Origin of the sequence: Mariniphaga sediminis, assembly GCF_003573545.1 — a bacterium.
Classification (GTDB): domain Bacteria; phylum Bacteroidota; class Bacteroidia; order Bacteroidales; family Prolixibacteraceae; genus Mariniphaga; species Mariniphaga sediminis.
In genome coordinates this window covers 1-57,671 of the sequence record NZ_QWET01000015.1, presented here as the reverse complement: position 1 = coordinate 57,671, position 57,671 = coordinate 1, and the positions used below count along the sequence as shown (strand labels likewise).

Below are 57,671 nucleotides of genomic sequence, written 5' to 3'. Positions count from 1 at the left end.
CTTTGGTACTGTAACCATTTGTAAAATTCAAAAAATAGCGCAATGAAACGAGCCACAGGTAAAACACCCGTACGCAGAAAAGGGTAAAAAATAAACTCCCTTTCTGTGTGCGGGATTCGGCCAGAAATGTTTTACTTCAATAAAATACAGGAACATGAAACTAAAATCATTTTTTATCCTTTTGGCGGTACTGTTTATAGCTGGTTGCAGTTTGCCGGAGAACACCATCAGAAAGGATACAAAAACAATAAATATCACAAAACAAACAGCCCGCCTGATAGAAGCAGAAAATGATTTCGGGTTCGAACTTTTTCAACATGTTTTTTCTTCCGAAACAAGGTATGAAAACATCATGGTTTCACCGCTAAGTGTGAGCCTGGCCCTGGCAATGACTTACAACGGTGCTGATGGCGAGACCAAAGCGGCCATGGGAAAAGCCTTAAAAATACAGGGTTTGACTCCACAAGAAATCAATAATTCTTATTTCGACCTGATAAATTCACTCAAATCGCTCGACCCGAAAGTACTCCTTGAAATTGCTAATGCAATTTTTTACCGCGATGATTTTGAAGTAGAAAGCAAATTTATGTCAATCAACAAAACGTATTATGACTCCGAAATTTCTGCTCTCGATTTTGAAGCGCAACTGCAGGCTTTAAAAACGATTAACGGCTGGGTGACTGAAAAAACGCACGATAAAATACAATCCATTATCGACCGAATTTCGCCACAGCAGGTCATGTTCCTGGTAAATGCCATCTATTTCAAAGGAACCTGGCAAAAAGAATTTAACGAAGACCGGACAAAAAAACTTCCTTTTTACCTGGAGAATGGCGAATCTGTCAAGACAGAAACCATGCAAAGACTCGACACGTTGCCTTATATGTCGAACGACCTGTTCAGCGCCGTGAAACTTCCTTACGGAACAGAAAATTACAATATGTACATTTTCCTTCCTGAAAAAGGGAAAACGTTGCAGGAAATTGCCGGCAAATTAAACAAAGACAACTGGGAAACCTGGATGAAAAATTTCCAGCTGACCGAACGTGTGGACATTAAGTTTCCCCGCTTCAAATACAGCTATGATGTTAACCTGAACGATGCGCTGACAAAAATGGGGATGGGAATTGCCCTTTCCGGTGCAGCCGATTTTTCAGGCATCAATAAAAACAGGAATTTACACATCGACTTTGTAAAGCATAAGTCATTTATTGAGGTGAACGAAGAAGGGACCGAAGCTGCGGCTGTCACATCGGTGGGGGTCAGGATGGTATCTATTGGCAACAGCCCTAAAACAATACCTTTCCATGTCAACCGTCCGTTTTTTTATGCGATTACGGAAAAAAGCACTGATGCTGTTTTATTTATGGGTACGGTAAAAAATCCGCAATTGAATTAACTTTTAAGGCGGAAGTATCAAAAATATAAAGCACAAAATGAAAAAATTGAAAGGATAAAACATTGAGCTATGAAAACAATTATTCCCATGTTACTGGCTTTTCTTATGGTGTCAGTAAGTTCCTGTCAGAAAAATGATGTGGAACCGGAAAAACAAAAATTCATCCAACTGGATGAAAAGTCGGCTCAACTGGTAGAAGCCGACAATGCATTTGGCCTGGAGCTTTTTCAGAAAATAAGAGAAGAAAGCGATGAAGAAAACCTAATGGTTTCGCCACTGAGTGTATCCGTAGCACTGGCAATGGCATACAACGGTGCCGGAGGGGATACAAAAAAAGAAATGGAAGAAACACTGAAACTGAACGGGCTGACTCCCGAACAAATCAATGCCTCTTACCAAAGCCTGATTTCGGCGCTGCAATCGCTCGACAAAGACGTGGTGTTTGAAGTGGCCAATGCCATCTTTTATGCCGATGGTTTTTCGATCAAACAAAATTTCCTTGATATCAACAAGAATGTTTACTATGCGGAAGTGGAAAGTCTTAATTTCAGTTCGTCCGAAGCAGTGGGAACAATCAACAACTGGGTAGCTGAAAAAACGCACGACAAAATCAAAAGTATTATCGACCAGTTGAGTCCACTCGACCGGATGGTTTTACTAAACGCCATCTATTTTTACGGAACCTGGACGAACGAATTCGATGAAAACGGCACGCACAACCTCCCGTTTCACAAAACGGACGGCACTACCCTGGAAGTCCCTACAATGAGTAAATTTGAAAAATTACCCTACTTCTCCACTAACCTTTTCAAGGCCATTAAAATGCCTTACGGAAACGGGCAATACAACATGGTGGTGTTGCTTCCTGTTGATGGACAAAATTCACAGGATATTATTGAGGCGCTTTCAGTAAAAAACTGGAAAAACTGGCAAGCCAGCTTCAAAATGACTGACCGGGTGGAGATTACCATGCCCCGCTTTAAATACGCTTTTGAAACCAAACTAAAAAAGGTGTTGAGAATACTGGGAATGCAAAAAGCATTCGATGAAGGTCTGGCCAACTTTTCGGGCATTACCGATGAGGATTTATACATAAGCGAAGCCATACACAAATCGTATATCGATGTGAATGAAACCGGCACTGAGGCAGCCGCAGTAACCGGACTTGTTTTTACAACAACCGGTGTCGGGAATGAGCCACCCTCTGTCCCGTTTTATGTGGACAGGCCCTTTGTTTATGCAATCACGGAAAACGATACGGGCGCTATTCTGTTTATGGGTGAAGTGAACCACCCGGAATATGATTAGCGTACGCAAGTCTTTAATCATTGATTTTTTATTCGCTACAAAAGTATTGGCATAAAAACGTTCAAAAAAAAAGACATGAATACAAAATTTTTAATCGTCACAATATTTGCAGTCGTGGTCGCATTAACCGGCTGCAATGAAACAACCGAAACACCCCGCCAGGAAACCGGCATTGTAATGGATTATGCCGGAAGCAAACACTGCAGTTTTATCATCGAACTGGATAATGGAGAACAGATTCAACCGTTCCATTACCCAGATGAATTTACTTTTACTCAGGGACAACGGGTTTTGATACGATACGTTAAACTACCCAATATCATCCCGACCTGCGATCAGGGTGTAGCCTGCGATATCCTTCATGTAGAAGAAATTGATTGTGGTGCACCGCTCACCGACCTTTATTCGCATAATTCCGACAGCCTGGCCAACGATCCTGTTTACCTCCAGGAAGCTTTTATCGACGGCAACTGTTTAAACCTGAAGCTTTCTTTTAGCGGTGGTTGCCGTGAGCACACTGTCGATTTAGCACGAATACATTCGTTGGAGGAAAATAGCGATGACACCGTTGAATTGGAAATCCGGCACAACGCAAATGACGATCCCTGCGAAGCGTTCCTTACCAAAACCCTCAGTTTCGATTTGACGTCATTGAAAAATGATGGGATAACCCGGTTTTACCTGATGGCTAACTTGGGGGATGAAACCTATAAAAAGTTGTTTGAACTAAAATAAAATCTCCAAACCTCCAATTTTTGCTGCTACAGTTTAGTTCGCAAAGGCCGCTTGTCAATGGACGGGCGGCCTTTCTAATCTCCTGTTTTCACAAATTCATTCAACACACTTTGCGAAAAAGTTTTCGATACAGGAATTACTATTTCTGCAGGCGCATCAATTTCCAGTTTCAGCCCGTCTTTTTCTTTTCTGATTAGCATGACTCTGTCAAAATTGACAATAAAAGATCTGTGGCATCTAACAAACGAATAATCTGAAAGGTACTCCTCAAGGTTCTTTAAACTATTCCGGATTAAGTAATGTGCAATTTTTTGTTTGTTCAAATAATAAATGGCTACATAATTATCGGCTGCCTCCAGGTAAAAGATATCGGCCGGGATTATGGAAAAACGCATGACCTCCTTCTCGTCAAAAAAAGGAAGAAGTTTTTTGGACCGGGCAGAATTGTCTTCAGACAACAACTCAAGGTTTTCAAGTTTTTTGGTTTTATCCTGCCACGAAAAAAAGAGGGCAGTAATTAAATAGGGAATGGCAACAACCAGGAAAGTAATTTGCAGCGAATATTTAAAATCATCAACAAAATCATCTCCTTCCCGGAGCACAAACGTTTTTAACAGCGTATAAACCAATGCCATAATCACAATCTCCATAACTTCCCAAGACACATACTGCAAATAACTAAGCATACGCTTTCTACTTATTTTAAACATGAGTATGCGACTAAAAACCATTACCAGAATGCCGGTAAGTATCAGTCCGCTGGAATAAAGAAAGAGTTCAAGCTTGGTAACATTATACCAGGTATTTACCCCAAAGGGCGCATAAATATTTATAAATACCAGGGCAAAAGAAGCAGTAAAAATAATGCGATTAACAATATTTCGCTTCACAATCAAAAACCCAGGTATTTTTTTTTCCCAGAGAAGCATAGTTCAGAATTTATACAAAAATAAGTTTTAATCGAAAACGAACGTGCATTTTTTGTCAAACGCTCTTTATGAATTCACCCCACAATAACTAAAATCACCCCTTATTACCTTCTCTTGTCCCATATTTTCTGACACAATCCCAATATTTTGCGCAATGCAGAAGGCATCTCTAAATTCGTAAATAAAAAAAATGCAACCGATGAGTTATACATATCATCATCAAAAACTCGCCGGACTTTTTCCGTCGGCAGGGGAAGAAATCCAAATCCCGGAATCAAATACCAGGATCAGGAATATCCGGTTTGAATCACACTACCCGAGACAAAAACATCTACTGAAGACTGAAGATTCATCATTTTGTTTTGAGGATTCAAAAATTGAAGAAAACTGGTCATTTGATTACCCGGTTTTTGTTCCTGACGACAAAAAAAATAACCAGGCCATTATTCTTTTACATGGGTTGAATGAAAGAGACTGGACAAAATACCTCCCATGGGCCTACTTTTTGGCCGAAAAGACAAAGCGTACAGTCATCCTGTTTCCGCTGGCATTTCATATAAACCGCGGGAAAAAGGAATGGAGCGACCCACGAAGCATGCTAAACCTGGTAAAGTCCCGGAAAAGTGTCCATCAGGATATCATTCAGTTATCATTTGCCAATGCTGCCCTGAGCAACCGCCTGACAGAAGACCCCATGCGCTTTTACAGGGCGGGACTGCAAAGCGCAAGCGATTTATTGCAGCTACTGGACCAGATAAAAAAGGGGAATCATCCGCTGTTGTTAAAAAATGCACAGGTAAATTTTTTAGGATATTCCATTGGGGCCTTCCTGACTCAGATTTTGTTTATGGCAAACCCTGACAATATGTTAGCAAACTCAAAAGCGGTATTATTTTGCGGGGGAGCATCGTTTAACAAAATGAGCGGAACGTCAAAGCTAATTATGGATAATCTGGCCTATAAAAAATTAATTCATTTTTATCCCAACCAATTTGAGAGCCATTCAAACCAGAGCTCAAACCACAATCGTGTCAAGCGCCTGGAGCCCATCATTCAATCGTTCAAAGCCATGATTCCGCTTCCTTCATTCAGGCAGATAAAAGAGACAGCCATGGCTGGTCTTTCGAAAAAAATAACGGCCATTGGCCTTCTAAAAGATAAAGTAATTCCGATCCATGATATTCGGGAAACAATTAAGGACTCCCGGGGAAAGACATTCTTTACATTTCATTGGGCCGACTTCCCTTATGATTATTCCCATGAAAACCCATTTCCTGTATTTAAGACCAATCAAAAGTATGCGGTAGACAAAAGTTTTGATCGCATTTTCTCTGCCATTTCCCTTGCTATCAAATAAAATAAGAGGCTGTTTCATAAAAACAAAACAGTCTCTTATTTTATAAAAAATGTTTCAACTAAAATATACTGTAAGAAAGGCCAATGGCAAAATTCATTGTTGTTTTCCCCAGCGTTTCTTTGTACGGACCAATATCAGGGTCAGTAAAAGATACCGTTTGATCCTGGTAGTAAGTATTAGAGAAACCAGCATCAAACGTCAGCGCGTCATTAATTTTCCAGGCAATACCGGCTCCCCCGGTAACTGAAGGATTACTGTAACTGAAGTCGCTCTGGTAATTTTCGGCAATTCCCATATCTCCGTACATTCCGCCTAAACTGAATGCAAATTTTTCGGACACATTAAACTGAAGTCCCAGTGCGATTTCCATACCGTTTTTATCAATTTCGCGCGGGCGAACTTCATCATGGTCTGCCGCAATATCCCTGACATTTAAGCCCCAATTAACGCCTTTATTAAAATACAAATTGTACGACAACTGCGCTTCTACCAAACCAGCATTATACCCTACACCAGCGCCTAAAATTGCAGGAATATCGTTACGTGATTTAGCTTTGTCGGGGAACAGCCCCATGTCATCAACAGTAGTATTGTTTGTCAATTCCAGGGCTGTCTTCATTTCGTACTTTAAAGCAATATTTAAATTTTCAATGGGAGAAATGTTTACACCAATCATTGGAGTAAAACCGGCACCTGTTTGTTCGGTGTCTACCTCTTTATCACCCAACCGGTTTGCAGTACCCGCTAAAGTTTGTGAAACGGAAGACAACTGAGCTGCCTTTTGCTGGAATTCAGGACTCGCCTGGGTATATGCTCCATGAATCATCGTTAAATTCATCGCATCGATCTGCGGTTGAGACAACCCCATCATTTGGAGCCCTCCTTCAATTCCGGCCCTTTGTGTTGCGTCAATATATCCGTTCACCTGAAGCTGCTCCAACGTGTAATCGCCTGCACCATAATCTACAATAAGAGGATTAAGCGTTTGCGGCATGTTGGCAGCAGCAGTAGCCTGTGCCGCATACCCGCTAATGGTTTCAGAGGCGCCCGACAACCAGGAAGGTGCGGCATAGTATTGGTCGCCAACTTTCAACTCAATATTTTCGATAGTCCCCTGGTAGGTGTTACGTGAGGGTAAATATCTAAGACCTCCATATACGGAAAGCATATCGTTCACCTTGTAAGTTGCTCCCAACTGAATCCCCCAATACACAGAACTTCCATCAAATGAAAGATCGGCAGAATAGCCGGAAACATCCATTTCAGGATTAATTTGGGTTAAACCGGCAAGGCCCGGAACCACCTTTGTTATAGGGATTTCAAAAGATGGAAGCCCGGTATCGTAGGTAGCAGAACCACCGCCGGCGTTGGGACCAAACCCCAGAGAAAAAGCCCAGTTGTCCATTTTATAAACAGCAAAAGCTGTCGGAAAAACGGGAACCTTCACTTCTCCCTTGTAATACCCGTCATTTAACAACGGAAACTTACTGTCAACAGGTTTGTCCTGAAAAATAGTCTGGCTGTAAACGGCAAAATGCCAGCCATCCTCCATTTTAATAAGACCGGCCGGATTAAAATAAACGGCATCAATTTCAGTAGAAGCATTCCGCGACATCATACGGATAAACTGAGCACTTTGATTGGTATTTGTTAACAATCCACCGGCAAATACAAATTGTACAGGTATAAAAAATACCAGAATAAAGGTTAATCTTTTCATTTAACTGATTTTTGGTTTAAACATTCTTCCTCCGAATTCCCCCAATGCAGAGTAAAATCCTTCGGAAATACAGTTGATTTTGAAAAACAAATTTAGAATTAAATATCTATTCGCAAAACATTCCGGCTGGTTTTCAATCTCTTACAGAAAATTTGAACAAAACAATCATAAATTCGATTTTGCGCAAAAAAAAGAGGCTTTTGTCGTAATATTAAAATACAACTAAAGCCTCTTTACGTCTTTATTCTGTGATTTGTCAGATAAAAAGCTGACAAAAATATTTCAGGTATACTGCAAACGATTTGTTAAATATGAATTACTTCATCGTAAGCCGCCGCTGCAGCTTCCATCACTGCTTCGCTCATCGTTGGATGCGGATGGATGGTTTTAATCAATTCGTGCCCTGTAATTTCAAGTTTTTTGGCTACTACCAGTTCGGCAATCATTTCAGTAACATTTCCTCCTATCATGTGGGCCCCCAGCAGTTCACCGTATTTAGCATCGAAGATCAGTTTTATGAAGCCGTCCTTCTGACCGGCGGCACTTGCTTTTCCACTGGCCGAATAGGGAAATTTACCCACCTTCACTTCGTAGCCTGCTTCTTTGGCTTTCTCTTCAGTAAGACCTACCGAAGAAATTTCAGGATTTGTATAAGTACATCCGGGAATATTATTGTAATCAATTGGTTCGGGGTTCAACCCGGCAATTTTTTCCACACAGGTAATCCCCTCGGCAGAAGCGACATGCGCAAGAGCAGGTCCTGCCAAAATATCGCCGATAGCATAAACACCCTCCACATTGGTACGGTAAAACTCATCCACTTTCACCCGTCCTTTTTCAGTATTAATTCCCATTTCTTCCAACCCGATATTTTCGGTATTGGGGGTAATTCCTACAGCAGAAAGGACAATATCAGCTTCCACTGTTTCTTCGCCCTTTTTGGTTTTGATGGTTACTTTGCATTTTTTACCCGAAGTGTCCACTTTTTCAACAGACGAACTGGTCAGTACTTTCATTTTCATCTTTTTAAAAGAACGTTCCAGTTGTTTGGCTACTTCCTGATCTTCGTTGGGAACCAGGGTTGGCATAAATTCCACCAGGGTAACATTGGTTCCGATGGATTGATAGAAATAGGCAAATTCGCTGCCAATGGCGCCGGAACCAACCACCACCATACTTTCAGGCTGCTTATCCAAAGCCATTGCCTTCCGGTAACCAATAATTTTTTTACCGTCAATTGCCAGGTTGGGTAATTCGCGTGAACGGGCGCCGGTTGCCAGAATAATATGTTTGGCAGTATAATTTTTTTTCTTGCCAGAATCATCGGTCACTTCCACGGTATTTTTACCGGCAAGTTTTCCAAATCCGTCAATCGATGCAATTTTATTCTTTTTGAACAGGAACTGAACCCCTTTGCTCATTCCTCCCGCCACATCCCGGCTTCGTTTAACCATTCCGGGAAAATCAGCTTTTACATCTCCGCTGATTAAAACACCGTAATCGACCGCATGTTTGGCATACTCCAGGGCCTGTGCACTTTTTAGCAGCGATTTAGTGGGAATACATCCCCAATTCAGACAAATCCCGCCAATATTTTCTTTTTCAACTACAGCCACTTTCATTCCCAGTTGGGATGCCCTTATAGCAGCAACATATCCGCCGGGGCCACTCCCTATGACTAATACATCGTAATCCATACTATTTTTTTTATTGTTAATTTTAATCTATTACAACAGGTCTGTTCTTGAAATGTTTTTTCTAAGATAATCACACAAATTTAGTGAAACTTTTATTTTAGTTCCGAATATATTTCCAACAACTTCCCGGCAGCAACAAAAGAACTTATTTTGCTCTGAAGCACCTGCTCTTCAAGTTCCCTGATTTTGTCTTTCATACCGGGATGTTGGTAAAACGCACGTTTTATCTGATCCTGAATGGTTTCATGCATCCAGAAAATGGACTGTGAATTTCGTTTTTGCAAAAAATAACCATTCTCCATTGTTTGCTTTTTATACGCCTCAATTTGTTCCCACACTTCGGCCACTCCTGTTTTAGTAAGCGCCGAACAGGTATGTACCTGCGGCTCCCATCCTGAATCCTTCACGGGAAAAAGATGCAGTGCGTTTAGATACTGGCGTTTAGCCATTTGTGCCTTCTCCAGGTTATTCCCGTCAGCTTTATTAATGGCTATCAGGTCAGCCATTTCCATAATACCACGTTTAATTCCCTGCAACTCATCGCCTGCACCGGCAAGCATCAACAGCAGGAAAAAGTCAGACATGGAATGCACAGCTGTTTCGCTCTGCCCTACTCCCACTGTTTCGATAAACACATGGTCGAACCCGGCAGCTTCGCACAATACAATGGTTTCGCGGGTTTTACGGGCCACCCCTCCCAGAGAGCCGGCAGAAGGACTGGGCCTGATATAGGCATTTTTATCGCCGGCAAGTTCTTCCATACGCGTTTTATCCCCCAGAATACTTCCTCCGGACCGTTCACTGCTGGGGTCAATGGCCAGCACGGCAAGCTTTCCGCCACGCCCGGTAATGTAGCTTCCCAGCGCCTCTATAAACGTACTTTTACCCACTCCCGGAACTCCGGTAATACCGATACGTAGAGATTTCCCGCTATGTGGCAAACACTGCACGATTATCTCTTGTGCCACCTGCTGATGTTCAGGTTTTGAACTCTCAACCAGCGTAACAGCTTTACTCAACAAGGTAATATTACCCGCCAGAATACCATTCACATAGTCTTCCACAGGCAGCAACTTTCGTTTCTTCTGCAAAAAGCGCCGGACTGAATGGTCGTCAACAGAACCGGGGTGTTCCACTCCTTCATTCACCAACAGTCCTTTAAACTCCGGACTGTTTTCTATATGTTTTTTCTGTTCTGACATTTTTATGTGTTTCTAATTTCCAATGGTAAAACAACCTGTCCGCCTGGAACAGCCGGATAGGGCACCCTCATGAAGTTTGCAATCATGCTCCTATGAGAATATATTTCATTCATGGTTGTTTTACAGAATAAGCGTTCTGCAAAAATACCATATTTATTTTGTATCGGAGCAAAAAAAGAGTGCCGCAAGTCTGAACTTGCGACACTCTTTACATTATTGACATTCTATAAACTTTTCTAACCTCAGGTAGTAATATTACACGAAATCCGCAACATGCTGGTAGGCGTTTTTGGATCGTTTGTAATTACTGTAATCGACTTACTCTGACGTCCGCGTTTTCCCCGTGAATCAAATGTAACTTTTATTGGTGCTGACTCACCCGGTGCAATCACTTTTTTTGCAGGGGCAACAGCTGTACACCCACACGACGAACGTACATTACGGATAATCAGTTCTGACTTACCATCGTTGGTGAGCATGAAAGTATGATCCTTTTTATCTCCCTGCTTCATTTCGCCAAAATCATGCGTTGTTTCAGAAAAAGTAGCAACGGGTGCTTTAGCCAGCTCTTCAGGAGTCAGACTACCAAAATCTTCTTCTATGGTAGCGCTAACACCAACCGATGCCCTGTAGTCATTACTACCATCTATCGACAAGTAAAGACGATGTGAGGCAAAACCATATGTATTGGCTTCTTTGGCATTGTAAGTTACAATCAGTTTCCCTTTCCCATTCACCGGAATGGTGGCAGGCTCTACCTTTACTGTAATGTGATCCGGAACAGTCCGGAATCCAACTTTTATTGGTTTATCCGTATCATTAACCAATTCCAAATCCTGTGTTTTTGTTTCATTTTCTTTCATTCTGGAAAATGAAATGTGATTGGTTTTTACCCTGAGAGCCCCAATCTTCCTTGGATACATCTCGGCAAGGGTTTTTTCCCGTTCCTCTACTTTCCCGGTAATTCGCAAAACCGTAGTACCGTTTTCGGCATTGGAGTTCACCATTACTGTTTTATTAAATGAGCCCGGCCTGTTTTTAGGATTATAACTTACCTGAATTTCACCGGTACTGTTAGGAGCAATTGGCTCACGAGTCCATTTTGGCGTAGTACATCCGCAAGATGCCCTTACATTGCTCAGGATCAAAGGAACCGACCCTTCATTAGCAAATTTAAAAGTAGTGGTTTGAACCCCATCCGATTCCTTAAAAGTACCAAAATCATGTTCGAGGTTTTCAAAGACAATTTGCGGTTTTTGTGCCAGTGCAATGAAAGCGATCATGGCAAAACCAAACATAAGAGATAAACGTAATAATTGTTTCATTTGTGAAGTATTTTAATTTTTTGGATTTATTCATTTACTTTTGTGAAGCAAAGTTAAAGATGGTTCTTATTTGCGATGTTAATCAGGCGTAATATTTTGTTAACGAAGTGTTAATAATCCAGGGAGATAAAAAATTCACCGGCAACTGACCATCGAACAGGATACCTATGAAGGGAAAAACTTTAACATACATTATAATTCTTGCTACCATTACTGTGGCAGGAGCCTTGTCGCTCCAGTTCTTTTTCCTTCGCAGTTCTTACAATTATTCAGAAGAACAATTCAGGGAGAGTGCTGCTGTAGCTTTAAAAGAAGTAGCCTGGCAGCTTTTGGTTGCCAGTGGGAATACGGCAAACTTTGACAGCATTACTCCCGTTGAAATTATTTCAGACAGCTACTATTTGGTTACGGTGGATGCGCAGATCGATTTTGAACTACTCAAGCTTCACCTGCTGGAAGAGCTAAAAAAACATCAAATTTATACTGATTTTGAGTTTGCCATCAACAATCCTTCTTCCGCAAATCTGGAACAGAAAACGTTTATATCGGCAAGGGGAGAAGAAAATCCTTCAACATACAACTTTCTGACCGGAAAAGATGCCAGTGCTTACTATTTTGCCGTCCATTTCCCCGATCGGGCTCCCTATTTCCAGGCACGACTGTCAATATGGTACCTCTTCACGGGTTTATTGCTGGTTGTTATTCTGTTTTTTGGCTACACCCTTTCGGTTATCATTCGCCAACGGCAGCTCTCACAAATCCAGAAAGATTTTATAAACAACCTGACCCACGAATTGAAAACCCCGATTTCTTCCATCGCGCTTTCTGCAAAAGTTATTGCTGACGAAAAAATACTGGAAAATCCCAAACGGTTGTTTGAGTATGCACGGATAATACAAGAACAAAATCATCGCCTGTCGAAAAACGTGGAAAAAGTATTGAACCTGGCTTCGCTTGAAAAAAACAAAGTACACCTAAACAAAGAAAAAATTGACCTTCAAAAATTCCTGAAAGAGGTAACCGAATATTTCAGCCAATCCGACTCCGGGAGCAAGGCCGACATTAAACTAAACCTGGAAAAAGCAACAATGATTATTGTTGCAGACAAATTTCATTTCACCAATCTTGTTTTAAATATACTTGAAAACGGTGCAAAATATTGCGAAAAAAAGCCCCGGTTGATAATCGATGCCTACTCCTCCAAAAATTATCTGTCTATCCGGTTTACCGACAACGGTATTGGCATCTCAAAAAAATACCGGAGAAAGATTTTCAAACGTTTTTTCCGGATTCCAACGGGCAATGTTCATAATGTGAAAGGTTTCGGGTTGGGCCTTGATTATGTGCGAAAAATTGTAAAAGCCCATAAATGGGAAATTAAAGTGGACAATAATCCGTCGGGAGGCAGTATATTTACACTCTTAATACCACAGAAAAATGGATGAGGCATTAAAACTTTTACTGGTTGAAGACGACGATGCCCTAAGGTTTATCGTAAAAGACAATCTGGAACAAAACGGCTACCAGGTAGATGTGGCTGAAAACGGGCAGGAAGCCATCGAGTCATTTGAAAAAAACAAATATCATCTTATCATACTCGATGTAATGCTTCCCAAGGTGGATGGTTTTAAAGTAGCCGAACACATCCGGAAAACCAATGACAATGTGCCCATCATTTTCCTCACGGCCCGTTCAATGACCGAGGATAAAATAACAGGTCTCACTATTGGCGGCGACGATTATATTCCCAAACCTTTCAGCATGGAGGAATTGCTCCTGAAAATCAAAATATTTTTGAAGCGCAGCAATAATATTGCGGGACAAAAACCGGAAAAAAGCCAATCAAAAAAAATAGGCCGTTTTGTTTTTCTACCAGACGAGCTGATCCTTTCGCTTGACGGTGAGGCGCGTAAACTCACCATGAAAGAAATGGAACTGATTAAATACTTTTCTGAAAACACCAACAAAGTACTAAACAGAAACGAAATTCTGGAGCGGGTATGGGGCTCGAATGATTATTTCCTGGGAAGGAGCCTCGATGTTTTTATTTCCCGTCTCCGTAAATATTTTCAACCCGACCCCAACATCAAAATCGTAAATCTGCATGGTATCGGGTTCCGCTTTTCAGTAAAAAAAGAAGAAAATTAGCAAACAATTCGAAAGAAAAACGGTAACTGTTTGGCGGAATTAAAAAAACAGCTATTTTTGCAGTCCGAAAATTAAGACAGGTATAAAAAGCAAAAACTATAAGTGATGAAAAGGACATTTCAGCCATCGAACAGAAAAAGAAGAAACAAACACGGTTTCAGGGAAAGAATGTCGAGTGCCAACGGCAGGAAAGTATTAAAATCCCGCCGGGCTAAAGGCCGCAAGAGACTGACCGTTTCAGACGAACCAAGGCATAAAAGATAATTAATACCTTATACTAACAGGACCGAAAAGGTAAAGGATCTCGATTCTTTACCTTTTCGTGTTTCTATGAACCTTGTCTTATTTTTTCCCCTATTTTTGTTCCATTAATTACATGTAACCAAAAAAGCATGAGTTCATCCAGGTTTCTTACCAGCCGGACATTTTTAATCCAGTTGATTTTAGCCATTCTTGTTCTGGCAGTTATTCTCTTCATTGCCATGAAGGGATTGGAAAAATACACCCGGCACGGACAGTCGAATCCTGTTCCCGATTTCACAGGGATGAAACCTTCTGAAGTGGTTGGGGTAGCCGGAAAACACGACTTAAAAGTTGAAGTTGTTGATTCCCTTTTTATGGATGATGCCGCCCCCGGTGTGGTGGTGGATCAGATTCCAAGGCCAGGGCACGGTGTTAAAAAAAAGCGTACCATTTTCCTTACCATAAATTCTGTCAGGCCTGAAATGGTAACACTCCCCCAGCTAACAGATATTTCCTTCCGGCAGGCACAGGTGCTGGTTGAAAATTCAGGCCTTCAAATCGGCAATATTTCTTACAGACCATCAGAATACGACAACCTTGTATTAAGCGTTCAAATTGACTCCATTGATATTTTGCCCGGGAAACAACTTCCAAAAGGCACTTCTATTGACCTGGTAGTTGGAAGCAAGCGAGGCAACCAAACCACCTCCCTTCCCAACTTAAAAGGATTTACTATTGAAGAGGCTCAGGTTACATTGACCAGTGCGATGCTTAATACCGGTGTTGTCATTTACGACGAATCAGTAATCTCAAAAGATGATTCGCTGAATGCCCGGATTTGGCGGCAAAGGCCCGATCCCAAAGCTACATCCGGCATACCTCTTGGCGCATCAATAGATTTGTGGGCAACTGTGGATCAACTCAAATTGGAAAACACTCCCACCCAAGAATTTTAATGATGAAAATAGTCGATTATCCGTTTGAATACGAAGAGCAGGAAGAAGAAGGGATGTATGAACATTACCGGTTAACGGTAGATCCGGGTCAATCGGTGATGCGCATCGACAAATACCTTTCCAACCGTATAGACAATGCTTCCCGGAGCCGTATTCAGGCGGCTGCCGAAGCAGGAAATATTCTGGTGAATGAAACGCCGGTAAAAGCCAGCTATAAAATAAAACCCAACGACGAAATCCGTATTGTGATGGATTACCCCCGTCGGGAGCTAAAAATTATTCCGGAAAATATTCCGCTGGATATTGTATTTGAAGACGATCAACTGATTGTGCTAAACAAACCTGCGGGGCTGGTAGTCCACCCGGGACATGGGAACTATTCAGGCACCCTGGTAAATGCCCTGGCATGGTATTACAAAGACCTGCCCCTTTTTAACAGTGAAGATCCGAGACCCGGACTGGTACACCGCATCGATAAAGACACTTCCGGATTAATGGTAGTGGCAAAAACCGAACTGGCAAAAAATAAACTGGCGCTCCAGTTTTTTAATAAAACCACCGAAAGACGTTACCAGGCAATGGTTTGGGGAACTCCAAAGGAAAACGAGGGAATCATTTCCGGGAATATCGGCCGTAGCCTGAAAAACCGGCAGGTTTTTACTGTTTTTCCGGAGGAAGATTATGGCAAACCCGCAGTCACACATTATTCTGTACTGAAAAGCATTGGCTACGTTAGCCTTGTGGAATGCAGACTGGAAACCGGAAGGACGCACCAGATAAGGGTACACATGAAATACATCAACCACCCGTTATTTAACGATTCCACTTACGGGGGCGATAAAATTTTACGTGGAACAACTTTCACCAAATACAAACAGTTTGTACAAAATTGTTTTAAATTGCTGCCCCGTCAGGCGCTTCATGCAAAGACGCTGGGATTTGTTCATCCTGTAACAGGGGAAAAAATGCTATTCGACTCGGCGCTGCCGGAAGACATGGCAACCGTTATTGAAAAATGGGAAAATTATATAGCAAGCAGATATGAATAGAAAACCGAACATAGCAGTAATTACCGGTGGCGACTCTTCGGAGTTTGTAGTGTCAGTAAAAAGTGGCGCCAATATTTTTGCCGCAATAGACAAGGAAAAATTTACTCCCTGGCTGGTCCAGATGCGCGGGAACGACTGGGACGTCATCCAGGATGAAAGCAAAATAGCTGCCATTGATAAATCTGATTTCAGCTTCAGCTTAAACGGGGAAAAAATAAAGTTTGATTTTGCTTACATTACCATTCATGGCACACCAGGCGAAGATGGTATACTACAGGGATATCTTGAGTTGCTTGCCATACCTTACTCCACCTGTAATGTCCACTCGTCATCACTCACTTTCAATAAGTGGTTCTGCAACAATTATCTAAAAACATTTGGCATAAAAATGGCCCGCTCCCTTCATCTCCGGAAAGGTCAAAATATAAAAAGTGAAGATATAGTAAAAGAGCTGGGGTTACCCATTTTTGTGAAGCCCAATGCGGGAGGTTCGAGTTTTGGGGTTACCAAAGTTAAAAATGAAAATGAGTTGGTTCCTGCCATTGAAAAAGCATGGGAAGAAAGCTCTGATGTTCTGGTAGAAGAATTTATCGACGGGTCTGAATTTACATGCGGCCTCGTAAAGCTGCAAGATGAAAAAATTATTTTCCCGGTAACAGAAGTTATTCCCAAAAATGAATTTTTCGATTTTGAAGCGAAATATACACCGGGAGCAACCGACGAAATAACGCCTGCCCGCCTTCCGGAAGACCTGTTCGGAAAATGCCAGCAACTGAGCTCCCGGATTTATGATCTCTGCCAATGCTCCGGGATTGTGAGGGTCGACTTCATTTTAAAAGAAAAGGAGTTCTATTTTCTCGAAGTGAACACAACACCGGGCATGACGGCAACAAGCTTTATACCTCAGCAAATTAAAGCCATGGGCCATACCCTCACCGGAATTATTTCGCGGGTGATTGAAGAGGGCCTGCAGGAATAATAACTTTACCACAAACTAAACAAAAATGGGCTAAAAGGCTGAATTACACTGGTAACAAAGGAAATACAAGGCTTGGGTTTTCACCAATAAACATTTGTGAATAAGATTGGTTAACAACTAAACGGCTCAAAATTTGCCCTGCCCAACCCTTATTTTGTAATTTAGATGCTTTAATTTTTTGTTCTATTTCAAAATAACCAACGGATAAAAATGGCTGTTGATAAAAAAAAGAAAAATCCCAATCAAACCCGACGTCAAACGGGAATGACCATTGACGAAATAAACGCACAATACGGAAAACTGCCCCCACAGGCAGTAGAGGTGGAAGAAGCTGTTTTGGGGGCGTTGATGCTCGAACGCGATGCTTATGTGACAGTAGCCGACATAATCGACACTTCCAGTTTCTACAAGGAAGAACACCAAAAAATTTTTGAAGCAATTAAGGAACTCTCCTCTAACGAAAAACCCGTTGACCTGCTCATGGTGACCCAGGAATTGAAAGACAGGGAACAACTGGACATAGTGGGAGGCCCCGGTTACATCACTCAACTTACGAGAAGAGTGGCTTCGGCTGCCCACCTCGAATTTCACGCCCGTATTATTGCCCAGAAATTTATTCAAAGGGAACTTATTCGGGTTTCTTCAGAAATCCAGGCAAAATCGTATGACGATACATTAGATGTTGACGACCTCATTGACTTCTCCGAATCCTCACTTTTCCAGGTAGCAGAACGAAATATCAAAAAAGAGACAGTTCCCATTAAACCGGTGTTAAATGAGGCCATCCTCCAGATTGAAAAAGCACGTCAACAAAAAGACGGTCTCAGCGGGGTACCTTCGGGTTTTACGGCCATTGACCGTATTACTTCCGGATGGCAGCGAACCGACCTCGTAATTATTGCGGCGCGCCCTTCGATGGGGAAAACGGCTTTTGTACTGAGTATGGCCCGCAACATGGCTGTTGAACACAACCGCGCGACAGCTATTTTCTCTTTGGAAATGTCATCCATTCAGCTTGTGAACCGCCTCATAGCTGCCGAAACTGAGCTGGGAAACGATAAGTTAAAAACGGGCCGGCTCGAAAACTATGAATGGGAACACCTGAACCGGAAAATTTCATCTCTGGAAAAAGCACCTATCTTTATTGATGACACCCCGGCACTATCCATTTTTGAGTTTCGGGCCAAATGCCGCCGCCTGAAAATGCAACACGATATTCAAGTGGTTATCGTGGATTACCTGCAGTTGATGACTGCCGGTTCCGACAACCGGGGCAGCCGCGAACAGGAAGTAAGTACAATCTCACGGTCGCTTAAAGCCATTGCCAAAGAACTTAACATCCCCATTCTTGCACTTTCTCAGTTGAACCGATCTGTTGAATCACGCGAGGGGAAGCGCCCGCAGCTTTCCGACCTGCGCGAATCAGGAGCCATTGAACAGGACGCCGATATTGTAACATTTATTCACCGCCCCGAATATTTCGGAATTACAGAAGATGATTCCGGAAACTCGTTACTTGGGGTAGCTGAGATTATCATTGCCAAGCACCGGAATGGCGCCACAGGCGACGTACATTTGGCGTTTAAAAAAGAATTGGCCAAATTTAGCGACATGGAAACGAACTTTTCCGAAGGCTTCAATGCTCAAACTTTCAGCTCCAAAATGAACGAGGATGATGATGCGGAAGAGTATGCAGCAAGTTCGGGCATTTCCACCAATACAGGTTTTGATAAACCCAACAGGGCAGGCAACGATGTGCCTTTCTGATAACAGGAAAGCAGATATGAGAAAAAAAGTAGTGTTGTTGTTCGGATTTTGGATATTCTTTATCCACGCCAGTGCTATCCAATTACTGATTCCCATGGACGATTCACAGCAAGACCACCTAAAGTCTTACGGGATTGCCTACTGGGTACTTCAACGAAATGTAGAAGTGAAGTGGCTGCTTAATTACCGGGGAGGAAGTTTCCTTATACAGCACCATCCGGAGATTGAAAGCGAATGTGTGGTTCGGGGGGTTTCCTTTGAAACAATTACCGATGTGCAGGCATCTGCCATACTGAATGAAATTGCACAGCCCGAAGCGAACCAGGATGCAGTGAGCATGAATAAAGCACCCAGAATTGCCGTATATTCCCCGCCCAACAAACAACCCTGGGACGATGCAGTAACACTGGTTCTCACTTATGCTGAAATCGAATACGATATTATTTATGACGAAGAAATCTTAAACGGAAAACTCGTTGATTACGACTGGCTACACCTGCACCATGAAGATTTTACCGGGCAGTTTGGAAAATTTTGGAGAACCCATCAACATATGCCCTGGTACCAGCAGGAAGTAGGTATCAATAAAAACATGGCTGAAGAACTGGGATTTTTGAAAGTGTCAGAAATGAAATCGTTCATTACCCGGGAAATTGACAAGTATGTGGTGAATGGCGGCTTCCTGTTTGCCATGTGTGCCGCTACAGATACCTACGACATTGCAAGAGCAGCCACCGGACTTGACATCTGCGAATCAATGTTCGACGGCGATCCGGCAATCCCTAATGCAGATGAAAAACTCGACTTTTCCAAAACCTTTGCCTTTGAGAACTTTAAACTGGAAAAAGACCCGAATGTATATGAGTTTTCCAACATAGACGCTACCAATACCCGCCATATTCCAAGGGAAAACGATTTTTTCTCCCTGTTTGAATTTTCAGCAAAATGGGATCCTATTCCCACTATGCTTTGCCAAAATCACCGCAACCTGATCAAAGGATTCATGGGGCAAACCACAGCCTTCCGAAAAGAAGTGATAAAACCCAATGTCCTGATTATGGGCGAAAATAAACCGGCCCGTGAAGCCCGATACATCCATGGCGAAAAAGGGAAAGGGTTCTGGACTTTTTATGGTGGCCATGACCCGGAAGATTACCGGCACCTCGTGGGCGATCCGCCAACCGATTTAAACCTGTACCCTAACTCCCCCGGATACCGGCTTATCCTGAATAATGTGTTGTTTCCGGCTGCTAAAAAGAAAAAGAGGGAAACATAGGCAATTTTTTTAATTGTATCTGTTGTAAAAAATATTTTTTCTAATTTTGGAGTTACCTGTGTTTATCCAAAATAAATGTTTTTTTATCCTGAAGATACCAAAAGAGAAAATATCAACTAATACAATAAAATCACAACATCATGAGAAAAATAATATTTCTAACAGCGCTCTTATTTGCAGGGCTTATCACCGAGAGCCAAAACATATATGAAAACCCGAATTCAAATTGGCCCTTTCTGCTGAAAGAGTTCAGTTCCTGCACAATTATTCACCAGGATGGCAATGTCACTAAAGCCAGTGCAAATTATAACCTCCTAAGCGAGGAGCTTCAGTTTCAAAAAAATAATAAAATAATGAGCGTAACGGAACCCGAAGATATCTCAGAGGTATCATTCGGTGAAATTACAATGATCTATCTGCAGAAAAACTTCTATATATTACTCAATAAAGAAGGGGACGCCATAAAGACCTTCAAAAAGATAAAAGGAAATATGAATGACCTTTTTGAAACAGAGGGAGCTTACGGATCATCGACCACAACTGCTGCAACTATTCAACAATCTGATGTTAACATTGGGGGAATAAACAGCATGGATATTCGCATGTTATGGGACAAACAAGACGATGGCAAAAAATTCAGGGTGAATGAAAACCACTTTTATACAACTAAAACCAGCCATGAAATAATTTCCTTAAAAAAGAGCAATTTGTACAACTCTTTTCCAGACTGGAAAAAAGAGATTAAAACATTTTTAAAAGAAAACAAAATCAATCTGAATGATGATAACCATATAAAAATACTGGCACATTATTTAAATAGTCTATAAACGATTACTGATCAGCAATTTTTGAACATAGGGTTGTTTGCTTCCCTTTTTATCTAAAACCCTGACTAAATAAATCCCTTCATTCAGGCTCCCCGGATTAATGAGTTGTCTGTTACTTTCAAGAAACCCGGAATAAATTTTCACTCCGCGAATATCAAATACATCTACGACAGCATTTAAATAACTATCGTTTTCCGTTAGGATAGTTATCGCATTATTGGTGTTACTGTAAAAGATCTTTGGGGACTTACTATCCGCACTTAGTTCTGCACTGGAAGTATACGATTTTGGCAGGATTTCAATAATGAACTCTTCACTGTAGGTATTAAAATCTGTATCAGTGACTTCAATATTGAGAATATATTCATCTTTCACCGAAGCATCAAACACATACTTTGTTTTTAATGAATCATTTTCGATATAAAAAGAAGCTTCAAGCCTACCCTTGGGGAATTTTGGCCCCCCATCCAACTGGTAGGTAAAAAAGTCCTCAGGTGAATTATCTTTTACTTCTATCGTGGCAACAAAACTTCCAACAGGTAATTCCTCAGATACCTTCCGGGCAGACAAGATGATATCTGTAGGACCAAAATACGGTTCGGAAATACCCACTACAACGTCTTGGTTCTTATTGAATTTATTATCGCCCGGATTAATATTATCAATAGAATAATATCCGTTATACTTTCCACTCCACCCCCAGTTAAAATGGAAATAGTCATTAATATCATATCCATCTATATTGAAACTATGCCCCGCGTCACCTGTTCCGGGATCGCCGGAATAAACCAGAACGTTTCCCTTGTTCAGTTCAGATTTAAGAAGTTCTTTCCATTCAGAATCACTCTCAAAGCGCTGATAATACTTCACATCATCGGTATATCCAAAATGCTCTTTTAATGCTGGAGCTACCCGGCTTGAAAGAGATCCGGAACCGTCGGGGCCAAAATCCATACTCACAGCCACTGCACAATGGTAGAGTAGACTGGCATTTTCATTATCCGAGGCACTTGCTGACATACCATCCCAGTTATAGGCCACCTCGTTATCATAATTTAAATAGATTGTTCCGTATGTATCGTGCACATAACTGTGTTTCCCCTGGGGCTTTTCAGGATATTTTGCCACACTCATTGCCTGTGCCATCGCCACACCGACACACCCTACTAAAGCATGACCTCCGGGGCCTTCCTCATCTACCGGACAAAACCGGTTCCATCCGGTATCCTGGTTCCATTCTGCACTCAATAGCGGACTTACAGAGGCAGTGGCAGATTTGGTTTGAACCATATCATCCTCCAACCATTTGTCCCAGTCTCTATTTTTTGAAAGGGTACTTTCTTTTACAGTAGAATAAATCTGGTTCTGATAAATGCTGAGCCAATATTTTATCTCCGGCGAAGTTAAAGACCTATCAACATTAAACTCCCCGGTAACTGAATATGCTAAAATCGGTTTCACCCGATCATCGGCAGCCACAAGGGCCCATCCTTCCGGTTCGTAATTAATGACATAATGAGTTAAAACCTCTTTCTCCCGCACTTCTTCAATTTCTCTAACCGTTCTATTCTCTATATTGAAACGGTGTGAGAAAAACTTTAATGAAATATCAAGTGCTCTCTGCTTCTGCACTTTTTCGCCATATGCAGAAAAAAATAAAACAAATAATATAAAAATTACCCCCAGCCTCTTCATATCTTCTCTCCTTTGCAGACCACCAAATTACAAAAAAAGTTGTTTAAGCAATAAGGGACTTCGTTTTTTTCCGAAGTCCCTTATTTTTCCAATTTACACTTCAATTTATAAGACTTACTAAAAGCAGTCTTTTAAATTTTATTTCTCATTCATTTTTATTCTTGGAATTCCGCTGTGCAGAATTTTCTTTTTATCCAAACTTCCGGATTTGAGAGCAGATGCTTCAACGCCACTTTCCATTTTTGTCCATGTTGAAGCAACAAAGATATTATTCCAACCATCAGCATCAACTCCGTAATAATAGGATCCCCACCAATATTCATCACCAGTAGACATGTTACCATCGGCATCTATCTGACAAACAAAGTGGTCATCGCCATAAACTTCAAGTGAGTTGGTAGAACCATCGCCATCTCCATAAATATCACCAATATCAATCCAGTTGTAACCATCGTCCTGTAACGGGAAATTGAAAGTTAATGTTGCAAAATCGCCGTCAAATACAGCTGTTATTGGCACGTCGGAATAATACATACCGGTCACAATAACCTGGTTTTCGTTTTCAGTATCTTCCTCTATCGTCACTTCAAATGATTCATCAAAATCAAAAGCGGGATGAGAAACTCCGAAAATAGTATAGGTCCCAATAATCATATCACGGGTATATCCATAAGAAACTAACCAATTTGCCCCCGACTCATTATCACTTTCAAACGCAGCATTTGGATTTTCATACATATCTACAACTACACCTTCGGCAATACTTACAGAAACCCAGTCACCATAACTGGCAGCTTCAGTCAGAGCAATTACCAAAGTACTGTCATTTGTAATTGAAAGGTTACCGGATGGTATTTCCAAAATAACCTGTTTACCTTCTTTCCAGAATACAACCGTTACGTCCCCATCTTCATATACAGGATCCCCTTCATCATCTGTAGCAAATGAAACTGCATAGGGGAATTTATACATGATATCAAACTGGTTATCAGAAACAGCAGACCCTGCTTCAGGCATAAAGCTTTCAACACTCATTTCAAATGGCACATGCTGAACTCTCCAGTACAATCCTGTCAATTCAGCCTCAACAACACCACTTGTTTGTGCTTCCACTTTGTTTGGTGTACCGGCAAGAAAATCGGTTACGGCTCCTTCTTCCCATGACAAAAATACCCATTCACCATTGTGGGGCACTTTACTTTGATAAACAGTAACAAGATTACCATCTACCGTAATAGTATCAGCATCCACTACATGTTCTTCGTCATCAAAATAATAGGAAAATTTGAATACCGGAGCTTCTCCCAATTGTACCGGCTCAGAAAATTTAAGTTCCACAGAGAAAGAATTTTCCTGTTCTGCGTCAGGTGATTTTGAAGGAGTTGTACTCACTAAGTAAGGAGCATAACTATCATCTGTCTGAACCTTTAATTCCTTGACAGCACTGTACACACCGTCACCATTGGAAGCAACTGCAAAAACCATGTACGGCATATTCTGAGTCAAATCGGTTTTAAAAGTGTGTTGAACCGCTTGTGCACTTTCTACCCCAACAAGTGTATCTCCAAGGCCATCAATGTTACCAATAAGTAGCAACTCTCCATCTATGTCTGCTGCCGTTAAGGTAGTATCATCGGTTATCACGATAGAGACATAACCGGCAACATTCGTATTCACACTAACTGTAACAGCAGAGTCCTGGACTGCAACAAGGCTAAGTGTCGCTTCCGGAGCACTTGCCAGGTCAGCGCTTTCGTACTCATCCCACTTTTCGCAGCCCATAATTAACAGGCCAAGGAAGAGAACTGTAGTTATTTTTATAATTATATTTTTCATTATCATACTTTTATAAGTTTAACAATCTGAATATTATCATAATTGTTTCTATTTTACTCTGCTCTGGTTAAAATACATGTTGGACTATTGGGCTCTGCATCCTCATTCCATGCCCACTGAATTCCAAGTCCTTCATTATTCCCTTCTGTAATCATAAAAGTAAACTGTTGAGAGAAGGTAATAACAACGCCGCCATCAGTAGTGATAGTTCCAATTAATGCATCTGCTTCGTCTGCTTCGCCGTTATCGTCTAACCATACAGTAAAGCTGGTTGGACCATAATTCCAATCATCCCACTCCTGTCCTGATTTAATACTTATTGAGGAAAAGTCATCACTCACTGTTCCTAACAAATAATAATCGAAATCATCTTCACTTGTCGGGGGATCAATCGGAGCACCTAACCCAACCCCTGATAATCCATAAATTTTAACAATTTTTGTTTCCCCTTCAAGAGCCATAATATTAACCGGATAACTTAAATCTCCATTAGCCGTTGCCGTAACTTTTGCATTATAACTACCCAGCATCCAGCCTAGTGGATGGTCATCATCGTTTACGGTTAGTGCTAACGTATTCTCTGCACCAAAATCATAATCCAGGCTATTGGAAACCAATTTAATGTTCACTGTTTTATTCCCTGTGAACAGGTCATTATCAATTGTTTTAATCCGGATGGTATCATATCCATAACCAGAACTCACCGACAATGTTTTCGATGCATTAAGCAGAGTAAAATCCTCGCCTTCAATAGCTGGCTTCTCGAGCCCTTCTATGTCAAATTCAAAAGTAACAGAGACAGAAGGAGCACCTTTTAATGCTGTAACCTGCACCGGGATACTTACCGTTGAATTTATCTCAGAAACGGAGGCAGTAGTAGTGGTAAATGCAATAAAGGCATCTTCCGGGCTAAACATCTCGGGATCATTAAGATCATTACAGGCAGATAATAAAATGACACCTGCAAGACTATATAAAATATACTTTATTATTGTTTTCATAATCAACCTTTCTTAATTATAATTTGGATTCTGTTGCATATTCGGATTCGCATCCGTTTCACCGAGTGGAATGGGTGCAGCCCATTTATAATCAGGAAATGGAACATTTTGGTTTACAGTACCACTGTAATCGTTCCGCACCAATTCTCTTTTCGTTCTTGCAAGGTCAAACAACTGATGCCCTTCAAAACAAAGCTCACGTCTTCTTTCATTATACACATCCTGAAGAGACACTGAAGAGACAGCAGTTAATCCTCTGTTTGTCCGAATTACACTATAATCACCGGCAGCTGATGCCCCGCTAACTACAGCCCCTTTAAGAAGAGCTTCTGCCCGAATCAGGTACATTTCAGACAAACGCAGTACCGGTATATTTTCTTCCCGGAGGTTACCGCTTTTACCTGGATATTTTAATGACCACAACGCATCGCCAAAATCGGGATGGGTGCGGAATAAATTACCCCTCACATCTCCTTCTTCGAACAAATCGAGTAAATCCTGAGAAGCGCCAACATCACCATATCCGTCCGGGGATAACATATACGCTATAACATCCCAGTTACCGTGAGCCGTATTTCCTTCAGAGCCATAAATTTCAAATATTATTTCGCCCGGTACTTTGGCCGCTTCAAGTCCAAATACGCCACCATTGTCCCAGGTTGTGTATTCTTCTGTGGTGTACATTTGAAATTCATCGTTATTGATAAGTTTTGTAGCATAATCAGCTGCATTCTGCCAGTCTTCCATATAAAGATATACCCTGGCAAGCAAGGCCTGAATGGCTGCTTTGGTTACAAACCCTTTATTGTCATTTCCGTCTGCACGAACATAATCCGATTCGATAATCGATTCCGCTTCTTTCAGGTCGTTCACAACCTGCGTGAAAACTTCCTCCACCGTATTTCTTTCGGGTAATCCGATTTCAGTTACCAAAATTACCGGAACTCCCAGGCTTGCTTTATCATGGCTGTATGGCTGAGCATATAAACGAACCAGGTCAAAATGACCAATAGCGCGAATAAACAAACATTCAGCTTTTACATTATCTATCTCCTGTTGTGTAACATCATCTTCTGAGAACTCTGCATCAATGGCATTAATCACATTATTAGCCCGGGCAATGGCATCATATGCTGTGGTCCACAGTCCCGGAGCAGTACCAGGGTTGTATCCCCACTGAAATTCAGTTCTGAATCGTCCCGATGACTTTGGGCTCAGTTTGGCATTACCACTCCTGATATCAGCAGCAACCACAAAGTTTCTTCCGTACCACGGTGTGTCGAAAAGCGGTGAATAAGCCCCCACCGTTGCCTGGTTCAACCCCTTAAAAGTAGAAAGGGTAAATTCATTTGTTTGTTGCAAAATAGGCTCTTCATTAAGAAAATCTTTATTACAAGATGAAAAAGCCACTGTAAACAGCAACAACCCTGCTATGTATAATATTTTTGTTTTCATCATTCTATTCATTTAAGGTTAAAACATTACATCAAGACCAAAAACAAATGTTTTTGTCATGGGGTAAATCCCAAATCCCATTCCATCTACACCTCTTTCCGGATCCCAGTAGTCGACATCATGGAATGTGTAAACATTATAACCACTGCCATAAACTTTCACTGCTCCCAGATTCAATTTATCAGTATATTTTTGAGGAATAGTATATGAGAGCGTCACATCTTTCAATCTCAGGTAATCGCCCCGTTGCATCCAGCGGGTATTCCTGAAGCCACTTGAATTGGTAGAGTTATTAAAAATAGGTTTTGGATTGTCCGCTACTTCACCCATTGTGGTCCAGTAATTAAGTGCGGTACTAACCTGATTGCTATCCCAGTTATACCCATCGGATGTCAGGTACCGGTTTTCTTCAATCAGTACTTCATTTCCTATTTTATATTCCACGGCTACATTCAAAGCCAATCCTTTCCAGGTAACCATTGAAGAAAGACCTCCATACCAGTCGGGTTCAGGACTTCCGGCAAAATACCTTCTGGCCTTGCCGTAATCGCTGGTCAGCTGACCGTCTTCAGTTCTCCAGAGAGCATTTCCATCTACAGGATCTACTCCTTCATAATCATATAAATAGTAGGTAAATAACCGCTCACCTACAACATAAAACAGCCTGCTACTGTAATCAGATTCAATCTGGTCATTTCCGGCCAAATCTGTTACTTCAGAAATATTCCGTGCAATATTAAAACTCAAATCCCACTTAACCGGACCGCTTAAAATATTCCCTTCCAGCTGTAATTCAATCCCCCTGTTGGAAAGCTCTCCAATGTTAGTTGTAATGCTGGTAAAACCAGTGGTTCTGGACAAAGGCTTGTCCAACAGCATATCAGAAGTTACCCTTTTATAAACATCAATATTACCGGAAAGTCTTCTGAAAATATTAAAGTCTAACCCGATATTATAAGAGGTATTTAACTCCCAGCTTAATTTTGGGTTGGCGAGGTTATCTGGTCCCAAGCCTGAAACACCATTATACTGCCTTGAACCATACACACCAAACTGGTCATAGTCTCCAATTTCATTGTTTCCGTTGATACCGTAACTAGCTCTTAGTTTCAACAAATCAATCCAAGTCAGATTATCCATAAAACTCTCTTCATGAATATTCCAGGAAGCGCCTACCGAATAAAAATTCCCCCATTTGGTATCCGCACCAAACCTGGAACTTCCATCTGCACGAAAACTTGCCTGGAGGTAATATTTACCATTATAATTATAATCTAAGATACCGAAGTAAGACAACAAGGTCCAACTTGTATTGTCATAATCGGCATCGTCATCATCAGAGGTAGCTGTGTTCAGGTAAGGCATATCCGGATCCACGCCTGGGGCCCAGGTATAGTAATACCAAAAATCATAAACGGTAGCTTCCTGTCCGGCCAATACCCTCAGGTTGTGAACATCATCAAAAACATTACTGTAATTAACTGTATTCGATGTTGTCAGCTGCCGGTACAAGGAAGTGGTAGTCTGAAGGGCCACATCTTCCGGTGCCGGTTCATAAGCTCCATCTTCTGACCAATACCTTCTCCCTTCTGCTGAAGTAAGATCGGCCGAATTGGTTGTTTTAATTTTTAATCCCTTAACCGGTTCCCATTCAAGAAAACCTGTTCCCAGAAAGCGGTATTGTTTTTCCCACTGATCATCATACGCAGCGGTAGCTCTCGGGTTGGTATAGGCATTCTCCGGGATATTAAGATTATATTTTCCATTCTCATCATAGAGTGGTGTCCAGGGCAAAATCAGCATCCCTGCAAAAAGCGGGTTAGCAAAATACAAACTCTGCATAGAAACGTCATTGCTTTCCGTATAGGCTGCATTTACTCTGGTTCCAATTGTCAGCTTATCGTTGATTGCATGATCGACATTTGTCCTGAACTGCATTTTTTCAAATGAGATTCCGTGAAAAACACCTTCAGAACTATGGTATGATCCGGAAGTAAAATATTTCGTCTTTTCACTTCCCCCGTTAGCCGATAGTTCATATTCCTGCGTCTGTCCCAACCTTGTAAATGCGTCCATCCAGTTTGTAAGAGGACGGGAAAGCAGTTCCATAGGGTAATACTTTGAATCATTGGCATTAGCTGGATTGTCAGGGTCATCTCCTGCATTCCTTACACCATCCCTGAAATAAGTAAGCAATTGTTTCGGGGACATGGTTCCGTAATTATTATCATTGGCCAATTGCGATATCCCGTATTTTGCTCTTACAGAAAACTTGGTTTTCCCGGCTTGCCCACTTTTAGTAGTCACCAGAATAACGCCATTGGCAGCTCTTGAACCGTAAATTGAGGCAGCTGCCGCATCTTTCAATACAGTAACCGATTCAATATCGTTGGGGTTCAACGTAGACAATGCATTCATTGTATTCGTAAAAAAATAGTCCTGGGATCCATCTCTATCTGAATCACCCGGAAGAGCCATTGCCGGCACCCCGTCTATCACATAAAGAGGTTCGTTCCCCGCGTTGATAGAACTGGTACCACGAATACGAATCTGAGAAGCAGCCCCTGGCTGTCCGGAAGTGGCTGTAACCGTCACACCGGCAAGTTTACCGCTAAGTACTTTATCGAAACTTGAAACAGGAACATCAGCAATCTGTTCAGCGGTTACCTGAGTCACAGACCCTGTCTTTGCTTCCCTTGAAGTAGTGCCGTAAGCTACTACCATCACTTCTTCAACGCCAATCATCTCTGACTCCAATTGAACATTAATGACTGATCTTCCCTCTACAGCAACTTCTTTTCTTGTCATCCCTACGAATGAAAAGACAAGCGTCTGAGCATCTTCAGGCACCTGTAAAGAGAACTCTCCATCAATATTGGAAACTGTCCCCAATGTGGTACCCAGTACTGAAATCGATACTCCGGGTATGGGTTCACTGTCTTCCGCCGAGGTAACCTTACCGGTTATAACCCTCGTTTGGGCATTTAATGCCAGCGTTCCCATGAAAAGGAGAATCGAGAAAAAAAATACAATCTTTTTCATAGAAATAGTTTTTAAATTATAAAATTAAACAGCAAAAAACATCTCATTTACTCTTTCTTCTGTCGCCATCTCTCAGATGGTATATATTTCGTCCATTTTTCCCAAAGTGTTTACAATGACTAACGAATGTTAAAAAACGCTAACAAGCACAAATTTAAAAAAAGATCTCAATTACAAATACAACTACAATTGCCAATTAATGTACTTTTCACATTTAATTCGCAATAAAAAGCGGAAAAAGCCAGGAGGAAAGATGAAAATCTACGAAGGGTAATTGTAAAATAAGAAGAGTGAGTTCCTCCCGGCAAATTTCAGTTTATCATTTTTTTTTGATGGAAATTGTGATCGTATGGTTTCCCGGTTTAAATGCTGATTTTTCGGTTTTTTGCATAAATTTGGTTTTTAAGTTAGCAACTAAACGGCAAATTAAATAATCTAAACAAGAAAGGAATGCTCCCTTATTAACCTAACTGATTAGGTACAATTATTAATTTTTTCTCTGTTTATCCCAAGAGATATTGTTTGTTACACTAACAAATGTTAAAAAACTTTAAATGCAAATTTTAAAAAAAGAATTGAAAAAAAAAATGTTTGTTATAAAAAAATAATTTTTTAATTACACAACGCCTTTCTTTTTCTTACAGTATATTCAAAGAATTTGTGTTAAACCGGCTAATGTGTGAACACGATACATCAAATTTTTCGAATGGTTCTTTTTCAATGGCTCTTCGCAGTCTGTTTTATTTTCCGGGTTAAACCACACCGCATCCATTCCAAAATTAAGAGCTCCGGCCACGTCCGCATGCAGGTCATCTCCAATCATAAGACTGGCAACCTTTCTGGCATTGGCAGATTTTACCGCATATTCAAATATCTCTTTGTTTGGCTTCGGCGATTTGATATCTTCAGAAATAAAAACTTTGGAGAAATACCCATCCAGACCACTTGTTTTCAGTTTCTTATACTGAACCTCCCTGAATCCGTTAGTAATAACAAACATAGAGTACCCTTTCCTTTTCAGATAGTCTAACAATTCAGGCGTTCCGTCAACCAGGCATTTTTGGTTTGGCATTTCAGTGAGGTAAAATGTATTCATTTCCAGGGGGTCGATTCCTACAATCCTGAATGCTTCAAGAGTTTGCTGAAAACGAAGCCGCATCAAATCCCTTTTTATCACCTTCCCATTCCTATAATCTTCCCAAAGCAACCGGTTATTTTTCGAATATATATTAAAAAAAGAAAGAAAATCAACACCTTGCGACTCCAAACAAAATTGAGAAAAAGTTAGCTGCATAGCGCCAAGGGAATTTTCTTCAAAACTCCACAACGTATTGTCTAGGTCGAAAAAAAGATGCGTATATTTTCTCCTGTGTATATTCAACTACCTTTTTTTTTCGGCAATCCTTCCACCACTATCACTATCTCTCCCTTGGGGGGATTTTCAAAATAATATTTTTGGAGATCGTCTAATGTTCCCCGTTTGATTTCTTCAAACAGCTTTGAAAGCTCACGGCAAACACAGGCACGGCGTTCTCCGCCAAAAGTCTCACTCAGTTGCCCCAGGGTTTTCACCAATCTGAAAGGGGATTCATAAAAAATGAGAGTACGCGTTTCATCCGCTAGTTGCTGCAACCGCTTTTGACGCCCCTTCTTTTGAGGAAGAAACCCCTCAAAAACAAAACGTTCGGCAGGCAATCCGGAAACTGCCAATGCCGGGATCAATGCGGTAGCTCCGGGCAGGCATTCCACCTCTACACCACTTTCCACACAAGCCCGAACCAGCAAAAACCCGGGATCAGAAATACCCGGGGTACCGGCATCCGAAATCAGTGCAATTCGTTGCCCCTGCTGTAATCTTACGACAATACCCGAAATGGTCTTATGTTCGTTAAACTTATGATGTGGGGTAAGCTTTTTATCGATACCCAGATGGTGCAATAATTTGGATGAAACACGGGTATCCTCAGCCAGAATTAGATCAGCCTCTTTAAGTGTAGCAATGGACCGCAATGTAATGTCGTCGAGATTGCCGATGGGGGTAGGAACCAGAACCAGCTTTCCCTGCTCATTCATCTTGAAACCTGCGTTTTACAAGGTTTATAAATTTGAGGCTAGTTTCATTTTTCTTCCATTTATAATGGGCACGAAGGTAATCCACTGCCTCTTTAATATTTTGTTTAGAGTCGAGAATTTTTACCGCTTCCTGAAATTTTTCATTGTTGCCCTCGAACAGCTCCCGGATATACTGAAACCGGTCATTAATGCCAATGGCTGCCTGAATACTACTCACCCGCCGGTTCGACAACTTGAACTCCAACTTTTGGCTCCCGGATAGTAAATCATTCACCGATTTTCCTATTAAAAAGCTATCACCAAGCCGTGAATTACTTCCACTCTCAACCGTCTCTTCTTCCAGCATATCCTCATCCTCTTCTTCTAACTTCTCTATGGGTTCCTCTTTGTGCGATGAATCCTCTTCAACTACTTCCGTGATTTTCACCTCCTCTACTATCTGCATTGGAGCCTCCTCCTGCGTTTCTTCCTCGCGTTGCTTCTCCGGCAAAACATCTTCATTTTCAAACAACTTCTTCTCCGCCTCTTCTTTCAGCCTTTCTACATTTTCTATCTCTTCCCGAATGTCTTCCTGCGTCGGTTCTTCTTTTACATCAAGCAGTTGCATTAGCTGTAAAATCCCTTTGGCACGGGTGTGTACCAGCTCCACCTCCAGTGCATCGAAACGCCGGGTTGACTTCATTTCGGCAATCAACTCTTCGAGTTCGCCCATGTCCTTCAGCAAAATATTTACGAGTTTTTTATTTTCCATTCTTTGCCGGGCTATTGTTTTTTAAGTTTAATTTTGTAAAAATACTAATTTTAATTTCTTATTCATCCAACGCTACATGTTTATTAAAGGATAAATGATTTGGCTACAAAAGCACGAAATGATTGAATATACACTTTCTGAAATTGCAACCATTGTTCATGGAAAGCTGGTAGATCATACCGGTTTTTCAGACCAAAAAATAAAACAAATTGTAACCGACAGTCGCACTTTTTTTAAAGGAGAAAATGCCTTGTTTTTTGCACTAACTGGTCCACGAAACAACGGGCACAAATATATTTCCAACTTAGAAAAAAAAGGGTTAAACGCCTTTGTGGTTTCCGATGCGTCCTCTATTACTCCTGATGCAGCTTTTATTCAGGTGGAAGACACCACAAAAGCCCTGCAGCATTTGGCGGAGTATCACCGTAAAAAATTTCAGTATCCGGTGGTAGGTATTACAGGAAGTAACGGCAAAACGATTGTAAAAGAGTGGCTGCACGAACTGCTTTCAGAAGAGTTCAGGATTGTTCGCAGTCCCAAAAGCTACAATTCACAAATAGGAGTGCCGCTTTCAGTGTTACTGATGGACAACCACTTTAATCTTGGAATTTTGGAGGCTGGCATTTCAAAGTCGGAAGAGATGAAAAAGCTCGCCCCCATTATTCAACCTGAAATAGGAATTCTTACCAATATTGGGGATGCCCATCAGGAAAACTTTCAATCGAAACAGCAGAAAACAGAGGAAAAGTTGCTGTTGTTTTCAAAAGCCAAAAAGCTGGTATTTTGCGTTGACGATAAAAATACCACCCCGCTGGTCCAGGCGTTCTGCAAAAGTCATGGAGTGGAAGCAGTAAGCTGGACACGGCAAAACAACAAGGCGCTCATTCAATTTACTACGTATCAGGAAAACGGAAACACAACTCTTGAAGCCCGGATTAGTGAAAAAAAATACCATTTTAAAATCCCGTTTACCGATGCTTCATCGGTAGAAAATGCCTGTCATTGTTTTGCCACGGCCTGGATTCTGTCCGAAAATACCGAAAAAATTTTATCCCGGTTCGGGCAGCTTGCCCCGGTGGCCATGCGGTTAGAAATTAAACAAGGAATCAATAACTGTCTGCTTATTAACGACTACTACAATTCTGACCTGGCATCTCTTTCCATTGCCCTTTCGGTGCTGCATCAGCAAGCAAAAAAAGGCCACAAAAAGAAGCAGGTTATCCTTTCCGATATTCAGCAAACCGGGATTCCGGAAGACGAACTGTACCGTCAGGTTAACCATTTGTTACAACGATGGGAAATTGATAGGTTGGTGGGCATTGGTCCGAAAATCTCAGCTCACCAGGATGCCTTTTCGTTACAAAAAGCATTTTACCCCTCCACCGAAGATTTTGAACAAGAATTTCTGCGAACCCGCTTTTCCGATTCCATCATTTTAATAAAAGGGGCCCGGGCTTTTACCTTTGAAAAAATCTCTTCGCTACTGCAGCAAAAGGCACATCAAACCGTATTGGAAATCGATTTAAATGCCCTGGTACACAACCTGAATATTTTTCGTGGACTACTCCACCCTTCCACTAAAACCATGGTAATGGTGAAAGCCTTTTCTTACGGAACAGGGGATGTGGAGATTGCCAAACTTTTACAGTTCCAGAATGTGGATTACCTGGCAGTGGCCGTAGCCGACGAGGGTGTGGAACTGCGACAGGCCGGGATTCAAATACCCCTGATTGTTATGAACCCCGAAGAACACAGTTTCCAGCATATAATTGACTACCGGCTGGAACCAAACATTTACAGCATAAAACTACTGGAGGCATTTGAAGAAGCGGTGGACAGAAATGCCCTGCAACAATTTCCCATTCACCTGAAATTAGAAACCGGGATGAACCGTCTTGGCTTTAAAACAGAGGAAGAAATTGAAAGTATCCTTTCAAGTCTGGAACAAAACAACCGGCTAAAAATCGTTTCCGTCTTTTCGCATCTTGCCACTAGCGACGACCCCACATTCGATGATTTTACACACGAACAATTTCAACGGTTCGACGTACTGTCCGACAAAATAATCTCAAGGCTCCCTTACAAAATCGACCGGCACATTTTAAACTCTTCCGGCATAGAACGTTTCCCCGGGAAACAGATGGAAATGGTGCGGCTGGGAATCGGGCTTTACGGTGTTTCGGTTACCGGGCTGCCATTGCAGAATATCAGTACGTTTAAAAGCATTATTTCGCAGATAAAAAAGCTGAAACCCGGCGAGACAGTAGGTTATAGCAGAAAAGGCCAAATTGAACGCGAAACCGAAATTGCAGTGGTTCCCGTGGGCTATGCCGACGGTCTTGATCGCAAATTGGGAAATAGCAACGGGGAGGCCTATTTAAAGGGACAACGCGTACCTGTAATTGGAAACATTTGCATGGATATGCTGATGCTGGATGTAACGGATTTAAAAGCGCAGCCGGGTGATTCAGTGGAATTTTTCGGCCCACATATTTCGATTAGCGAAGTAGCTCAAAAAACAGCCACCATTCCGTATGAAGTATTGACAGGTATTTCGCAACGTGTAAAAAGGGTTTACTTACACGAATGATCATCCCAGCTTGCTGATTCTATCCAGCCGGTGAGAATCCAAAATTTTTATTTTCCGCCCGTCGATGGCAATTACCTTCTCGTTGGCAAAAGTTGAAAGGGTGCGAATGGCATTGGAAGTGGTCATATTCGAAAGGTTGGCAATGTCTTCGCGCGAAAGGTATACTTTCAGGGTGGTGCCGTCATGCTCAAAACCGTATTTATCTTTCAGCAACAGGAGCGATTCAGCCAACCGCCCGCGAATATGTTTCTGCGTCAGCGTAACGGTGCGGGCATTGGAAAAACCCAGTTCCGTGGAAAGTTTCCGGATAATCCGAAGGGAAAAATGATTGTTTTGAAGCGCCTTGTTCAATACAAAATCAGGCGAGATAGTACAAATCATTGATTCTTCAATGGTAACAGCAGAGGCAATATGATTTTCTTCAGCAAACAGGGCACGGTAACCGATAATACCCAGAGGCCTAGCCATACGGATTATTTGTTCGCGACCACCAACTCCTTCCTTAAAGATTTTTACTTTGCCGTTCACCAATATCATAAAACCCGAAGGCTTGTCTCCTTCTTTAAAAACAAACTCATTCTTTTTATAGTGAGCCAGTGAAATGTGCCTCTCTAATTCCTCTTTTTCTTCCCGGCTTAACAAATAAAAAATAGAATTCGGATTCTCAAGTATATCTTTTATTCCCATTTCTGAACTTAACATATATGCCTATAACATGTTTTACAGCATCAAAGTTAAAAATTTTGCCAAAATACCCTCCTTTTTTAACGGTTATTTTGCCCTGCTGTATCATTTAGTTACGCAATTTTGAATACCTGAACAGAAGCAGAATTCGGCTACTTTCAAAATAACAACCTTACTCCAGGATAAAAACTGTTTATTAACGCTTCGGCACAAATAAAAAATACATTTACCGGGTTTGCTCTTACATCAATAAGTTTACAGACAAAAAACAACATACTCGCACCCCTTCAAGGCCAAGATACCTCAATATTTTTCTGACTCAGCAAAACTACGTTGCTTTCTGCAAGTAGATTAAAATGGGCCGACTACCTTCTATGCAGTCGGACAGATGCACCCCCTAACGCATTTTTTTGTACGCGTTGATCAGTCCGTTGGTGGAGGCATCGTGGTCAGTTACTTTTTCATCACCCAAAAGCTCCGGAAGGATAGCATTGGCCAGTTGTTTGCCCAGCTCCACGCCCCACTGGTCGAAACTAAAAATATTCCAGATAACGCCCTGCACAAAAATTTTGTGTTCGTACATGGCAATCAACGATCCGAGGACACGTGGCGTCAGTTTTTTAACCAGGATAGAGTTCGTAGGAATATTACCCCGGAAAACCTTAAACGGCAGGAGGGCGGCAATCTCTTCATTGTTTTTCCCGGCAGCTTTCAATTCGGCTACAACCTGACTTTCAGTTTTTCCCACCATCATGGCTTCGGTTTGGGCAAAAAAGTTAGCCAACAGTTTTGGATGATGATCCCCTAACTGATTATGATTAATAGCTGCAGCAATAAAATCGCAAGGAATCAGTTTTGTGCCCTGATGAATAAGCTGATAAAAAGCATGTTGCCCGTTGGTTCCCGGCTCACCCCAGATAACAGGACCGGTTTGATAATCCACCGGCTCTCCGCTGCGATCTACATATTTCCCGTTACTTTCCATGTTCCCCTGCTGAAAGTAGGCTGCAAACCTGTGCATGTATTGGTCGTAAGGCAGGATAGCTTCCGTTTCGGCCCCGTAAAAATTATTATACCAGATACCAAACAAAGCCAGTATAACAGGAATATTTTTATCCAAATCGGTATGGCGAAAGTGATTGTCCATAGCATGGGCGCCTTCCAGCAACTCCACGTAATTATCAAAGCCAATACCACAGGCAATAGAAAGCCCGATGGCCGACCACAGGGAGTAACGTCCGCCAACCCAATCCCAAAAACGGAACATATTTTTTGTATCGATGCCGAATGCAGCCACCTCCTTTTCGTTGGTGGAAACCGCCACAAAATGATTTTTTATGAAGCCTTCGTCGCGGGCTGTTTTCAAAAACCAGTCGCGGGCTGTATTAGCATTGGTCATGGTTTCCTGTGTGGTAAACGTTTTTGAAGCCACAACAAAAAGGGTTGTTTCAGGAGTGACCTGTTTCAAAGTTTCGGCCATGTGGGTTCCGTCCACATTCGACACAAAATGGAGGTTGAGGTGGTTTTTATAAGGTTTCAGCGCCTCGGTCACCATCAGCGGGCCCAGGTCTGAACCGCCAATACCAATGTTCACAATGTCGATAATCTCTTTGCCGGAATAACCTTTCCATTCGCCCGAAATAACCTTCTCCGAAAAATCCTTCATTTGGGCGAGTACCGCATTCACTTCGGGCATTACATCGTTGCCGTCAACCAAAATAGCCGAATTACTCCGGTTACGCAAAGCAGTGTGTAAAACAGCCCGGTTTTCGGTAGCATTGATTTTTTCGCCGGAAAACATACTTTCGATAGCATCCTGCAACTTGCATTCACCGGCCAGCTCCACCAGCAGGCTCCGAACAGAATCGTCTACCCGGTTCTTGGAAAAATCGACCAGAATATCTTCAAACTTCACAGAATACTTTTCAAAACGATCAGCATCTTTTTGAAAAAGTTCTTTTATATGTGTCTCACTGAAAGCAGCATAATACGTTTCCAGTTTTTTCCAGGCGGCGGTTGTTGTTGGATTTATCTTCGGCAACATATTTAATCTTTGATATTTAAAAAATACAGGATAATTGCCATGGTATCACTTTATGCGGTACCATGACTGTACTAAATTGCTGCAAAGATAAATTTTTATGGAAATTGCCGGCAGTTAAATCCCCAAGCTTAATCAATTTTTAAGCTTCCTGTTTCTTAAAATATTCCACCTTCCCGGTAAGAGCTATATCTCTCACTTTCTCAATTAGCGCTGTTTTCTGTTCTTCCGAAAACCTAGTAAACGAGCGTGCCAGTGCGATTTTTTCACGCATATAAGTTGCATTTTCGCTCCCTGTAATCAAAACAGAAATGGGTAACGACCACGCAAAATACATGGCTTCCTTAATGCTCAGGTAGTTGGGAATAACGGGATCGTCACTGGTCCAGTTGGCCTGCTCCTTTTTGGCAAAAAACCTGCCGTCTGCTAAGGTTTTCATAGCCATAATACCCAGATTACGATCGAGCGCTTTAGGGAACACGTTCTCTGTAAAACTAAAGTAAGAAGGATCCAGCACATTTACGGGCATTAAAACGCCGTCAAAAAGGTCGCTTTCCTCCGTACGCTCCAGCATCCGGGTATGGGCAAACGGATTCTGGTGCCCCGTAAAACCAATATGCCTGATTTTTCCCTGCTCCTTTGCTTTCAGGAGCACATCCAACACACCGTTTTCAATTCGGTTGTCCACATCCTGCGGTGTACGAAGAGAGTGTACCTGGTACAAATCAATCTGGTCTACCTTCAGGCGGCGCAGTGACCCCTCAAGGTGTTCCTGCACTGTTTTGGCATCATTCCCGGTTGTTTTGGTCATCAAAAAAATCAAATCACGGTATTTGGGCGTAAGGTATTTGCCGTAACGTTCTTCGCTCACACCACTTGAATAGCTCTCTGCCGTGTCAAAAAACCGCACTCCTCCTTCCAGGGCCGCTTCAATCACTTCCTGCGCATCGCGTTCTGTTGTCCAGCCAACATGATACCCCCCTGTTCCCAGGATGGTAACATACTCCCCGGTCCGGCCAAATTTCCGTTTGGGCAAAATCTCACCAAGCCGGTCTGTTTCAACATCCTTTCCAAAGGCCGCACTATGAAGTGATAAACCTGCAGTGAGCCCAGCCAACGATTTTAAAAATGTTCTCCTGTTTTCCATTCTTTTTATATTTTACAATGACAAAATATTATATACCTCGTTTCCAGAAAATTGTTTAATCCTTTTGCTCTTTTTTTCAAACTAAAGTTATGAATATTTATTCTCTCCCGGAAAGAGTTATCATATTTTCCCTAATTTTGGTACCGATTCGAATTCCAAAATATCAAGTTTAATTTTACAACTATGAAAAAAATTTTCATTTTTATTTTACTGCTGACAATCAATTTTGCAACAGGAATTGCGCAAACAAAATCCACTCAAAAATCACCGGCACTAACCGAAACTTCTTCACCTGAAAGTGCAGGTATTTCTGCAGAACGGCTTGCACGAATCGACAACATGTGTGCAGAAGCTGTTGCCGAAGGACAGGTACCGGGAATTGTTTCGCTGGTTGCCCGCAATGGTAAAATAGTACACTGGAAAGCTTACGGAATGGCCGATACCCAGGAAGGCCGGAAGCTACAACGCGACGACATTTTTCGTATTGCTTCCCAGACCAAAGCCATTACATCCACTGCCGTAATGATGCTTTGGGAAGAAGGAAAATTCAGGCTGGATGATCCCATCTCTAAATACATTCCCGAATTTAAGAACCCGAAGGTTTTAAGTTCATTCAAATACAGCGACACAACATGGACAGGCGTTTCGGCCAACAAGGAAATCACTGTTCGTCACCTGCTTACCCACACATCAGGCATTGGCTATGGAATTATTGACAGAGACGAACGTATGCAAATGATTTTTCAGAAAGCCGGCGTTACCGACCTGTTTACTACTGAGAATATTACAATTGGAGAAAGTGTTAAAAAACTGGCCAAACTACCGCTTCACCATAATCCAGGCGAAAAATTCACCTACAGTGAAGGGCTGGATGTTTTAGGGTATTTTATTGAAGTCGTTTCCGGAATGCCATTCGATAAATTTTTGAAAACCCGCATTTTTGATCCGCTTGGAATGGAAGACACCCGCTTTTATTTCCCTGAAACAAAAAAAGACCGCCTGGTAGCTGTACATCATAAAGTAGACGGGAACTGGGAAAAATACCCGGTCACCTTTTACGACACCGATTATCCGGTAAAAGGGGCAAAAACCTTTTTCTCCGGTGGCGCCGGACTTTCGAGTACCGCAAAAGATTACGCCACCTTCCTGCAAATGTACCTGAATGGCGGCGAATACAACGGGGTACGCCTGCTCAGCAAAACAACAGTGCAAACCATTATGGCCAATCAAACCGGAGATTTGTTCAGTGGCCCGGAGGAATATTACGGACTGGCATTTGGCGTTATCACCCCCGAAGGGGTAGCCAAGGGCGGAATTGGAAGCCTGGGAACTTTTGACTGGGGAGGGTATTTTAACACGCAGTACTTTGCCGACCCGGTAGAAAATGTAGTGGGTATTATCATGAAACAGACAAGAGGTTCTTCTCCCGACCAAACGGGTTGGAAGTTCAGACAGTTGGTCTTCCAAACGATTGATGATTAAATAAACGGGGAATTTCTCCACACTTTTCCACAACCCCCAACACCAAACTGAATAAAAATGGGAGAAGTATAGAAAAGGGCAAGCGGAGATTATTTACCGGGCCGAAACAACCAGTTTTTTCACAACAATGTTGTTTGCAGTTGTTTTTACCCTGACAAAATAAATACCATCGGGTACATCTTCCAGTTTAAGCAGGTATTTGTGTGCTCCAAAATCCACTTTGCGGGAGATAACTGTTTTTCCTGAAATATCGATCAGCAGGATCTCCGAAATCTCGCGGCTATTCATTTCCAGGGTAATTTGCCCGGTTCTGGTTGGATTGGGATAAATTTTCAGTTCATATTGCTCGTTTTCATCCACGCCAATAAAACCTTTTTCTTTATTAGCGCTTTGCTGATGAGCAGAATATCCTGAAATAATAAAAACAGAAAATATAAATAGAAGTATCAATCGTTTCATGGCAAAAAATTTACAGTTGCATTCGAAAACTGCAAATAATATGCCTTTTTTATTTTTTAAGCCACTCGGCCGCCATCTGTAAATCGTCCGGAGTATCAATCCCTATACTCTGAAACCGGGTAACTGCGGTCTTAATCCGGTACCCGTTTTCAAGCCAGCGTAATTGCTCCAGCGCCTCTACCCGCTCCAGTTTTCCGGGACTTAGCTGTGTAATCTTTTGCAGTACTTCTTTTCGGTATGCATACATTCCGATATGGGCCCAAAATGTGTTTGCCAGCAACCAGCTATTTTCTTTTTCACCCCGAACAAAGGGAATAGGCGACCGGCTAAAATAAAGTGCTTTTTGATAATCGTCGAGAACCACTTTGGGCCGGTTTGGGTTAAAAAGCTCTTCGGTTGTCTCAATTTCTTTTATAAGCGTAGCAATTTCAGTTGTTTCATCAAAACAGGCCATAAGTTGCTTAATTTGTTCTGCCTTTATGAAAGGTTCATCACCCTGGATGTTTATGACTATATCAAAATCTGTTTCCTTTTCAAGCAAACGGGCTGCCTCTGCACACCGGTCGGTTCCGCTTCGGTGAGAAGACATGGTCCTTACCGCCTTTCCGCCAAAAGAAGTAACGGCATTGAAAATACGATCGTCATCCGTAGCGACCCAAACATTGTCCAGCGCTTGTACAGCATTTTCATACACCCACTGAATGACAGGCATTCCCCCCAAAACAGCCAGTGGTTTCCCCGGGAAACGGGTAGACTGGAAACGGGCAGGAATAAGGGCAATAAACTTCATTTTTTCCTTTTTAATTTTTACGCGATAAAGATAGCGATTATAAAAACCGGATACCCGAATCGACAAAAAATATCGGAACAGGAGCTTCAAAAAAAACAAAAAAAGGTTAATTGAATACACTATTAAATCATTACCATCTAAAAATTGTAAATTTGTGCCTGATTTGAACGAAACAGCGTATGGATATTCAGGATATAAAACAACGATTTGAAATTATAGGAAACTCACCCGGTCTGAGCAGGGCCATCGAGGTGGCGGTGCAGGTAGCTCCTACCGACCTTTCGGTGCTGATTACAGGTGAAAGCGGGACAGGGAAAGAAGTTTTTCCTCAGATTATCCATCAATTCTCAAGCCGTAAGCATGGGAAATATATTGCCGTAAACTGTGGGGCCATTCCGGAGGGAACCATTGATTCCGAACTTTTCGGACATGAAAAAGGATCGTTTACCGGTGCGCTGGCCGATCGGAAAGGCTATTTCCAGGAAGCCGACGGAGGTACCATCTTCCTCGACGAAATTGGTGAGCTTCCGCTTGCGACACAGGTACGCCTGTTGCGTGTGCTGGAGACGGGAGAATTTATCCGGGTAGGTTCGTCAAAGGTTATAAAAACAAATGTACGGGTTATTGCCGCCACCAACGTGGATATTCCCAAAGCCATTGAAGAAGGGAAATTCAGGGAAGATTTGTATTACCGGTTAAACACGGTACCTATCCATATTTTACCTTTGCGCCAGCGTCCCGAAGATATTTATCTTCTTTTTCGAAAATTTGCCCGCGATTTCGCGGAAAAATACAGGATGCCGCCTATCATTCTCGATCAGGAAGCCCGCATCATGCTGGGAAACTACCGCTGGCCGGGCAACGTCAGGCAATTAAAAAACATCACCGAGCAAATCTCCATTATTGAACAAAACAGGGATATAACTGCAGAAACCCTGAAACATTACCTGCCAGAGCTTACAGGGCAGAACCTTCCGGCTCTTCTTTCCCAAACAGAAGAAAAAAGTTTCTCCAACGAACGGGAAATTCTATACAAAATCCTCTTCGACATGAAACGGGACATGAACGACCTGAAAAAGCTGGTACTTGATATTATGGAGAACAAGGAGGCTCCCTTGTCTGGCGATCAGGCCCAAATAATACGTAACCTTTACGATTCGGAGGAAATAAACCTGGCATCCGGTAAACCATCCAATACATCCCGGCACCTGCAGGAAATCGACAGGGAAAACATTCAGGATACGGAGGAATTGATTGAGGAATCGCTGTCGCTGGAAGACAAAGAAATTGAATTGATTAAAAAAGCGCTGGAAAAGCATAACGGTAAAAGGAAATATGCCGCCCAGGAATTAGGAATTTCGGAACGCACACTTTATCGAAAAATTAAAGAACATAACATTAAAGGCTGAACAATGTTAAAAAAGTTTGTTTTGTTTTTTGCATTGGCAACGTTGCTGGCGGGCATAGCTCCTTCCTGCAAAGTTTCTTACTCTTTCACCGGGGCCAACATTTCACCGGCAGTAAAAACCTATTCGGTTTATTACTTTCCAAACCGGGCCCGACTGGTTAATCCTACCCTGAGCCAATCGTTTACCGAAGCGTTACGCGAAAAACTTCAGAGACAAACTTCGCTCAACGAACTGACAGAAAACGGCGATCTTATTTTTGAAGGACAGATTACAGGATATGACGTAAGACCCATGTCGATTCAGAAAGATGACCAGGCAGCCCAAAACCGCCTGACAATAAGCATCCGGGTAAAATACACGAACAATATTGATCCGGATCAAAGCATCGAACAGACCTTCTCGGCCTTTGAAGATTTTGACAGTTCCAGTTCTCTTAGTGCTGTGGAAGACGGGCTGGTGCCGGAAATTATTAATAAACTCACCGAAGATATTTTTAATGCAACGCTGGCAAACTGGTAATTATGCAAAAAGAAACGTTTTATAAAATAATTAAAACCCACACTTTACTGAACGAAGAAACGTTGCCAGAACTCCGGCAATTAACAACTGCCCACCCTTATTTCCAGGCTGCCTGGATACTTTATCTGAAAAACCTAAAAAAAGCCGGCTCGCCCGAATTTGATGCAACCCTGAAAAAAGTAGCCCCAATGGTTCCGGACAGGAAACAACTCTACCGGGTTTTATTTTCAGAAACAAAAAAAGCCTCATCCGGTAAAAATTATCTCGGACAAAAAGAGATACAACCACCCGACTATATTTTGGGAAACACTGACGATCAATCATCAGGAAATAACCTTATCGACAAATTTCTTTCGGCAAAACCTGGCTCACTAAAAATAGAAAAGCCGCATCATGAAGGGCATTTAGAAAAAAAAGAAAATGAAATGATTGAAAAATCGGTCGCCGAAAATGATGAATTGATTACGGAAACGCTGGCGATGATTTATTTGGAGCAAAAAAAATACGATAAAGCGCTGGAAGCTTTTAAAAAATTAAGCTTGAAATATCCGGAAAAAAGTATTTACTTTGCAAGCCGAATTGAAGAAACAAAGAAGTTAAAGAATATTTAATGTGAAATAAAATGTACACGCTAATAACCGTTTTAATATTCATCGTTTGCGTATTGTTGGTACTAATTGTATTGGTTCAAAACTCAAAAGGAGGCGGACTGGCCAGCAACTTTCAATCATCGAACCAAATTATGGGTGTTCGTAAAACCACTGATTTTCTGGAAAAAGCAACCTGGGTTTTGGCAGGGGCGCTGCTCGTACTCTCTATCATGGGTTCGGCATTCATTCCGCGCGAACGGATATCGCAGGAACAATCAAGAGTAAGGGAACAGGTTGAAAATGCACCGGTTCCGAATCAGGTACCAAACTTCCCCACAACAGCACCTGAAGCAGAAGAAAATACGCAGGCACCTGCACCTTCAGGAGAAGAAGACGGACAATAGAAAAAATTACCATACTGAAAAAGCCAACTGTTTTTATCGCAGTTGGCTTTTTTGTTTTACAGGCAATCAATCTCTTTCGATCATTTTTAGAATTTCATCCAACCCGGTATCGGGGTCGGTAATCTGGTAGTGAGCCTGGGAATAAAATTCATTTCGTTTTTTGAGGGTTTCATCAATAAAATGAATTAATTCTTCCTTAGACTTTCCTTTAATCAGCGGGCGTTCGGTTTTTGATTCCATCAGCCTGTCAGCCAAAATTCCCGGGTCAATATTCAGGTAAATTGTTTTCCCTGTGCGGTTCATCAAATGCACATTATCAAAAAAACAAGGGGCGCCGCCACCGGTAGCAATCACCACATCCGAAAATTCAGAGAGTTCTTCCAGCGCTTTACGTTCTTTTTTGCGGAATTCCGCCTCCCCTTCTTCGGCAAATATTTGCGGAATGGTTTTGTAGTTTCTTTCCTCGAGGTAATGGTCCATATCGACAAACTGCAATCCGGCATACTTTGCCAGTTTTTTGCCCAGCGTGGACTTTCCGCTTCCCATGTATCCAATCAGGTAAATTCTCATCATCCGGCAAAAATAAAAAGGTAAAGGAAAATATCAAATAGTACGATCAGAACAACGACATCTGATTTGGATCATCCTCCTTTCCAGGCCTTTTCACTTCGAAAGGGACATCATCGAAACTGTCTTTCTGCTTTTCGTCAGTATCTACTTCACCTTCCGGTTCCGGTTTGTCATCTTCATCACGCACCACCGGCTCCAGCTCTTTCACATTTTCAATGCGGTAATTCGACAGCCGCTTGCCCTTGGCTTTCCATGACTTCACGCCAATAAATTCAGCCACCTCAATAATTTCATTATCCCGTTCGGAATGTTTCCCCCCAAACTCAATCTCCAACCGGGGATAACGCACCCAGGTAATACTCACCAGCTTGTTATCCGGATTTTCTCCAACAAACCGGATGCGTTTCCCTTCTGCATCCTCAATCTCAAACCTTTTGACGTAATAAAAACGTTGCCCTGCATCGAAATAAACGACAGAAAGAACTTTTCTGTTGTCAAATTTTTCAATGGTCAGAATATCCGGATCAAAATGATTACTCAAATCAAAGCTATACAACTCAGACTCCCCGTTTTTGTAAACTACCAGGATTTTGTCTTCGCCGGAAAACTCACCCAGGTATTTTCCCCGGCCGTCCGCATTAAGACGGAGGACATCCTCATCGAACCAGATCTTACGTCCGCCGAGCGTGGAAACCCCCTTCTCCTTCAACGAAATTTTGTGCACTTCGTGTTTGGTGAGGATATTTCCCATCGACTGTCTTCCTTTGATAGCCAGTTCGCCCATATCTACTTCGAAAGTAAGCTTTTTAAGTCGTGGCTTGGGTTTAAGCAGAATTTTCAGAACCTCTGCCTCGCCATTGGGATTCGCCGAGAAATAGGTAATCCGGGAACCAGCCGTTCCTTTTGTAACATTATATTCTTTGTCGCGGGTAACACCGGTAACCGAAAACCGTTTCATATAAGAGTAGCCGGTTTTTCCATCGCGGTATACCACATTATAAATGGTGCGCTTGTCGTTTTTCTTGAACACGGCCAGGAACAGTGGGTTTTTCCCTATAAACGCCTTGTCGGTAACCTTGGAGACAAAATAAGTCCCGTCGCGACGGAAAACAATAATGTCGTCTATATCGGAGCAGTCGCAAACATATTCGGCTTTTTTCAGACCAAAACCCATAAACCCCTCTTTCCGATCGACATAGAGTTTTTCATTTTTAACCACCACTTTGGTGGCCACAATATTTTCGAAACTCCTTATGTCGGTTTTCCGATCACGCCCCTTCCCATACTTATCTTTCAGGTGCCTGAACCATTGAATGGTATATGGAACAATATTTTCGATATTGTTCTCTACCTTTTTGATTTCATCCTCAATGCCCAGAATGTTTTCATTTGCCTTGTCGGTATTGAATTTCAGGATACGGGCCATCCGGATTTCCATCAGTTTCAGAATATCTTCACGGGTAATTTCCCTTTTGAACCTCGGTTTCCAGGGCTCCAACCGGCTGTCGATGTATGCCACGGCCTGATCCATATTTTCGGCATCCTCAAACTTTTTATCCTTATAAATCCGTTCTTCAATGAATATTTTTTCGAGGGTAGCAAAATGCCAGGCCTCTTCCAATTCTTTCTTCCTGATTTCCAACTCCATTGTCAGAAGCTGTAGGGTACTGTCGGCAGACCGTTTTAAAATTTCATGCACCCCGATAAAATGCGGCTTATCATCCTCAATAATACAGGCATTGGGCGAAAGCGAAACTTCGCAATCGGTAAAGGCATACAGCGCATCAATGGTTTTATCTGAAGAGACACCCGATGCCAGGTGAACAAGAATTTCTACGTTCTCGGCCGTGTTGTCGTCTATCTTTTTGATTTTGATTTTGCCCTTCTCATTGGCTTTGATGATAGACTCGATAAGGGTAGTTGTCGTTTTTCCAAAAGGAATCTCGGTTATGGCCAACGTTTTATTATCACGCTTTTCAATTTTGGCCCGTATTTTTACCGCACCTCCGCGTAGTCCGTTGTTGTACTTACTGCAATCAGCCATACCCCCCGTAGGAAAATCAGGCAACAGTTCAAATTCTTCTCCTTTCAGGTATGAAATGGAGGCATCGATCAATTCATTAAAATTATGCGGAAATATTTTTGAAGCGAGTCCAACTGCAATACCGTCAACCCCTTGTGCCAGCAACAGGGGAAACTTCACCGGCAGGGTAACCGGTTCATTTTTACGCCCGTCGTAAGAAAGTTTCCATTCCGTCGTTTTGGGATTAAACATTACCTCCAGGGCAAATTTTGTAAGGCGCGCCTCAATATATCGAGATGCGGCCGCGCCGTCACCCGTAAGCATATTACCCCAGTTTCCCTGCGTATCAATAAGCAACTCTTTCTGCCCCAGCTGCACAATAGCATCGCCAATGGAAGCATCACCATGGGGGTGGTACTGCATGGTTTGCCCGATAATGTTTGCTACTTTATTGTAACGTCCATCGTCCATTTCGCGCATAGCATGCATAATCCTGCGCTGAACCGGCTTCAGCCCGTCGTTTACATAGGGCACAGCCCGTTCAAGTATCACATACGATGCATAATCGAGAAACCAGTCGCGGTACATTCCCGGCAAATAGGTAATTTCCCCTTTTATTCCATCCGAACCTTTATCCGGCTGTTCTTCTGTATTTTCGTTGTTCAATTCCTCTTCTGACATTCTTATTTATTGTGCTTGCTTTAAGCTACCTCGTCTTTTTCCACGTACAAATTATCTATAATAAAATCCTGTCTTTCAGGAGTATTTTTGCCCATATAAAATTCAAGCATCTGCGTTACCGACTCATGTTTTTTCATCAGTACCGGCTCTAAACGGATATCCCTGCCAATGAAGTGTTTAAATTCATCCGGAGAAATTTCCCCTAATCCTTTAAACCGGGTGATTTCAGGTTTACCCTTCAGTTTTTTGATGGCATTGCGGCGTTCCTCCTCCGAATAGCAATAGTAGGTTTTCTGTTTATTCCTTACCCTGAAAAGAGGGGTTTGAAGAATAAACACATGCCCCTTTCGGATCAGCTCGGGAAAAAACTGCAGAAAAAATGTAATAAGCAGCAGGCGGATATGCATCCCATCCACATCGGCATCTGTGGCAATAATTATTTTGTTATACCGCAAATCTTCCAGGCTCTCTTCTATGTTAAGGGCAGCCTGCAACAGGTTGAACTCCTCATTTTCATACACCACTTTTTTGGTCAGCCCGAAAGTATTCAGCGGTTTTCCCCTCAAGCTGAAAACAGCCTGGGTATTTACATCGCGGGATTTTGTGATAGACCCGCTTGCCGAATCGCCCTCGGTTATAAAAATACTCGACTCGTCGGCCCTTTCGTTGTTACTACCAAAATGAATGCGGCAATCGCGCAGTTTTTTATTGTGCAGGCTTACTTTTTTTGCCCGCTGTTTGGCCAGTTTTTTAATTCCGGAGATGGCCTTACGTTCACGTTCTGATTCCACAATGCGTCTCAGCAGCATTTCTGCCGTATCCGGATTTTTGTGCAGAAAGTTATTCAGTTCTTTCTGTAAAAAATTTCCGACGTGCGCTCTCACTGAAGGCCCGTTGGGTCCAATGTCTTTCGAGCCTAATTTCGTTTTGGTCTGCGATTCGAATACCGGCTCCTCCACCTTAATACTCACCGCTGCCACAATGGAAGCGCGAATATCTGACGGGTCAAAATCTTTTTTGTAAAAATCGCGGATGGTTTTTACATACACTTCACGGAAAGCCTGAAGGTGGGTTCCTCCCTGGGTTGTATGCTGCCCGTTTACAAACGAATAGTAGTCTTCTCCGTAACGGTTCCCGTGGGTAACAGCAATTTCAATGTCCTCTCCCCTCAAATGAATAATCGGATAAATAGGATTATCATCTATATTCTCTTCCAGCAGGTCACGTAACCCGTTGCGGGAGTAAAACCGCTCGCCGTTAAATTCGATGATGAGCCCCGCATTCAGGAAAGTGTAGTTTTTAACCATATTCACTACATAGTCGCTAATGTAGTGGAAACTTCTGAATACTTCCGGATCAGGTTCAAACATCACCATGGTTCCGTTCGGTTCATCAATTCCTTTCAGGTCTTTTTCATCCTGAATGACTCCCTGACTGAAAACAATTTCTTTCGCCACACTTTCGCGTACCGAACGAATGGTAAATTTTGACGACAAGGCATTCACGGCTTTAATACCCACACCATTCAACCCTACCGACTTTTTAAATACCTTGGAATCATATTTGGCTCCCGTGTTCATTTTACTGGCCACATCTTCCAGCTTACCCAACGGAATACCCCGGCCAAAATCGCGAATAACTACTTTGTCTCCTTCAATATTGATGGTAATCTTCTTCCCAAATCCCATCATAAATTCGTCGATCGAGTTATCCATTACCTCCTTCAGCAAAACATAAATCCCGTCGTCAGCTGCTGTCCCGTCGCCCAGCTTACCAATATACATACCAGGACGTTTCCTGATGTGTTCCTGCCAGTCGAGTGTCCGTATTGTTCCTTCGTCGTAATTCGAAGTCATTTTCCTGAATTTTGGCACAAATATAACCAAAACCTCGGTGTTTTGTGCTTGTGCAGGTCAACCATTAACTAACAGGTTACAGTTGAAAAGTTTGGATAAAATTTCCCGGAAAAAGAAAAAATGAAGCTGCCTCAAAAGCAACGTTTCTATACGTTCTGCCCTGTTGAGCGCCACTGAAACATTCTCCTTTAAACTGGAAAAAATTCCGACTTTGCTCAGACTGGCAAAAAAAACTTTTGAGACAGCTTCCGATTTATTTATTGCTTACACCGTCTTCTCCACATTCCACACAAAAGCCCTGACCCCAACTTCTTTGTTAATCTCATCCAGTTTTCGCACGGCTTCGAGCAAACCGTCCACTGCTTCGTCGGGAATCATGGTGAGGGCGGCCGAGTTCATCTCCGGCCAGGTGTGTGTACCCATGCGCGGCTCCCCGGTTTCGCTTCCCCTGCCTTTTACTTCACTAAACCAGGTGTAACCTCTTATTTCTAATTTACCGAGCATGTATTCCACACGCTCCGTATTTGCCTGGTTAAATATTATCATTACAGCTTTCATATTCTTTTTACTTTTTAATCATTGGTCACAGGTCGCTTGCTGCGACTACTCTCTTCCTTGCCTTATTCCATAAACTTAAACTGTTTGGCCACTTTTCCCTTTTTATTGCGTTCACCATGATGTGCCAACAGCCCGTACATTACAGGAACAACAATCATGGTTACCAATGTGGAAAATGTCAATCCGCCGATTACAGTAATCCCCATTGGCCGCCAAAGTTCGGCTCCTTCTCCGGTACTGAGCGCCAACGGCAACATTCCCAAAATGGTAGTTGCAGCGGTCATCAGGACAGGGCGCAACCTCGACTTTCCGGAAACAGCAATGGCTTCGTACAAGTCCAGCCCGCGATCGCGCATCAGGTTGGTAAAGTCAATAAGCACAATACCATTTTTCACCACGATACCAATCAGCAACACAGCCCCCAGTGCAGCTACCAGACTCAAGGTAGTGCCGGTAATAAGCAGCGCCAGAACCACACCGGTGAAGGCAAACGGAATGGAAAACATAATAACGAATGGCATGGTAAACGATTCAAACTGAGAGGCCATTACAATAAATACCAAAATTAAGCTGATGAGCATTAAAAGACCAAGGTCCAAAAATGATTCCTGCTGATCTTCATAAGCACCTCCAACATTCAGGATCAATTCCTGCGGAACTTTCACGTCGGCAATTTCGGTTTTAATCCGGTTGGCCAGTTCCCCCAGGGCAACCCGGTCAGGTTTGGCCGAAACAGTTACGATACGTTCCCGGCGTTTGTGCTCAATATTTGGCGGAGACCAGTATTCCTTTACCTCTCCCAGCTCCTTCAGTTTGATACGTTTCCCGGAAGGGGTTACAATCGAAAATTCTTCCAGTTCAGTAATCGAATTTCTGTATTCTTCTTCCAGTCTCACCCTGATATCGTATTCTTCCCCCTCTTCTTTATACTGAGAGGCAATCATCCCACTCACGCGATTCCGGATATTTGCGGACACCTGGGCAGTAGTGAGGCCGTGCAGCGCCATCTTATCACGATCGGGCACAAACTGCAACTCCGGTTTATCGTTTTTGCGGCTTACCTGCACATTGATAGCACCCGGCACCGCTGCCACTTTTTGACGTATCTCCTCCGCGAGGGCATTGGTCATATCAAAATCGTATCCGTAAATTTCCACGTCCACCGTATTGGTTGTTCCGCCCATTCCCTGCGCTGCCGTTTCAACACTAAAATTGATTACCTCCGGCAACGCGGCAATTTCTTCCCGCAGGGCAGCGGCCACGTCCCATACCGAACGTTCCCTTTCCTCGATGGGAGTTAGGCGCATCATAAAGTTAATCATGTTGGAACCGGTGCTCATAAAAAGGGAGAACAAGCCACCTTCATCGTCTGCCCCCGAAGAAGCAGCCATGACCTCCACTTCCGGAAATTTCTCATTGATTACTTTTTCCAGGTAGCGGGTAGTTTTGATGGTTTCTTCCACCCGGGTACCAGTTTGCAATTCAATGGAAGCTGTTACCCGGCTCTCGTCCGATTCAGGCATAAAATCGGTATGCACAAATTGTATCAGCATCATTGACCCTATAAAAATAGCCAGCGCCGCAAAAAGAGTAATCAATTTATGCCGGAGCGTCCAACGCAGCGTTTTTTCATAAAAATCATCGAGTTTTCCCAAAAACTTTTCAATAGTCCGGTCATAACTCAGCGGTCCCGGATTTTTCCTGCGTTCGCGCAACTTCAGAAACCGGGACGAAAGCATTGGGGTAAGCGAGATAGCGGCCAGTGTTGACGTGACTACGGTAATGGTAACAATCCACCCCAACTGATTGAAGAAAACACCCGTCATTCCCCCTACCAGCGTAAGTGGAAAAAATACCGCTACAACAACCAGTGTGGTAATAACAACGGCCAGCCAAACTTCATTGGTCGCATAAATGGCGGCCTCACGCGGGGTAGCGCCCCGTTCCACATGCCGGGTAATGTTTTCCAAAACCACAATCGCATCGTCCACCACCATTCCGATAGCGATAGACAACGATGTAAGTGAAATCACATTGATCGAACCTCCGGTAACGTAAAGGTAAAGGAATGCAACAATAAGCGATATGGGAATGGTGAGCACAATGATAAAAGTAGCGCGCCACCGTCCCAGGAAGAACAGTACAACCAACACAACAAACAAAAGGGCCCACATTAATGTCTCCGAAAGGTTTTTTACAGAACCTTTGATAAAATCGGATGTATCCATGATCAGACTGATTTCCACATCCGGCGGGAGGCTCTCCTGCAATTCATCCACCGTTTTCCGCGCTTCACGCGCTACTTTCACGGTATTGGCTCCCGACTGTTTCATTACAAACATACGGAGCCCGGTTTCACCATTTATTTTTTCATCAAGCGAAAGGTCTTTAATCGAATCGCGAACAACAGCTACATCGCGAATATAAACCGGTTTGCCGGACATGTTCCCTATTACCAGGTTTTCAATCCGCGAACTGGTACTGAACTCCCCCTGCACCCGCAACTGGTAGTCGAGTTTTCCCATTTTTATATTTCCGGAGGGCAGGTTCATATTCTCGGCAGCTACCGTATTACCAATTTGTTCGATGGTTAAATTGTAAGCTTCGAGTAACCGGGGATCGGCGTCAATATAAACCACGCGACGCGGCGCCCCCATTAGCCCGATGGAGCCAATTCCCTCGATACGGTTCATCGGATTGATGATTTTCTCATCCAGTAGTTTTTCGAGGCCGGGGTAACTTTCTTCGGCAGTTACCGCATAAAAAACAATAGGCATCATACTGGTATTGAACTTAAAAATCATCGGCCGTTCTGCATCTTCCGGCAGAAAATCGATGACACGATCAATCACATCCCTGATATCATTGGTTGCTTCAGCCAGGTCGGTTTCCCATTCAAACTCGAGGTTAATGACCGACAGGTTATCGGATGAGGTAGAAGTAATCTCCTTCAAATTATCCACCGAGTTAAGGGCATCTTCAATAGTACGTGTTACATTGGTTTCTATATCGCTGGCATTGGCGCCCGCATAAGTGGTCATTATCGAAATGTATGGAGGATCCATCTCCGGATACAAATCCACGGGGATTTGCACCAGTGAATAGATTCCCATTACTACAATGGCCGTAAAAACCATGAGTGTGGTAATAGGCTTGTTTACAGCATTTTTATATATGTTCATTTTGTATCCTTTTATCCATTACTATACGGGGTATTCATTTTTTTACTTCAACGGGGACACCATCGAGCAAACGGGCCTGTCCGCTAACAATGACGCGGGCTCCCGGTTTTAATTCATCCGAAAAGACTTCAATATTGTCGTCGTAGCGTCTCCCGACTGTAACAGAAACCCTGCGTGCCACACCGTTCTCTTCCACAAACAGGTAGCGATCATTTGAGCCCTGCAACTTCAAAACAGCCATAGAAGGCAACAGAATGGCTTCCTCTTTATCCAACTCAAAAGCAATGCGGGCAAACATCCCAGGACGCAAAAGTCCTTTGGCATTGTTTACCACCAGTTCTACCTTAAAAGTACGGTTTGCCGGGTCGATGGTGGGATGAATACGATCGATGCGCCCGGCAAATGTTTGCCCGGGATAAACATCCACCCGCACCGTTGTTTCCATCCTGTTCTTTACTTCCGGAAAGTATTTTTCCGAAACCGGAACCAGTACTTTCAGCCGGTCGATTTGCACAACGGAAAGTACGGCAGCTTTCCCTGCCGCAGTATTGGGAGCTCCGGAATACATCTCTCCCGGTTCAAAGTAACGACCGGAGATCACCCCGTCGAACGGGGCAACCAATTGCGTATTTTCCCTTAAAAATTCTACATTCGTTTTAGCCACTTCATATTGTGTCTGCAACTGGTCGTACTGCTGCTGTGCAATACTCCCGTATTTTGCAAGAGTATCAAGTCGCCGGAAATCCACCTCCAGGTTTTTTAACTGCACCTCGGCCTGAAGAAGTTGGGTACGGTCCATCTGTACAAGCGATTTTCCCTTGGCTACACGGTCGCCCACATCGGCAAAAATCCCTTCGATACGCCCGGGCGATGCCGGTGCCAAATGCACCTCTTCGTAAGCCTCAAGCGATGCCGGATATTCTACTGAACGGGCAACGGTTTGCATTTGCAATTCCATAGTCTTTACAACTTCCTTGTCCTGACCGGCATCAACTGTCCGGGCTTCTTCTTTTGAGCCACTTTTGCATGAACTGAAAAGCGCCGCTCCTAAAGTAAATACGATAATAAAAGTGCGAATTTGTTTCATGGTCCTTTTTTTAATTGTTTAATACTTGTCCTGTAAGTGTGTCCAGTGCGTTTTGAGCCTGCAATACTTCGAGCACCGAGGCAAGGTAGTCCGATTCTGCCTGCAGGTAATTGTTATCGGCGGTGGTTAGTTCCAAACCTGAAATCATGCCCTGTTCGTATTTTCGTTTCAGGTTTTCATACACTTCCCGTGAAATTTTTATGTTCTTCTGCTGTGTTTCATAGCTTTCCAGTGCATTATTCAAATTAAACCGTAACTGCTTAAACTGAATAGCCAGCTGGTCTTCCAACAACGCCTTGCTGTTTCTCGCCATTTCCAGGTCAATTTTTGCCTGCTTCACTTTTGCACGCCGTTCGCCGCTGGAAAAAACCGGAATATTCATTTGCAGCCCTACCATATGCCGTGGCGACATGTCGAAGGCGGGTTTCAACAACTTCTCCGTAAAATTGTAATAGCCTGAAACTGTGGGGAGGTAACTTGCTTTTTGTAAATCAATTTGTTTCTCGGTTATCTGCTCCTGCACTTCCACCAACTGATAGTCAGCATTTTCAGAAAGCTCGAAAGAGGTATCCGCCACCCAATTGGGTTCCAGGAAATCGGAAAGTGGCTGGGTCAGTTCCAATTCTGTTTCGGCAGTAACCCCTAATTGCAGGCGAAGAAGGTTTTTGGCCATCTCGTACTGACGTTCAGCCGATTTTACAGCATTATCGAGCGAATTGACCTGCACCGACAATTGATCAAGTTCTACCTTTTCCATTATTCCCACTTTTACCATGGGCTCGGTTTTCCGGTACACCTTCTGAAGGTTATCTTTATTTCCCTGCAAAATTTTCAACATCTCTTCCGAAACAAGAACCAGATAGTATCCTTCCACCACCTGGCTTACCACATCCTGTTCGGTTTTTTTCAGGCTTTTTTCCGACAGTTTCTTCGCCAGTTTGGCCGTTTGAACACCCACAAAATAGCTTCCGTTAAACAAAAGCTGACCTACCTGTAAGTTAAAGTTACTGGTTGGTTTAATGGGAATCTCAGTGGCCGGGGCACTTTCATCAAACTGAATGCTAATTTTGGCCCCCATGGCATTGGTATAATCGGCTGTAGCGTTAACCTGTGGTAGTCCGGCCGCCATGGTTGCCCAAAGTTTTTCCTGTGACTGATCCACTGCCAGCCCCGAATTTTTAATGGTTCGATTGTAATTTAGGGCGTGTTCTTTGGCGGCCGTCAGGTCAATTACCAGTTTGTCCTGGGGAAAAGCCGTGCCAAATAACAGCATACCCGAAAGAAAAATAATTATCTGTTTTCTTCTCATGGTGAATTGTTTTTGGTTTTATATCTGTTTTCTTTAACTGAATTTAAATCTGTCCTTTTTTAATCCCGCTCCCGCATTTTGTCGATAAGCTCAATCCCTTTGGTAGTAGAAATCCCCCGAATAAAATTGATTGTTAGGCCCTGAAACACATCGGCAAAACTGTACTCATCGCGCGGAAATATCTTTTCATCAGCCAGCAGGTTCATCTGTTCATGAAAAAGTTTGGCTACAATAAAAACATGGATATCCGGCCTGAACAGGCCCTCTTCAATTCCTTTGTGCAGCAACTTTTTGGAAAGCTCAAACTTTTCTTTCTCGTTATTCTCATGCAATGAATCCCATGTTTCAGGATAAAACTTTTTCATGTCCCGGAAAAACACCGGGTTTATGGAATTCATCGCCTTAATACCTTCCTGCATAAAAGAGTATATCGTTTCAATCACATTTCCTGAAGACGAAATGATTCGCTCGTTCCTTTCTTTGTGTTTCTCCCGTAAGACACGGAGGCACATATGCACCAGCTCCGTCTTATCTTTAAACATCTCATAAACAGTCCTCTTCGACATCCCCAAAGCAGATGCAATGCCATCCATCGTTACATTCCGAATCCCGAACTGCAAAAACTGCCTTGTTGCTTCATCAATAACCCTATCACTTATTTCCATCACAAAAAAAATTGAGGCTGCTAAATTAGTGAAAACTCAAAACACGCTGAAAGTTTTCCTGTGAATTGGGTATTTTCTTCGGTAAACAACGGATAATTTTATATTGAGATAACAGAAAGCCCTCCTTTTTCGGGCCCCCTGATGCTACAAATTGTTCATGCTTGTTTCCTCAGCCAGTAAAGCCCTTTTACTCCTGATTTAATATCATCCAACCGCAAAAGCACAAAAATCTTTTCTATATAAGCAATTACTCCCCACCCTAAGGCCACATAATACATCCAGGCATAAAACCCCCACACAAACAGCACAAAAAAGAAAATGCCCTGAATATAGCCGGCGCTTACAGCAGAATAGAGGTGTAGCCCGGGAATCTTTCCGAACCGGAAAAAGGCTATGACATAGCTTAACGCGAAAATACCAAGGAAAAGATAAAGCAACCAGGCGTGAGGCTGAATCTCTGTCCAGCGAAACCGGAATATCCCCAAAAGGGCCAGGAAATAAGTTCCCATGTCAGCAAGGTTATCGAGTGCGGCCCCAAACCGGGTCTGAAGTTTAAAAATACGCGCAATATTCCCATCCAGGATATCGCTAACCAGACTGATACACAAAAGCGTGACGAACCAGGCTTCATTATTTGACAGTGCCAGTGCCAGAATAACAGGGAATATAATCAGGCGGTAAAAACTGATTACATTGGGCACATTCAAAATATTTTCCCCTCTGAATAATAGTTTCATGTTAATATATCTATCTATAAAGTTTAATAATCAATATTTTAATTCAATCAGTTAGGTTATTGAAATTTTCATGTTCATGCTCCAGGCAATACTCTTTTGTCCTTAACTGATTAGGTCA

At 42.5% G+C, this 57,671-nt stretch carries 46 protein-coding genes; 19 read left to right on the top strand and 27 right to left on the bottom strand.

Annotated features, from left to right (window positions below; genetic code table 11):
• Window positions 1–154: 154 nt before the first annotated feature.
• From D1164_RS17315 to D1164_RS17305, 3 genes are all read left to right on the top strand, one after another.
• Window positions 155–1,399, top strand: a complete 1,245-nt coding sequence (locus D1164_RS17315; protein WP_119351155.1) for a serpin family protein — start codon at window positions 155–157, stop codon at window positions 1,397–1,399.
• A gap of 69 nt (window positions 1,400–1,468) precedes the next feature.
• Window positions 1,469–2,707: a serpin family protein gene (locus D1164_RS17310; protein ID WP_119351154.1), complete on the top strand. Its 1,239-nt coding sequence runs from the start codon at window positions 1,469–1,471 to the stop codon at window positions 2,705–2,707.
• A gap of 75 nt (window positions 2,708–2,782) precedes the next feature.
• Window positions 2,783–3,442 (top strand): NigD1/NigD2 family lipoprotein, encoded by a 660-nt coding sequence (locus D1164_RS17305; protein ID WP_119351153.1) that lies wholly within the window; start codon window positions 2,783–2,785, stop codon window positions 3,440–3,442.
• A 74-nt stretch (window positions 3,443–3,516) separates the two neighbouring features.
• Here D1164_RS17305 and D1164_RS17300 read toward each other — a convergent pair whose 3' ends face one another.
• Window positions 3,517–4,371, bottom strand: coding sequence for a LytR/AlgR family response regulator transcription factor (locus D1164_RS17300; protein ID WP_119351152.1), 855 nt, complete (start codon window positions 4,369–4,371; stop codon window positions 3,517–3,519).
• 199 nt (window positions 4,372–4,570) lie between these two features.
• Here D1164_RS17300 and D1164_RS17295 point away from each other — a divergent pair, with 199 nt between their 5' ends.
• The gene (locus tag D1164_RS17295; protein WP_119351151.1) at window positions 4,571–5,728 is read left to right on the top strand and encodes a DUF6051 family protein; all 1,158 of its coding nucleotides are present in this window, start codon (window positions 4,571–4,573) and stop codon (window positions 5,726–5,728) included.
• Between the two features lie 58 nt (window positions 5,729–5,786).
• On the opposite strand, the gene D1164_RS17290 is transcribed toward D1164_RS17295, so the two are convergent.
• The 4 genes from D1164_RS17290 to D1164_RS17275 all read right to left on the bottom strand — a co-directional run bounded on the left by D1164_RS17290 (window position 5,787) and on the right by D1164_RS17275 (window position 11,672).
• Window positions 5,787–7,448, bottom strand: coding sequence for a hypothetical protein (locus D1164_RS17290; protein ID WP_119351150.1), 1,662 nt, complete (start codon window positions 7,446–7,448; stop codon window positions 5,787–5,789).
• Window positions 7,449–7,753: 305 nt separating this feature from the next.
• On the bottom strand, window positions 7,754–9,145 hold the full coding sequence (gene lpdA, locus D1164_RS17285) for a dihydrolipoyl dehydrogenase (RefSeq protein ID WP_119351149.1): 1,392 nt from the start codon (window positions 9,143–9,145) through the stop codon (window positions 7,754–7,756).
• 92 nt (window positions 9,146–9,237) lie between these two features.
• Window positions 9,238–10,347: a methylmalonyl Co-A mutase-associated GTPase MeaB gene (gene meaB / locus D1164_RS17280; protein WP_119351148.1), complete on the bottom strand. Its 1,110-nt coding sequence runs from the start codon at window positions 10,345–10,347 to the stop codon at window positions 9,238–9,240.
• A 242-nt stretch (window positions 10,348–10,589) separates the two neighbouring features.
• Entirely contained in the window at window positions 10,590–11,672 is a 1,083-nt protein-coding gene (locus tag D1164_RS17275) for a DUF1573 domain-containing protein (RefSeq protein ID WP_119351147.1), read from the bottom strand.
• 167 nt (window positions 11,673–11,839) lie between these two features.
• On the opposite strand from D1164_RS17275, the gene D1164_RS17270 reads away from it, so the two are divergent.
• From D1164_RS17270 to D1164_RS17230, 9 genes are all read left to right on the top strand, one after another.
• Window positions 11,840–13,117 carry a sensor histidine kinase gene (locus D1164_RS17270; RefSeq protein ID WP_119351146.1) on the top strand — a complete coding sequence of 426 codons (1,278 nt, stop codon included), beginning with the start codon at window positions 11,840–11,842 and terminating at the stop codon, window positions 13,115–13,117.
• Window positions 13,110–13,820 carry a response regulator transcription factor gene (locus D1164_RS17265; RefSeq protein WP_119351145.1) on the top strand — a complete coding sequence of 237 codons (711 nt, stop codon included), beginning with the start codon at window positions 13,110–13,112 and terminating at the stop codon, window positions 13,818–13,820. The genes D1164_RS17270 and D1164_RS17265 overlap by 8 nt, the downstream gene beginning before the upstream one ends.
• Window positions 13,821–13,925: 105 nt before the next feature.
• The gene (gene rpmH / locus D1164_RS17260) at window positions 13,926–14,084 is read left to right on the top strand and encodes a 50S ribosomal protein L34 (protein WP_073169160.1); all 159 of its coding nucleotides are present in this window, start codon (window positions 13,926–13,928) and stop codon (window positions 14,082–14,084) included.
• A 128-nt stretch (window positions 14,085–14,212) separates the two neighbouring features.
• Window positions 14,213–15,019, top strand: a complete 807-nt coding sequence (locus D1164_RS17255) for a PASTA domain-containing protein (protein ID WP_119351144.1) — start codon at window positions 14,213–14,215, stop codon at window positions 15,017–15,019.
• Window positions 15,019–16,068: an RluA family pseudouridine synthase gene (locus D1164_RS17250; protein WP_241558296.1), complete on the top strand. Its 1,050-nt coding sequence runs from the start codon at window positions 15,019–15,021 to the stop codon at window positions 16,066–16,068. The genes D1164_RS17255 and D1164_RS17250 overlap by 1 nt, the downstream gene beginning before the upstream one ends.
• Window positions 16,061–17,047, top strand: a complete 987-nt coding sequence (locus D1164_RS17245) for a D-alanine--D-alanine ligase (protein WP_119351143.1) — start codon at window positions 16,061–16,063, stop codon at window positions 17,045–17,047. The genes D1164_RS17250 and D1164_RS17245 overlap by 8 nt, the downstream gene beginning before the upstream one ends.
• Before the next feature lie 210 nt (window positions 17,048–17,257).
• Complete coding sequence (dnaB, locus tag D1164_RS17240) at window positions 17,258–18,814, top strand: replicative DNA helicase (protein WP_206611053.1); 1,557 nt, start codon at window positions 17,258–17,260, stop codon at window positions 18,812–18,814.
• A gap of 16 nt (window positions 18,815–18,830) precedes the next feature.
• A complete protein-coding gene (locus D1164_RS17235; RefSeq protein WP_119351211.1) occupies window positions 18,831–20,090 on the top strand; it encodes an asparagine synthetase B in 1,260 nt (419 codons plus the stop codon).
• A 140-nt stretch (window positions 20,091–20,230) separates the two neighbouring features.
• Window positions 20,231–20,917: a hypothetical protein gene (locus D1164_RS17230; RefSeq protein ID WP_119351142.1), complete on the top strand. Its 687-nt coding sequence runs from the start codon at window positions 20,231–20,233 to the stop codon at window positions 20,915–20,917.
• Here the strand turns inward: D1164_RS17230 and D1164_RS17225 are convergent.
• From D1164_RS17225 to D1164_RS17190, 8 genes are all read right to left on the bottom strand, one after another.
• The gene (locus D1164_RS17225; RefSeq protein WP_172594505.1) at window positions 20,912–22,549 is read right to left on the bottom strand and encodes a C10 family peptidase; all 1,638 of its coding nucleotides are present in this window, start codon (window positions 22,547–22,549) and stop codon (window positions 20,912–20,914) included. The two genes, D1164_RS17230 and D1164_RS17225, sit on opposite strands and share 6 nt — an antisense overlap.
• 201 nt (window positions 22,550–22,750) lie before the next feature.
• A complete protein-coding gene (locus D1164_RS17220; RefSeq protein WP_147372217.1) occupies window positions 22,751–24,448 on the bottom strand; it encodes a hypothetical protein in 1,698 nt (565 codons plus the stop codon).
• Window positions 24,449–24,501: 53 nt separating this feature from the next.
• On the bottom strand, window positions 24,502–25,449 hold the full coding sequence (locus tag D1164_RS17215; protein ID WP_147372216.1) for a hypothetical protein: 948 nt from the start codon (window positions 25,447–25,449) through the stop codon (window positions 24,502–24,504).
• 12 nt (window positions 25,450–25,461) lie between these two features.
• Window positions 25,462–26,907: a RagB/SusD family nutrient uptake outer membrane protein gene (locus tag D1164_RS17210; protein ID WP_172594504.1), complete on the bottom strand. Its 1,446-nt coding sequence runs from the start codon at window positions 26,905–26,907 to the stop codon at window positions 25,462–25,464.
• 15 nt (window positions 26,908–26,922) lie between these two features.
• Window positions 26,923–29,946: a SusC/RagA family TonB-linked outer membrane protein gene (locus D1164_RS17205; protein ID WP_119351137.1), complete on the bottom strand. Its 3,024-nt coding sequence runs from the start codon at window positions 29,944–29,946 to the stop codon at window positions 26,923–26,925.
• Window positions 29,947–30,595: 649 nt separating this feature from the next.
• Window positions 30,596–31,327: a YjjG family noncanonical pyrimidine nucleotidase gene (locus D1164_RS17200; protein ID WP_119351136.1), complete on the bottom strand. Its 732-nt coding sequence runs from the start codon at window positions 31,325–31,327 to the stop codon at window positions 30,596–30,598.
• Complete coding sequence (gene rsmI, locus D1164_RS17195; protein ID WP_119351135.1) at window positions 31,324–32,019, bottom strand: 16S rRNA (cytidine(1402)-2'-O)-methyltransferase; 696 nt, start codon at window positions 32,017–32,019, stop codon at window positions 31,324–31,326. Before rsmI ends, D1164_RS17200 begins: the two co-directional genes overlap by 4 nt.
• The gene (locus D1164_RS17190) at window positions 32,012–32,770 is read right to left on the bottom strand and encodes a hypothetical protein (protein WP_119351134.1); all 759 of its coding nucleotides are present in this window, start codon (window positions 32,768–32,770) and stop codon (window positions 32,012–32,014) included. The genes rsmI and D1164_RS17190 overlap by 8 nt, the downstream gene beginning before the upstream one ends.
• A 94-nt stretch (window positions 32,771–32,864) precedes the next feature.
• Here D1164_RS17190 and D1164_RS17185 point away from each other — a divergent pair, with 94 nt between their 5' ends.
• Window positions 32,865–35,360, top strand: coding sequence for a bifunctional UDP-N-acetylmuramoyl-tripeptide:D-alanyl-D-alanine ligase/alanine racemase (locus D1164_RS17185; RefSeq protein WP_206611052.1), 2,496 nt, complete (start codon window positions 32,865–32,867; stop codon window positions 35,358–35,360).
• On the opposite strand, the gene D1164_RS17180 is transcribed toward D1164_RS17185, so the two are convergent.
• The 3 genes from D1164_RS17180 to D1164_RS17170 form a co-directional block, all read right to left on the bottom strand.
• Window positions 35,361–36,047, bottom strand: a complete 687-nt coding sequence (locus D1164_RS17180) for a Crp/Fnr family transcriptional regulator (protein ID WP_119351210.1) — start codon at window positions 36,045–36,047, stop codon at window positions 35,361–35,363.
• 394 nt (window positions 36,048–36,441) lie between these two features.
• Complete coding sequence (gene pgi, locus D1164_RS17175) at window positions 36,442–38,088, bottom strand: glucose-6-phosphate isomerase (RefSeq protein WP_119351132.1); 1,647 nt, start codon at window positions 38,086–38,088, stop codon at window positions 36,442–36,444.
• Window positions 38,089–38,227: 139 nt separating this feature from the next.
• Window positions 38,228–39,232 carry an aldo/keto reductase gene (locus tag D1164_RS17170; protein ID WP_119351131.1) on the bottom strand — a complete coding sequence of 335 codons (1,005 nt, stop codon included), beginning with the start codon at window positions 39,230–39,232 and terminating at the stop codon, window positions 38,228–38,230.
• Window positions 39,233–39,415: 183 nt separating this feature from the next.
• On the opposite strand from D1164_RS17170, the gene D1164_RS17165 reads away from it, so the two are divergent.
• Window positions 39,416–40,714: a serine hydrolase domain-containing protein gene (locus D1164_RS17165; protein ID WP_119351130.1), complete on the top strand. Its 1,299-nt coding sequence runs from the start codon at window positions 39,416–39,418 to the stop codon at window positions 40,712–40,714.
• Window positions 40,715–40,807: 93 nt separating this feature from the next.
• Here D1164_RS17165 and D1164_RS17160 read toward each other — a convergent pair whose 3' ends face one another.
• Together D1164_RS17160 and kdsB are read right to left on the bottom strand one after the other, a co-directional pair.
• The gene (locus D1164_RS17160) at window positions 40,808–41,173 is read right to left on the bottom strand and encodes a T9SS type A sorting domain-containing protein (protein WP_119351129.1); all 366 of its coding nucleotides are present in this window, start codon (window positions 41,171–41,173) and stop codon (window positions 40,808–40,810) included.
• 49 nt (window positions 41,174–41,222) lie between these two features.
• On the bottom strand, window positions 41,223–41,963 hold the full coding sequence (gene kdsB, locus D1164_RS17155; protein WP_119351209.1) for a 3-deoxy-manno-octulosonate cytidylyltransferase: 741 nt from the start codon (window positions 41,961–41,963) through the stop codon (window positions 41,223–41,225).
• Window positions 41,964–42,142: 179 nt separating this feature from the next.
• Here kdsB and D1164_RS17150 point away from each other — a divergent pair, with 179 nt between their 5' ends.
• Genes D1164_RS17150 through secG form a run of 4 tightly spaced genes read left to right on the top strand, consistent with a single transcriptional unit; the run spans window position 42,143 to window position 44,885 of the window.
• The gene (locus D1164_RS17150) at window positions 42,143–43,372 is read left to right on the top strand and encodes a sigma-54 interaction domain-containing protein (protein WP_119351128.1); all 1,230 of its coding nucleotides are present in this window, start codon (window positions 42,143–42,145) and stop codon (window positions 43,370–43,372) included.
• Window positions 43,373–43,375: 3 nt separating this feature from the next.
• On the top strand, window positions 43,376–43,891 hold the full coding sequence (locus D1164_RS17145) for an LptE family protein (protein ID WP_119351127.1): 516 nt from the start codon (window positions 43,376–43,378) through the stop codon (window positions 43,889–43,891).
• 2 nt (window positions 43,892–43,893) lie between these two features.
• Window positions 43,894–44,502 (top strand): tetratricopeptide repeat protein, encoded by a 609-nt coding sequence (locus D1164_RS17140; RefSeq protein WP_119351126.1) that lies wholly within the window; start codon window positions 43,894–43,896, stop codon window positions 44,500–44,502.
• A gap of 11 nt (window positions 44,503–44,513) precedes the next feature.
• Complete coding sequence (gene secG, locus D1164_RS17135; RefSeq protein ID WP_119351125.1) at window positions 44,514–44,885, top strand: preprotein translocase subunit SecG; 372 nt, start codon at window positions 44,514–44,516, stop codon at window positions 44,883–44,885.
• 66 nt (window positions 44,886–44,951) lie between these two features.
• Here the strand turns inward: secG and D1164_RS17130 are convergent, their stop codons facing one another.
• From D1164_RS17130 to D1164_RS17090, 9 genes are all read right to left on the bottom strand, one after another.
• The gene (locus D1164_RS17130) at window positions 44,952–45,458 is read right to left on the bottom strand and encodes a shikimate kinase (RefSeq protein ID WP_119351124.1); all 507 of its coding nucleotides are present in this window, start codon (window positions 45,456–45,458) and stop codon (window positions 44,952–44,954) included.
• Between the two features lie 43 nt (window positions 45,459–45,501).
• Window positions 45,502–48,159 (bottom strand): DNA gyrase/topoisomerase IV subunit A, encoded by a 2,658-nt coding sequence (locus tag D1164_RS17125; RefSeq protein WP_119351123.1) that lies wholly within the window; start codon window positions 48,157–48,159, stop codon window positions 45,502–45,504.
• A gap of 20 nt (window positions 48,160–48,179) precedes the next feature.
• Entirely contained in the window at window positions 48,180–50,015 is a 1,836-nt protein-coding gene (locus tag D1164_RS17120) for a DNA topoisomerase IV subunit B (RefSeq protein WP_119351122.1), read from the bottom strand.
• A gap of 264 nt (window positions 50,016–50,279) precedes the next feature.
• The gene (locus tag D1164_RS17115) at window positions 50,280–50,573 is read right to left on the bottom strand and encodes a PG0541 family transporter-associated protein (RefSeq protein WP_119351121.1); all 294 of its coding nucleotides are present in this window, start codon (window positions 50,571–50,573) and stop codon (window positions 50,280–50,282) included.
• A 62-nt stretch (window positions 50,574–50,635) separates the two neighbouring features.
• Window positions 50,636–53,755, bottom strand: coding sequence for an efflux RND transporter permease subunit (locus D1164_RS17110; protein ID WP_119351120.1), 3,120 nt, complete (start codon window positions 53,753–53,755; stop codon window positions 50,636–50,638).
• A 34-nt stretch (window positions 53,756–53,789) separates the two neighbouring features.
• Window positions 53,790–54,842 carry an efflux RND transporter periplasmic adaptor subunit gene (locus D1164_RS17105; protein ID WP_119351119.1) on the bottom strand — a complete coding sequence of 351 codons (1,053 nt, stop codon included), beginning with the start codon at window positions 54,840–54,842 and terminating at the stop codon, window positions 53,790–53,792.
• 10 nt (window positions 54,843–54,852) lie between these two features.
• Window positions 54,853–56,151: a TolC family protein gene (locus tag D1164_RS17100; RefSeq protein ID WP_119351118.1), complete on the bottom strand. Its 1,299-nt coding sequence runs from the start codon at window positions 56,149–56,151 to the stop codon at window positions 54,853–54,855.
• A 59-nt stretch (window positions 56,152–56,210) separates the two neighbouring features.
• Window positions 56,211–56,816: a TetR/AcrR family transcriptional regulator gene (locus tag D1164_RS17095; RefSeq protein ID WP_119351117.1), complete on the bottom strand. Its 606-nt coding sequence runs from the start codon at window positions 56,814–56,816 to the stop codon at window positions 56,211–56,213.
• Between the two features lie 155 nt (window positions 56,817–56,971).
• A complete protein-coding gene (locus D1164_RS17090) occupies window positions 56,972–57,553 on the bottom strand; it encodes a CDP-alcohol phosphatidyltransferase family protein (RefSeq protein WP_119351116.1) in 582 nt (193 codons plus the stop codon).
• Window positions 57,554–57,671 lie beyond the last annotated feature (118 nt).

Coding starts and splice junctions, on each gene's coding strand:
- D1164_RS17105 (WP_119351119.1), bottom strand. CDS start 54,842: ATGAAACAAATTCGCACTTTTATTATCGTATTTACTTTAGGAGCGGCG.
- rsmI (WP_119351135.1), bottom strand. CDS start 32,019: ATGAATGAGCAGGGAAAGCTGGTTCTGGTTCCTACCCCCATCGGCAAT.
- D1164_RS17165 (WP_119351130.1), top strand. CDS start 39,416: ATGAAAAAAATTTTCATTTTTATTTTACTGCTGACAATCAATTTTGCA.
- lpdA (WP_119351149.1), bottom strand. CDS start 9,145: ATGGATTACGATGTATTAGTCATAGGGAGTGGCCCCGGCGGATATGTT.
- D1164_RS17315 (WP_119351155.1), top strand. CDS start 155: ATGAAACTAAAATCATTTTTTATCCTTTTGGCGGTACTGTTTATAGCT.
- D1164_RS17270 (WP_119351146.1), top strand. CDS start 11,840: ATGAAGGGAAAAACTTTAACATACATTATAATTCTTGCTACCATTACT.
- D1164_RS17205 (WP_119351137.1), bottom strand. CDS start 29,946: ATGAAAAAGATTGTATTTTTTTTCTCGATTCTCCTTTTCATGGGAACG.
- D1164_RS17265 (WP_119351145.1), top strand. CDS start 13,110: ATGGATGAGGCATTAAAACTTTTACTGGTTGAAGACGACGATGCCCTA.
- D1164_RS17140 (WP_119351126.1), top strand. CDS start 43,894: ATGCAAAAAGAAACGTTTTATAAAATAATTAAAACCCACACTTTACTG.
- D1164_RS17100 (WP_119351118.1), bottom strand. CDS start 56,151: ATGAGAAGAAAACAGATAATTATTTTTCTTTCGGGTATGCTGTTATTT.
- D1164_RS17215 (WP_147372216.1), bottom strand. CDS start 25,449: ATGAAAACAATAATAAAGTATATTTTATATAGTCTTGCAGGTGTCATT.
- D1164_RS17185 (WP_206611052.1), top strand. CDS start 32,865: ATGATTTGGCTACAAAAGCACGAAATGATTGAATATACACTTTCTGAA.
- D1164_RS17255 (WP_119351144.1), top strand. CDS start 14,213: ATGAGTTCATCCAGGTTTCTTACCAGCCGGACATTTTTAATCCAGTTG.
- rpmH (WP_073169160.1), top strand. CDS start 13,926: ATGAAAAGGACATTTCAGCCATCGAACAGAAAAAGAAGAAACAAACAC.
- D1164_RS17125 (WP_119351123.1), bottom strand. CDS start 48,159: ATGTCAGAAGAGGAATTGAACAACGAAAATACAGAAGAACAGCCGGAT.
- D1164_RS17095 (WP_119351117.1), bottom strand. CDS start 56,816: ATGGAAATAAGTGATAGGGTTATTGATGAAGCAACAAGGCAGTTTTTG.
- D1164_RS17290 (WP_119351150.1), bottom strand. CDS start 7,448: ATGAAAAGATTAACCTTTATTCTGGTATTTTTTATACCTGTACAATTT.
- D1164_RS17220 (WP_147372217.1), bottom strand. CDS start 24,448: ATGAAAAATATAATTATAAAAATAACTACAGTTCTCTTCCTTGGCCTG.
- D1164_RS17120 (WP_119351122.1), bottom strand. CDS start 50,015: ATGACTTCGAATTACGACGAAGGAACAATACGGACACTCGACTGGCAG.
- D1164_RS17210 (WP_172594504.1), bottom strand. CDS start 26,907: ATGATGAAAACAAAAATATTATACATAGCAGGGTTGTTGCTGTTTACA.
- D1164_RS17160 (WP_119351129.1), bottom strand. CDS start 41,173: ATGAAACGATTGATACTTCTATTTATATTTTCTGTTTTTATTATTTCA.
- D1164_RS17145 (WP_119351127.1), top strand. CDS start 43,376: ATGTTAAAAAAGTTTGTTTTGTTTTTTGCATTGGCAACGTTGCTGGCG.
- secG (WP_119351125.1), top strand. CDS start 44,514: ATGTACACGCTAATAACCGTTTTAATATTCATCGTTTGCGTATTGTTG.
- D1164_RS17300 (WP_119351152.1), bottom strand. CDS start 4,371: ATGCTTCTCTGGGAAAAAAAAATACCTGGGTTTTTGATTGTGAAGCGA.
- D1164_RS17090 (WP_119351116.1), bottom strand. CDS start 57,553: ATGAAACTATTATTCAGAGGGGAAAATATTTTGAATGTGCCCAATGTA.
- D1164_RS17170 (WP_119351131.1), bottom strand. CDS start 39,232: ATGGAAAACAGGAGAACATTTTTAAAATCGTTGGCTGGGCTCACTGCA.
- D1164_RS17235 (WP_119351211.1), top strand. CDS start 18,831: ATGAGAAAAAAAGTAGTGTTGTTGTTCGGATTTTGGATATTCTTTATC.
- kdsB (WP_119351209.1), bottom strand. CDS start 41,963: ATGAAGTTTATTGCCCTTATTCCTGCCCGTTTCCAGTCTACCCGTTTC.
- D1164_RS17310 (WP_119351154.1), top strand. CDS start 1,469: ATGAAAACAATTATTCCCATGTTACTGGCTTTTCTTATGGTGTCAGTA.
- D1164_RS17245 (WP_119351143.1), top strand. CDS start 16,061: ATGAATAGAAAACCGAACATAGCAGTAATTACCGGTGGCGACTCTTCG.
- D1164_RS17150 (WP_119351128.1), top strand. CDS start 42,143: ATGGATATTCAGGATATAAAACAACGATTTGAAATTATAGGAAACTCA.
- D1164_RS17180 (WP_119351210.1), bottom strand. CDS start 36,047: ATGGGAATAAAAGATATACTTGAGAATCCGAATTCTATTTTTTATTTG.
- meaB (WP_119351148.1), bottom strand. CDS start 10,347: ATGTCAGAACAGAAAAAACATATAGAAAACAGTCCGGAGTTTAAAGGA.
- D1164_RS17275 (WP_119351147.1), bottom strand. CDS start 11,672: ATGAAACAATTATTACGTTTATCTCTTATGTTTGGTTTTGCCATGATC.
- dnaB (WP_206611053.1), top strand. CDS start 17,258: ATGGCTGTTGATAAAAAAAAGAAAAATCCCAATCAAACCCGACGTCAA.
- D1164_RS17115 (WP_119351121.1), bottom strand. CDS start 50,573: ATGAAAGCTGTAATGATAATATTTAACCAGGCAAATACGGAGCGTGTG.
- D1164_RS17130 (WP_119351124.1), bottom strand. CDS start 45,458: ATGATGAGAATTTACCTGATTGGATACATGGGAAGCGGAAAGTCCACG.
- pgi (WP_119351132.1), bottom strand. CDS start 38,088: ATGTTGCCGAAGATAAATCCAACAACAACCGCCGCCTGGAAAAAACTG.
- D1164_RS17295 (WP_119351151.1), top strand. CDS start 4,571: ATGAGTTATACATATCATCATCAAAAACTCGCCGGACTTTTTCCGTCG.
- D1164_RS17250 (WP_241558296.1), top strand. CDS start 15,019: ATGATGAAAATAGTCGATTATCCGTTTGAATACGAAGAGCAGGAAGAA.
- D1164_RS17305 (WP_119351153.1), top strand. CDS start 2,783: ATGAATACAAAATTTTTAATCGTCACAATATTTGCAGTCGTGGTCGCA.
- D1164_RS17190 (WP_119351134.1), bottom strand. CDS start 32,770: ATGGAAAATAAAAAACTCGTAAATATTTTGCTGAAGGACATGGGCGAA.
- D1164_RS17230 (WP_119351142.1), top strand. CDS start 20,231: ATGAGAAAAATAATATTTCTAACAGCGCTCTTATTTGCAGGGCTTATC.
- D1164_RS17110 (WP_119351120.1), bottom strand. CDS start 53,755: ATGAACATATATAAAAATGCTGTAAACAAGCCTATTACCACACTCATG.